The sequence below is a fragment of the Paraburkholderia graminis C4D1M genome, assembly GCF_000172415.1.
In the GTDB taxonomy this organism is placed as follows: domain Bacteria; phylum Pseudomonadota; class Gammaproteobacteria; order Burkholderiales; family Burkholderiaceae; genus Paraburkholderia; species Paraburkholderia graminis.
On sequence record NZ_ABLD01000028.1, the window covers coordinates 1 to 56,695 of the forward strand.

A 56,695-nucleotide genomic window follows, 5' to 3' on the forward strand; every position below is an offset into this window, starting at 1 on the left:
CAAGCCGGGCCGCGTGCATGGTTGCTTACTTGGCAGGCGCAGCGGCGCTCTGCTATGGAGCGCCGCCATCGTTGCTCGCGGTGCAGTGGGCTACGCGGCGCAATTCGGCGCGGACGAAGGCGCCGCGTTACGCATCGGCACAGCGTCTTCGCTGATCGCGTTTGGCGTGTCGTCACCCTGGCGGCTCGTCGTAGCAATTGTTGCGTTGGCAGCCTGCGGAACGCTGGCGGCGCTCGCCGCGAGCCGCGCGCAAACCCGCCTTGCCGCGCATGCCCGCGCGCTGCACAACGCCGGAGACACACGATGATCCCGGCACTCGCGCTCTATGGCGTCACAAAACGCTTCGGCTCCACGCAGATTCTGCGCGGCGTGAATCTCGCGATCGAACCAGGTGAACGTCACGCGTTGATCGGCCCGAATGGCGCGGGCAAGTCCACGCTCTTCAATCTGATTGCCGGTGGCGCGCGTCCCAACGCGGGACGCATCGACCTGTTCGGCGCGGAGATCACGCGGCTCGCGCCGGCGGCGATCGCGCGGCGCGGACTCGCGCGCAGTTTTCAGAGCACGAGTGTGTTCGCGCGCCTGACCGTATTCGACAACCTCCGCTGCGCCGCGCTGCTCGCCGAGCGCGACCGCTTGCGCTGGTGGCAGCGTTTCGCGGGTTCATCCACGGTCGATGCGCGCGCCTCGCAGGTGCTGCACGCGGTCGGCCTCGGCGCACGCGCGCATGTGCAGGCCGCGACGCTCAGTTATGCCGAGCAGCGCGCGCTCGATCTCGGCATTGCGCTCGCGGGCGGCGCCCATACCTTGCTGCTCGACGAGCCGACCGCCGGCATGAATCGCGCGGAGGCGGCGCGCGCGATCGAACTGATTCGCGAGACCACCGCGGGCCGCACGCTGCTAATGGTCGAGCACGACATGGACGCGGTGTTCGCCATCGCCGATCGAATTTCAGTACTTGTACAAGGGCGCATTATCGCGACCGGCACGCCCGCGGCGATTCGCGCGGATGCCGCGGTGCGCGCCGCGTATCTCGGCGAAGGTTTCGACGCATGACGCCCTTGCTCGACATTCGCGGACTCAACGCATGGTACGGTCCGAGCCAGGCATTGCATGGCGTGAACCTGCGGATCGGCGCGGGCGAAGTGCTCGCGCTCGTCGGCCGCAACGGCTCGGGACGCTCGACGCTCGCGCGGGCGCTCATGGGCCTCGTGCAGTGCGACGGCGAATTGCGCTTTAGAGACCGCTCGCTTGCCGGGCTGCGTACGTTTGAAATCGCGCGGCTCGGTATCGGCTATGTGCCGGAGCATCGTGACGTGTTTCCGACGTTGAGCGTCGGCGAAAATCTCGAACTGGGGGTTGGGCCGGGCAATAGTGCAAATCGCGGACGCGCGCCGCGCTTTTCCATCGACGATGCGTATGCGCTTTTCCCCGTCTTGCGCGAGCGCAGGCGCACGCGTGCGGGCGCGCTGTCGGGCGGCGAGCAGCAGATGCTGACGCTCGCGCGTGCGCTGCTCGGCGATCCCGATCTACTCATAATCGACGAACCCGGCGAGGGTCTTGCGAGCCTCGTCATGCAGCAGGTCGCGCAATGTCTGCGCGTGCTGCGCGAGCGCGGCATGGCGATGCTGCTGATCGAACAGCGCCTCGTGATCGCGCGGGACATTGCGAGCCGCGTCGCCGTGATGGGTCACGGCGAAATCGTGTTCGACGGCGAACTCGATGCTTTCGTGCAGCGCACCGACGTGATGCGCGAATGGCTCGGTGTCGGTTGAAGCGCGCGCCGTGCCGCGTTGAAAAAAACCGCGGTGCGATTAGCGTTTGAATTCGCATCGTCGATAGTCCGCTCAGGTCCGGCGCGCAAGGCATTGCGCTGACCGATCGCGGCGATTCAAACGCTTGATCGTTTGGTGAGCGTCCTCCAGAAATCTTGTCGGCAGCGCGCGGACAAATAAAGACAATCATTGCAGGCCGCGCGGCGTCGGCGCGCGCAATTTGCGCGTCGAAATGCGTCGAAATGCGTCGCCGCTTCAGGAGGAGACATCATGAAAAACATACGCACGGCACGCGAGCATGACTGGCGCGCGCCGCTTCTCGCAAGCATCGCGCTGCTCGCCGCGGCGCTTTCCATGTCCGCATGCGCCGACGCGAATTCGACAACCGCAAACACTGCGCCTTCCGCGGACATGCAAAACGCAACCGCAAGCCCAAGCGCAACCGCAAGCGCGCCGCACGCGCAGCCCGCTTCATCCCCACGCCCCGCAATCGAAGCCGCCAAGGCCCGACAACTCGCGTTAGAGCAAAGCATCGCGGCGCGCGTGCCCACGGCGAGCGGCATGAGCATCAAGCGCAGCCGCGCGCTCACGCTGCGCGACTCGGGCATCGACGGCTCGCTGATGTTCGCGCGCGATGTCGACTTTCGCGTGACCGGCGACATCGGCTTCATGATTCGCGACATGGCGGCAACACTTGTGCCGACGCACGCCGGCGAGCCCATCGTTTTCGACGATCCGACGAGCGTGACGATCGACGTGCATCGCGGCGAAGTCACGCTCGACAGCGCAAAGCTCACGGCGATCTTCGACCGTTATCTGTTCCAGTACCAAGGCTCGCCGCTGCGCAATATGCGCGTGGTGCCGCAAGACGGCGGCAGCTTGCGCATAACCGGCGAGATGCATCGCGATACGTGGGTGCCGATCGTGCTGTCCGGATCGCTTGCGATGCGCGGCGCGGACGAACTCGTGTTCCATGCCGATCACGTCGAAGTCGCGGGCGTGGCCGCCGACCGGTTGATGCAGGCCGCGCATGTGAAGATGGCCGATCTGCTGAAAGTCGATACGCCGATTGCGCGGCTCGACGGCGACGACGTCGTGATGCAGGTCGCGAAGCTCATGCCGCCGCCCGCGCTGCGCATGCGCATCACGCGCATCGACACGAGCGCGGCGGGCGTGCGCTTCACGCTGGACGACGGCACGCTGCCCAACATCGACTGGCCCGCGAACATGCCCGCGCGCGGCATGCTGGTGCAAGGCGGCGACGTGAAGTTCATGCGCTCGATGCCGATGAATATCGACATGGCGCTGACGCCCATCGATAGAAGCGCGCCGTTCGTGCTCGATCTGTACCACTATCGCGAGCAGATGGCCGCCGGCTATTTCACTTTCGACGAAGCCGGCGCGCTCGACGTGCATCTGCCTTCATACGCGACGCTCGCGAGCGCGGCAAAAGAGCCGCCGCTGCGGATCGGCATCGGCATCGGCAGCGCGAGTGCGCGCTTTAACGACAGCCTGATTCGCGCGCAGCAGGCGTCGCTGGCGCAGGCGCGGCTCGTGTGGCAACGTGCGCCGCAGAGTGTGCAACGCGCATCGGCCGCGCATGCGATGCCTGTCAGTCTGCGCACGGGGTTGTCTCGCGGCAGCCGGGACGCTGCAACGCTCACACCCAACGACGAGCGTCGTTCGACAGGTCCCACCCCGCTGATTCACGTCGAAAACGTCGACTTCTACGTGGCCGGGCGCATCGGCTTTCACGTGCGTTCGCTCGACGCGCAGATGGTCCCGAAGACGCCTGGCCAACCGGTCGATCTCGACAATCCCGATCAGTACGACATACGCATCATCGGCGGCGAAGTAGTCGAACCCTGGCCGGCGATGGCCGCGCTATTCAACGATTATCTGCTCGATTACGAGCCGCGCTCGCTCAACGATCTGCAACTGAAACCGGTCGACGGCAAGCTCGAAGTCACGGGCGGCATCAAGTTGTGGAATCACTTTCCCGGCGTATGGCTGCCGACGACGATGAGCGGCACAATCGTCGCGCGAGACGAGCGGCATCTCGTGTACGAGCCGGCGTCGGTGAAGGTGCTTGGCGTGCCGCAGGCGGGACTGCTGCGCGCGCTCGACATTCCGCTTGCGTCGTTGACGCCGTTCACGCGCAAGGGCGTCGCGCTCGAAGGCAACCAGCTCGTGTTCGATCAGTACACCGTGTTTCCACCGCCGGTCTTGCAAGGGCGTCTTGCAAGCGCCACGGTCACGGACGAGGGCCTCGTGCTGAAGTTCAAACGCGAACCCGGCATTGCCGTCGCGCGGCCGCCTGTCAACGCGGCGAAGAGCTACGTATGGATCGAATCGGGCGACGTGAAGATGTTCAACTCGCTCGTCACGAACGCGCGAACTTTCATCAGCGACAGCTCGAACCCCGGCGTGATGAAGTTCGATTTATACGGCTATCGCAGGGACGTTTCGAAGGGCACGGTAAAAATGGGCACCGACGGCGCGCTCGGCGTGGATCTCGCCGCGCGAGGCAAATAAGAGCGCGCCTGCCTCGCGCGAAGCCTGCCGCACGATTCAATCTTCCTTGTTGACGATCCACTCGTGCGCCGGATCGTTACGGAAATGCCACGTCCGCTGCGCGCCCGCCATCACGTTCAGATAGTACGAGTCGTAGCCATACGGCACGACGACCGGATGATAGCCGCGCGGCACCATCACGACGTCGTGATTCTCGACCGCCATCGATTCGTCGATGTCGCGCATATCTGTGTACACGCGCTGAAACGCAAAACCCTGCGGCGGATTCAGCCGATGGTAGTACGTCTCCTCGAGCGAACTCTCGTGCGGCACGTTGTCGGTGTCGTGCTTGTGCGGCGGATAGCTCGACGCGTGGCCGCCCGGCGTTCTCACCTCGACCACCAGCAGCGACTCGGCGGGTTCGGTCTGCGGAAGAATATCGCAGACGTAACGCGTATTGAGGCTTTTGCCGCGCGTGGAGCGTTTCATCGAAGACGGCTCGATCAGGCGCGCGGGCAACTCGCCTTTTGCAGGCGCGCTCGCCACGCCGATCTCCGCATCGCGGCATGCACGCACGGCGGCGCGCACGCCTGGCGGCAAATACACCGCATAGGGCGCGGCATCTTCGAACACGCTGTCGCGCGAACCGAGCGAACTCCACTTCGCGTGCTGCGTTTCGATGTCGACCGCGCCCGTAAGCACGACGATGCACACTTCGCGCGACGGCTCGAACACATGCACGACTTCACTCGTGCCGAGACGATAAGCGGCGAAGCCGACATAGCGCCAGCACGCCGACTGAGGTGTCACTCGCGCGATTGTCTGGCCTTCGCGCTCGGCCTTCACTAACAGACTCATGCTGCCTCCTGCGTGTCGAGCGGCGCATCGACCAATGCACGCAATGTATTGAAGCCTTTTTGCGCGTACTCGAACGACGGCGCGACGACCGGGTCCTGTTCTGCTTCGACCACCAGCCAGCCGCAATAGCCGTGCCGCTTCAGACGCGCGATGATCGACGGAAAATCGACGGCGCCGTCGCCGGGCACCGTGAACGCGCCCGCGATCACCGCATCGAGAAAACTCCAGTTGCGATTGCGCGCGAGCTTCATCACGGTGGGGCGCACATCCTTGCAGTGCACATGGCAAACGCGGCCGATGTGCTTGTCGAGCACGGCGAGCGGATCGCCGCCTGCAAACGTGATGTGTCCCGCGTCGAACAGCAGGCCGACTGCGTCGCTCGTGCGCGACATCAACTGGTCGACGTCGGCGGGCGTTTCGACGTACGCGCCCATGTGATGATGGTAAGCAAGCCGCACGCCGCGGCTTAGCGTATAGCGTGCGAATTCATCGACGCGCGCGGCATATGCGGCCCATTGCGCGTCGCCGAAAAAACGCGGCCTCTGATACAGCGGCTTCGGCGCGCCCTGAATCGAATCGGCCACTTCGCCATACACCATGACGGTCGCGCCATTTTGCGCAAGCAGGTCGAGATGCGGGCCGACCGCCGCGATTTCCTCTTCGACGCTGCCGCGCGCGAGACGCCCCGAATACCATCCCGACACCAGCGCGAGATCGTATTGCGCGAGCAGCGTCTTCAATGCCTGCGGTTCGCGCGGGAATTTGTTGCCGAGTTCGAAGCCCTGATAGCCGATCTGCCGGCCTTCGGTCAGCGCGACCTCGAGCGGCGTTTCGCCGCCGAGCGAGGGCAGGTCGTCGTTCATCCACGACAACGGATTGATGCCGATGCGTACGTTGAAAGCTGTCATGCGAGCGATCCTCGGTCGTTGACGTCGTTGTCCGTTTCGCTGCTGTGCTCTGCAACGCCGGATGGTTTTCCGCGTGCCGCAATCTGCGCATCGTAATTCGCTCGCGCGTCGCGCACGCTTGCCCGCGACGATACTTCGGGCACCGCGACTTCCCACCACCAGCCGCCGTCGGTCGTCGTGCGAGCCGGGTCGGTGTCGATGCTAATGACGTATGTGCGATCCGCGGCGCGCGCACGTTGCAGCGCGGCTTCGAGTTCCGCGACGTTCGCCGCATGCTCGGCATGCGCGCCGAGCGCACGCGCATGCGCGGCGAAGTCGATGCGCGGCGCGCCAAGCGGCCCCTGCTTGCAGTCGTCGAGCAGGTTGTTGAACGGCGCACCGCCGCATGCCTGCTGCAGGCGATTGATGCAGCCGTAGCCGCGATTGTCGAGCACCACGACAATCAGTTTCGCGCCGAGCATCACGGAAGTCGCGATCTCGCTGTTCATCATCAGATAGCTGCCGTCGCCGACCATCACGATCACTTCGCGCTCGGGACGCGCGAGCTTCGCACCGAGCCCGCCGGCGATTTCATAGCCCATGCACGAGTAGCCGTATTCGACGTGATACGCGCCCGGCGTCGCCGCGCGCCACAGCTTGTGCAATTCGGCGGGCAAGGTGCCCGCCGCGCATACGACGATGTCGTTGGCCGGCGAGTTCGCGCTCGAACGCTGCACGGCGCCGATCACATCGCCCTCGTAAGGCAGCACGGCGTCGCGCTGCGGCGCGTGCGTGAGCGTATGTACGGTGTCGCGCCAGCTTGCCGCGAGCTGCTGCGCGCGAGCGGTCCACGCGCGGTCCGCATGCCAGTCTTGCAGGCGTGAGCCAGGCCCATCGAGCGCATCGAGCGCATCGAGTGCGAGACGCGCGTCCGCTTCCACCACTTGCGCGCGATGCTTGAGGCCGTCGAATGCATTCGCATTGATGCCGATCACGTCCGCCTGCGTGAAGAGCGTGTTCGAGCCGGTCGTGAAGTCCTGCAAACGCGTGCCGAGCGCGAGCACACAGTCGGCGTCGCGCGCGAGTGCGTTCGCGGCGGGCGAGCCGGTCACGCCGAGCGCGCCAACGTTCAATGGATCGTCCCATGCGAGCGAACCCTTGCCCGCCTGCGTCTCCGCAACCGGAATGCCGTGCGCGGCCGCAAACCGTTGCAGCGCGTCAGTCGCGCGGCCGTACAGCACGCCGCCGCCCGCGACGATCAGCGGCCTCTGCGCGCGCCGCAAGCGCTCGATTGCCCGCTCGATTTCATCGACGCGCGGCGCCGGCGCATAAAACGTCACGACGCGCGGCGCGAAGAAACCGGCGGGGAAGTCCCACGCCTGCGCCTGAACATCTTGCGGCAAGGCGAGCGTGACGGGCCCGCAGGACGCGGCGTCGGTGAGCACGCGCAGCGCGCGCGGCAACGCACTCAACAATTGCGCCGGATGCACGATGCGATCGAAGTAACGCGACACGGGTTTGAACGCATCGTTGGCGGACACGCCACCGTCGTGGAAGTCTTCGACCTGCTGCAAAACCGGGTCCGGCGCGCGCGACACGAAAATGTCGCCCGGCAACAGCAGCACCGGCAAACGGTTCACATGCGCGAGCGCCGCGGCAGTGAGCAGATTCGTCGCGCCCGGTCCGATCGAAGTCGTGACCGCCATCATGCGGCGGCGGAAATGCACCTTCGCGTACGCAATCGCGCTATGCGCCATCGCCTGTTCGTTATGCGCGCGCAGCGTGGGCAATTCGTCGCGATGCTGATACAACGCCTCGCCCATGCCCGCGACGTTGCCGTGACCGAAGATCGCGAACACGCCGCCAAAGAGCGGCTCGGTGCCGAGACCGTCTTCGGTCGCGACGCGTTGCGCGGCGAGATAACGCACGAGCGCTTGCGCGGTGGTCAGGCGAATCGTGCCTTCCCGCACCGCGCCGCCCACGGATGCCGCGTGGCCGTGCTCATGTTCCTGCTCGCGTTTGTGATCCATCATGCGCTGATTCATGCGGCCTGCTCCTGATGAACATGCGTCTTCGCGTCGGGTTCGCCGGCCACGGATTCACGCGCCGCGCGCCACGATGCGATCAGCGTTTCGAAGATGCGGCGCACGCGCGCGATCAGTTCGTCGTCGCCGATTTCACCGGCAAGCCACGCATGGCTCGGCTCGTGAAAGATCGTGCGGCCCACCGTGAAGCCGCGGCACGTCGACGAGCGCGCCGCCGCGCGAAAGCCATCGTTCAACTGCTCGACGCCCGCCGACAAACCGAGCAGCACGACGCCGCGGCAATACGGATCGCGTTCGGCGATTAACGCATCGACGTTGCGCCACTGCGCGGCGTCCATCGGTTCAAGCTTCCACCACTCGGGATAGATGCCGATGTTGTAAAGCCGCTTTAACGCGCGGTACACCACGTTCGGTCCTTGCGGCAAGTTCGGGTGCTTCGGCGGAATCACTTCGAGCAGCAACTCGTGGCCGCTTGCCTGCGTTGCATCGTAGAGCGCGCGCAATTGCGCTTCCTGTTCGAGACGCTGTTCGATCGGCTCGTCGGGATGGAATTGCACGAGGCACTTCGCGACGTGCTCTTGCGGCCACGTGACGAGCGTCGTGCCCACGGAGCGTCCATGATCGAACACGAGCGGCACCGAGCCCGGCAACTCGACGGGGCGGCCGATCCACCAGCCGCGGCCGGTCGCCGCATTCAGCGCGTCCTGTCCATAACGATCGTCGATCAGCACGCCGATGCGGCCTTGCAAGCTCAATGCGCTTTCGGTCTGCGAGACCGCCTCGACGAACAGGCCCTTGAGCCTCGCGATACGCGCGTCGCTCGCGCCGGTCTGCTGCGCGAGTTCGAAGAACTGGTTGCGGTGATCGAATGCAAAGCCGAGCACTTCGTTCCATTGCTTGCGCGCGGGCGTCACGCGATGCAGGCGCGCGAGCGTCGCGTCACGGTCGGGGCGGCGCATGCGCTCGGGGTCGGCTTTCGCCTCGCGCAGGAAGTAGTCGAGTTCGGCGGGCGTCGGCATGGCCGGTGCGCAAGCGTGGCGCGAGACCACCAGGGCGCCGCTCGCGTTCGCGGCGCGCGCGCATGCTTCGAGCGGTTGATCGCGCAACCATCCTGAGAGAAAGCCGGAGGCGAACGCGTCGCCCGCGCCGAGCACGTTCAGCACTTCCACTTCCACGCCGCCGTGAACCGGCACGTCGTCGAGCGAGGCGGGCACTTTGCCGTCGATAATCTGGCAGCCCAGCGGCCCGCGCTTGAGCACGAGCGTGGCGGGCGTTACCGCGCGCACCATCGCGAGTGCGTCGACAAGTTCGCTCTTGCCGCCTGCGATGCGAAACTCTTCTTCGGTGCCGATCACGAGATCGAACAACGGCAAGATGCGCTGCAAATGCGCGGTGACGCCTTCGCTCGCGACAAAGCGCGTTTCGCCGTCCGCCTTGCCCGTGAGACCCCACAGCACCGGACGATAGTCGATGTCGAGCACGGTACGCACCTGGTTGCGGCGCGCGTAGTCAAGCGCGCGGCGGCTCGTGCGGTTCACCTGCTCGGTGGAAAAGTGCGTGCCGGTAATCAGCAGCGCTTTCGACGACGCGATAAACGCTTCATCGAAATCCGCTTCGTCAACGGCCATGTCCGCGCAATTCTCGCGATAGAAAATCAGCGGGAACGTGTCGCGGTCTTTCAGGCCGAGCAGCACGAGCGCGGTCAAGCGTTCCTGATCGACGCGCACGTGGCTGACGTCGCAGCCTTCCTTCGTCAACGTCTCCGTGAGAAAGCGGCCCATGTGATCGTTGCCGACGCGCGCGAGCATCGCCGCGGAAAGTCCGAGCCGCGCGCAGCCGAACGCAATATTCGCCGACGATCCGCCGAGATACTTCGCGAAGCTCGACACGTCCTCAAGGCGCGCGCCGACCTGCTGCGCGTAGAGATCGACGGCGAGGCGGCCAAGGCACACGATGTCGCGGCTGCGCTCCGGCGCGAAGCGGCTGCCGGCGTTCGCGCCGGACATGCCCGCGGTTTCGCCCGAGGTCTGTGCCGGTGTGCCGCCGAATGTACTGGAATGAGCCATGAATGTCCCTGAATGACGGAGCACGGCAAGCGGTTTCATCGCTGCGCCTGCCGCGCGAATGAATCAGATCGTTGCGCCTTCGAGTTCGCCGATCATCTTCTGCATCTCGGCGCCGCCCGCCATCATGTCGAGCACTTCGTCCTTGCTGATGGTTTCCTTCGTGAAGGTGCCGAGCGATTTGCCGCGATTGAGCAGCGTGAACGAGTCGCCGATCGGATACGCGTGATGCACGTTGTGCGTGATGAAGATCACCGAGATGCCTTTCGCGCGCGCCTTGTGAATCAGCTTCAGCACGTTGAAGCTCTGCTTCACGCCGAGCGCGGCGGTCGGTTCGTCGAGAATCAGCACGCGTGCGCCGAAGTGAATCGCGCGCGCAATCGCCAGACACTGTTTCTCGCCGCCCGACATCGTGCCGATCGGCTGATGCGGATCGCGCACGTTGATGCCCATTTCCGCGAGCTTGTCGCGTGCGGTGGTCGCGCTGGTTTCGAGGTCCATCACGTTCAGGAACCCGAACAGTTTCTTTTGCGGCTCGCGTCCCATGAAGAAATTGCGCGCGACGGAAAGCAGCGGTACGAGCGCGAGATCCTGATAGACGGTGGCGATGCCCAGATCGAGCGCGTCTTTCGGCGACTCGAACAAAACCGGCTTGCCGTCGACCAGATACTGGCCCGACGACGGCTGATGCACGCCGGCCAGCGTCTTGATGAGCGTGGACTTGCCTGCGCCGTTGTCGCCGAGCAGGCAGTGCACTTCGCCGCGCTTCAGGCGCAACGTGACGCCGCTTAGCGCGATCACCTTGCCGAAGTACTTGTTGACGTTTTCGAGCGCGAGGATCACGTCGTCTTGCGGCGCGGCGGCGGTTGCCACCGGCGCTTCGTGAGTCACAGGGTTCGTATCCGACATGTTCGTCTCCTCGTTACGATTGCGACACGCGACGGCGCACGTAGTGATTGAACAGCACCGCGATCAGCAGCATCACGCCGAGAAACACCCGGAACCAGTCGGAACTCACGTTCGTATAGGTGATGCCGATCTGCACGACGCCGAAGATCAACGCGCCGAAGCAGGCGCCGACCACGGACCCATAGCCGCCCGTCAACAACGTTCCGCCGATCACCGCCGCGATGATCGCTTCGAATTCCTTCTGCAAGCCGCGATCCGCCGCCGCCGAGCCGATGTCGCACACTTGCAGCACCGCGAACAGGCACGAGCAGAATGCGGTCAGCACGAACAGCAGAATCTTCACGCGACGCACGGGAATGCCCACGTTCTTGGCAGCATTCGCATCGCCGCCGACGGCGAGAATCCAGTTGCCGGCGCGCGTCTTTGCCAGAACGAATGCGCAGATTGCGGCGAGGCCGAACCACCACAGAATCACCTTCGGAATGCCAGGCACCAGCGCATGACCGTTATCGAGCAGCGTGCCGATGCCGTGGTGCGCGAGCATCGTGAAGAGGCCATTGAGCGCGACGCCGTGAAAGAGCGTGTTGGCGAGCCAGTCCTGCTGCGCGAGGTCGCCGACGCCCGAGACGATGGTGCGGTCGGCGAACATGATCGACAGCGCGAGCGTGAGGCCGCGCAGAATGAACAGGAAGGCCAGCGTGACGATGAACGACGGCAGCCGCGTGCGCATCACGAGATAGCCGTTGAGCGCGCCGAGCAGCATCGAGCCGGCGAATGCAAAGAGGATCGAGAGCGAAATCGGCCAGTGAAAGTACACGCTGGGAATCGCGACCATCATGCCGGCGAAGCCGATCATCGAGCCGATGGAGAGGTCGAACTCGCCCGCGATCATCAAGAGACATGCGCCGACCGCGAGGATGCCGAGATACGCGGACACCTGCGACCAGTTCATCACGCCGTCGAGATTGAACATGCCGGAGCCGCCGGCCGTCAGCGCGAAAACGAGAAACACGAGTACCGCGCCGGAAATCGCGGCAAATTCAGGGCGGTTCAGCAAATGACCGAACCACGATTCCTTGCGCACGCGCTCGTCGCGTCCGGCGCGCGCTTCGGCGTCCGGGCGCGGCGCGGCGTTATGCGAAGCGGCGCTGTTTGGATCGACGTGCGGTGGGAAGTGTTTGCCGGCTACACCCATGATGTCTCCTTGGAGCCGGCTGTGCGTTAGGGCAGGCGGGAATGCGTTGCGAGAACGACAGCCGGTGAAATGCGCGCTGGCGGCGAGGCTGCCGGGCGGGAGCGATGCCCGCCGCGCGCGTGACTAGCTAGAAGAAAGAATCAGCGATACTGCCCTGCGTACTTGATGACCTTGTCGAGGTTTTCCTTCGTGATGAAGCCCGGGCCCGAACGAATGTTCTTCGGTCCATACGAGGGCGCGAGACCGTACGTCGCGAGCCGCGCCTTGAACTTCGGATTCGCTTCGAGAATCTGGCGGATTTTCGCGGGGTCGGTGGTGTGCTCTTTCTTCACGATGGCGAGCACGGCGACCGGAATATAGCCCTGCAAATACGGCTGCTGATCGATCGCGAACTGGATCGTGCCGTTCTGGATGGCCTTCGCGATGTCGTCGGAGAAGTCGAACGTGCAGAAATAGATCTTGCCGTTCAGGCCCATTTGCTGGACCGCTTTCAGCGTGGCCGACGCGGGCGTCGGTCCGAGCGTGAGAATCGCGCCGGTGTTCGGATGGTTGCGCAAATAGGCGCTGACCTTCGACTGGATCTCGGTCGGGTCCTGGCCGGAATCGATGGTGGACGATTTATAGTCGACGCCGATCGCATCCGCGAAACCACGGCAACGGTCGAACGAAACGGTGTTGGTCGCGAGGTGATTCACGCACACGAACGACTTCACGCCAGCCGCTTTCGCCTTTTCGCCCGCCGCTTTGCCGGCGACGTATTCAGGCTGGCCGACGTGCATGATCGCGCCCAGTTGCGCGCTCTGTTCCTCGGTGCCGGAATTGATCGTGACGAGCGGAATCTTCTTCGCGGTCACCTTGCTGATGGAGCTCTTGAGCACATCGTAATCGGCGATGGTGACGATCACGCCGTCGTAGTTGCGCGCGGCGGCCTGCTCGACGAGGCGCGCCATATCGGCGATGTCGCCGTTCGGCGGATTGCGATAGTCGGTCTCGACGTTGAAGTCCTCGTCGGCCTGCTTGATCGCGTTCTTGATCGTGTTCCACCAGGAATCGGAGTCCGGCGCGTGGCTGATCAGCACGAAATGAGCGTCAGCCGCGCGGGCGGCCGAGGCCGCGCCGAATCCCGTCGCCAACGTCAATGCCGTCACCAGAATCCTGAGCGTAGCCTTGCCCTTGCAAAGTCTCATGTCTCCACCTTTCTCGGTCTGTCGTTATTGAGGGAGCGACGCAGCTGCGCCGAAGCGCCATCGCTCACGACCAAGATTAGGTCATCTTCGAGGGTGGTGCAACAGAAATTTCATCGTGAATAAAAATGGAAAATACGTTCCATTTATGCGATGCGCTGCCTATAATCGGCAACGTCAAACACGTCGTGCGGCGCGCGTCGAAAGCGTCTGCCGCACTGCGACAAAGCACCGAAGAGAGACTCATGGCGGAAGAGAGCACCGAGGAATTGCCGAGCGTCGAAGAATTGATGCAGCGCATCGCGGAAAACTACGAAGCGTTGCCGCGTCAGTTGAAGAACGTCGCAACGTATATCGAGCAGCATCGTTCGAGCGTGATGGTCGATCGCACGAGTGATATTGCCGCAAGCTGCGGCGTGCATCCGTCGGCCGTGGTGCGTTTTGCGCAGCGCTTCGGCTTCTCCGGCTTCTCCGATTTGCAGGCGGTGTTTCGCCAGGCGTACACAGGGCAGGGCGCGTCGTCGCCGAGTTATCAGCAGCGCATTCGCAAGCTGATCGACGACAAGCCTGGCGCGCTGTCGGGCGGCGCGGTGGCGCGCGAATTCATCGCGGCGTCGCGCGGCGGCCTGGAAGAACTCGAAGCGGGGCTCGACGACAAACAGTTCGACGCCGCCGTGAAAATGCTGCAGCAGGCGGACAACATCTATGTGATCGGCGTGCGGCGCTCGTTTCCGGTCGCGAGCTACATCGTCTATGCGTTGCAGCACACGCCCAAGCGCGTGCATCTGGTGTCCGGTTTCGGCGGCATGTATCGCGAGCAGATTCGCAGCGTGAAGAAGGGCGACGTGGTGATCGCGATCAGCTTCGCGCCGTATGCGAAGGAAACGCAGTATTGCCTGCGCGTCGCGCATCATCATCAGGCGAAGACACTGGTTATTACGGATAGCCAACTATCTCCGCTCGCCCGTTACGCGAGCACTCAACTGTATGTGAAAGAGGGCAGCGCGTTTGCGTTCCGCTCGCTGACCAGCACCATCTGCCTGTGCCAGGCGCTTTTCATCGCGCTCGCGTACAAGCTCGAACTGAACGTGGAAGAATCCAAAGACACTGGAGGATACGATGACTGACGCAGCACAACCGATCGACGTCGCGGTGTTCGGCGCCGGCCGCATCGGCAAGATTCACGCAGCCAATCTCGCGCGGCAGCCTGGCGTGCGGCTCAAGTATGTGGTCGATGTGAATCGCGAAGCGGCCGCGGCGCTCGCAGCCGCGCATGGCGCGCAAGTGGCGGACATCGACGGCGCAATGGGCGACGCTTCGGTCGGCGCCACGGTGATCTGTTCGAGCACCGATACGCACGCCGATCTCATCATGAAGTCGGCCGCGCAGAAAAAGCACGTGTTCTGCGAGAAGCCCGTCGACCTCACGCTCGAACGCGCACGGGCCTGCGCGGACGCGGTCGAACGCGCGGGCGTGGTCTGCATGATCGGCTTTCAGCGCCGCTTCGACCCGACGTTTTCCGCGCTGAAGGCGCGTCTCGACGCGGGCGAGATCGGCACGCCGGAAATGCTCGTCGTGACGAGCCGCGATCCGGGGCCGCCGCCTGTCGAATACATCCGGCATTCGGGCGGCATCTTCAAGGACATGCTGATTCACGACTTCGATATCTTCCGCTGGATTCTGGATGACGAAGCCGACACGCTGCATGCAACCGGCAGTTGCCTCACCGATCCGGCGATTGCGAACGCGGGCGACATCGACTCGACGGCGGTGACGATCCGCACGAAGCGCGGCCGTCTGTGCCAGATCAACACCGCGCGCCGCGCCGCGTATGGTTACGACCAGCGCTTCGAAGTGCTCGGCAGCGGCGGCATGCTGCAAGCGGGCAATGTGCGGCCCACCGAAGTCACCGCTTATTCGAAGACCGAAGTATCGAGCGACGTGCCGGAGGCGTTTTTTCTCGAACGTTATCGCGCGGCGTACGCGCTGGAAATCGCGCATTTCTTCGAAGCCGTGACGCAAGGCAAGCCGGTGCGCACGACCGTCGCCGACGGCGTGAAGGCGCTCGAACTCGCCGAGGCCGCAACGCTTTCGTGGCGCGAAGGCCATGCGGTCAAACTCGGCGAGGCCGCGCGATGAATGCCGCGGCAGCGCATGACAAGCGCGTTCGTTTGGGCGTGGTCGGCCTTGGTCGGCTCGGCAAACGGCATGCGGAGAATCTTGCGTATCGCGTGCCGGGCGCAGAACTGGTCGCCGCTTGCAGTCCGCTGGAAGAGGAGCGGGCATGGGCGCGCGGGACGTTGCCGTCGCCGCGTCTTTACGACGATTACGCGAAGCTGCTCGACGATAGCGAAGTGGATGCCGTGTGGCTCGTCACGCCGTCGTCGTTGCACGCGCAACAGATCGTGGACGCATTGCGCGCGGGCAAGCACGTGTTCTGCGAGAAACCGTTGTCGCTCGATCTCGCCGAATGCGAGCGCGTGCTGGCCGAGGCCGCGCGCTTTCCGCATCTTCAGGCGACGATCGGTTTCATGCGGCGCTTCGATCCGAGCTACAAGGATGCATTCGACAAGATCGCGGCAGGCGCGATAGGCCGGCCGTTTCTGGTGCGCTCGCAGACCACGGACAAGAACGATACCGACGGTTTTTTCGTGCGCTTTGCGGCGACCTCGGGCGGCATCTTTCTCGACTGCACGGTGCACGATATCGACGTCGCGCGCTGGCTGCTCGGCAAGCCGCGCGCGACGCGCGTGTTCGCGGCGGGCGCGGTCGCGTTGCATGAGGGGCTGCGCGAATTCGGCGACGTCGACAACGGCGTCGCGATCTGCGAATTCGAGGGCGGCAAGCTCGCGATGTTCTACGCGTCGCGCACCCAGGCGCACGGCAACGACACGCATAGCGAAGTGATCGGCACGGCCGGCGCGCTCGCGGTCGGACGCAATCCGCGCGCGAATCGCGTGGAGATTTATGACGCGAGCGGGATTCGCAACGAGTGCACGCCGAGCTTCTTCGACCGTTTCGAAGACGCGTTTTTGCACGAGGCGCGCGCGTTTGTCGCGGCGGTGCAGGGCGGGGCGGGCTCGGAGGCGCAAGCGGGCGCAACGCTTGCCGACGCGCTCGAGGCGACGCGCATCGGCAATGCGTTGCGGCAGTCGCTGCAGAGTGGGCAGGCGGTGACGCTTTAACGCTGGGATTGCGGCGGCGGCATTCGGACCACCACCGCCACCGGCAGCGCGGCGCAGGCTGCGGTAGAATTTGACCCTCTGTCTGGCGTCGCACAACGGCGTCTCGTCCCGAAGGTCATCGTCGATGCAAATTCAGATTCACAAGGAAGTCGATGCGCGCGGGCTGATGTGCCCGCTGCCCATCCTGCGCGCCAAAAAGGCGCTCGCCGATATGGAAAGCGGCCAGATTCTCAAGGTGCTCGCCACCGACCCCGGTTCGCAGCGCGATTTCGCCGCGTTCGCGAAGCAGACCGGCAATGAGATCGTCGAGAGTTCGTCGCACGACAAGGTTTTCACGTTTCTGATGAAGCGCCGCTGACGCAGGCGCTGAAACACGTTCGCTCGAACGCGTCCTCTCAAACGCGTCCGCTGAAAACGCGCGCTGCAAACAAAAGGCGCTGTGCCCGCGAAAGCGGAGCACAGCGCCTTTTTCATTCGCACGAAAGAATCAGCCTTCGAGCACCGGCGAACGCGTCCGCAGATATTCTTCGAAATCCGCGGCCACTTCCGGATGGCGCAGCGCGAATTCCACCGTCGCCTTCAGATAGCCGAGCTTGCTGCCGCAGTCGAAACGCGTGCCGTGATACTTGTACGCGAGCACCTGTTCGTCGGCGAGCAGCGACTGGATCGCGTCCGTCAACTGCAGTTCGCCGCCGGCGCCCGGCTTGATCGAGCGGATGTGATCGAAAATGCGCGGCTTTAGCACGTAACGGCCGACAACGCCGAGATTGGACGGCGCGACGTTCGGCTCCGGCTTCTCGACGATGCCCGACATCTTGATGATCGAGTCTTCCCATTCCTTGCCGTCGACGATGCCGTACGACTTGGTTTCCTGCGCCGGGATCTCTTCGACGCCGATCACCGAGCTGTGATAGTGGTCGAACACCTCGATCATTTGCGTCATGACGGGCGGCGTGCCGTACAGCAGGTCGTCCGCGAGAATCACGGCGAACGGGTTGTCGCCCACCAGCTTTTCGGCGCACAGCACCGCGTGGCCGAGGCCGAGCGCTTCCGGCTGACGCACGTAGAAACAGTCGACATGGCTCGGCTTGATGCTGCGCACGAGTTCGAGCAGCTTGTCCTTGCCGCGCGCCTCTAGCTCCGCTTCGATTTCGTACGACTTATCGAAGTGGTCTTCGATCGCACGCTTGCTGCGGCCCGTGACGAAGATCATCTCCGTGATGCCGGCCGCCATGGCTTCTTCCACCGCGTACTGGATCAGCGGCTTGTCGACGATAGGCAGCATTTCCTTCGGGCTTGCCTTCGTGGCAGGGAGGAACCGGGTGCCAAGACCTGCTACCGGAAATACCGCCTTTGTAACTTTTAGCATGTGATTTACCCTGAGTCCTCTGGTTTAATCAGTCCGTGCCCGCCGCGTGGGGCGGGCGTGGAGCGCCGATCAGGCCGGCAAGCGCGCGAGCTGCGCTTTCAACTTGCCGACAGTCGCTTCGAATTCCGCCAGCCTTTTCTGCTCCTGCTCGACGACTGCGGGCGGCGCCTTGGCGACAAAACTTTCGTTCTGCAGTTTGGCATTGCACTTGACGATTTCCGTGCTCAACCGCGCAATCTCTTTCGACAGGCGCTCGCGCTCGACGGCCACATCGATCTCGACCTTCAGCACGAGCTTGTCACTTCCTACGATAGCAATTGGCGCGCCATCTGCCTGCGCGTCGAGCGTTGCTTCGTCGGCGATGATCTGCACTTCGGAAAGACGGGCCAATGCCTGGGCGTACGGAGCGAAACTGCGCAGCCGCTCCGCGTTGCCGGTGACGAGCAACGGCACCTTCACCGCCGGCGACAGATTCATTTCGCCGCGCAGATTCCGGCACGCATCGATCATTGCCTTCAGGTCGGCGGCCCATTGCTCCGCTTCTTCGTCGATCTTCGACATCTCGGCAACGGGATACGGCTGCACCATGACGGACGCTTCGCCCTCGGCCTTGTCCGCGGGATAACGCCCGGCCAACGGCGCAACTTTTTGCCACAACGCCTCGGTGATGAACGGAATCACCGGATGCGCGAGGCGCAACACCGTCTCGAGCACGCGCAGCAGGGTGCGCCGCGTCGCGCGCTGCTGGTTCGGCTGACCCGTCTGGATCTGCACCTTCGCGAGTTCGAGATACCAGTCACAGTATTCGTCCCATACGAACTTGTATAGGGCGTTGGCCACATTGTCGAAGCGATAGTCGGCAAAACCCTTGGCGACTTCCGCTTCCACGCGCTGCAAGAGCGACACGATCCAGCGATCCGCCGACGAGAAATTCAGATGCCCGTCCGGCCCGCATTCCCCGCATTGTGCGGGCTTGCCGAAGCCGCAGTCGTGGCCTTCGCAGTTCATCAGCACGAAGCGGGTGGCGTTCCACAGCTTGTTGCAGAAGTTGCGGTAGCCTTCGCAGCGCGCGAGGTCGAAGTTGACGTTGCGCCCGAGCGTGGCCATCGACGCCATCGTGAAGCGCAGCGCGTCGGTGCCGAACGCGGGAATGCCGTCGGGGAATTCCTTGCGGGTTTTCTTTTCGATCGACGCCGCCTGCTTCGGATTCATCAGGCCGGTGGTGCGCTTCGCGACGAGCGCATCGAGCCCGATGCCGTCGACGATATCGATCGGATCGAGCGTATTGCCCTTGCTCTTCGACATTTTCTGGCCTTCGGCGTCGCGCACGAGGCCGTGCACGTAGACCGTGTCGAACGGCACCTTGCCGGTGAAGTGCGTGGTCATCATGACCATGCGCGCGACCCAGAAGAAGATGATGTCGAAGCCCGTGACCAGCACCGACGACGGCAGGAAGTGCTTCAGTTCCTGCGTCTCGTTCGGCCAACCGAGCGACGAAAACGGCACGAGCGCAGACGAAAACCATGTATCCAGCACGTCTTCGTCACGCTTGAGCGGGCCGGTATAGCCGGCTTCGGCCGCTTTTTCGCGCGCGCCTTCTTCGGTCTTCGCGACGAAGATTTCGCCGTTTTCGCCGTACCACGCCGGAATCTGATGACCCCACCAGAGCTGGCGCGAGATGCACCAGTCCTGGATGTTTTCCAGCCACTGGTAATACGTGGAGGTCCAGTTTTCCGGCACGAACCTGATCTGGCCGTTGCGCACCACGTCGAGCGCGGTTTCGGCGATCGACTTGCCCGGAGTGAACGTGCCCTCGGGCGCCGGCTTGCTCATCGCGACGAACCACTGGTCGGTCAGCATCGGCTCGATCACGACGCCGGTGCGGTCGCCGCGCGGCACCATCAGCTTGTGCGGCTTGACGGATTCAAGCGCGCCGAGCGCTTCAAGATCCGCAACCACCTGCTTGCGCGCGTCGAAACGGTCCAGGCCGCGGTATTTTTCCGGCGCGTTTTCGTTGATCTTCGCGTCGAGCGTGAGAATTTCGATTTGCGGCAGCTTGTGGCGCAGACCGACCTGATAGTCGTTGAAGTCGTGCGCGGGCGTGACCTTCACGACGCCGGTGCCGAATTCCCGGTCGACGTAGTCGTCGGCGATGATCGGCACTTCGCGGTTGGACAGCGGCAGCGTCACGGTCTTGCCGATCAGGTGCGCGTAGCGCTCGTCTTCCGGATGAACCATCACGGCGGTATCGCCGAGCATGGTTTCGGGACGCGTGGTGGCAACCGTGAGATGGCCGGAGCCGTCCGTCAGCGGATACTGGATGTGCCACAGATGGCCGTTTTCTTCCTCGCTGACCACTTCGAGATCGGACACGGCCGTGAGCAGCACCGGGTCCCAGTTCACCAGCCGCTTGCCGCGATAGATGAGGCCCTGTTCATAGAGGCGCACGAACACGTCGCGCACGGCGGTCGACATTTTGTCGTCCATCGTGAAGTATTCGCGCGACCAGTCGATCGACGCGCCGAGACGCCGCACCTGGTTCGTGATGGTGGAGCCGGATTCCTGCTTCCATTCCCACACGCGTTCGACGAATTTCTCGCGGCCCAGATCGTGGCGCGACACGCCTTTCGCGTCCAGTTGCCGTTCGACGACGATTTGCGTGGCGATGCCCGCGTGGTCCGTGCCCGGCACCCACAGCGTGTTTTCGCCGAGCATGCGGTGATAGCGGGCGAGGCCGTCCATGATGGTCTGATTGAACGCGTGGCCCATGTGCAGGGTGCCCGTGACGTTCGGCGGCGGCAACTGGATCGAGAAGTCTTTCCGGTTGCCGTCGAAAGCGGGCGCGGCGTACGCGCGCTTTTCCCATTCGGGCCCCCAGTGGGCTTCGACGGTGTGCGGCTCGAAGCTCTTGGCCAGGGTGGAGGAGGTATCGCTCGGGGTGTCGCTCATGTGTCGATCGGCTGATGAATGCGGGGAATGTTCGATTATAAGCGGCGCAGCAGGCGCGGGCCTGGTTTTGGGGTTGGGTTGGTCGGCTTGCGTTGGCCCGGTTCGGATCTCGCCAGCCCGCGCCCGTCATAAGACAGCGCTCCGCCCGCGCCGCTCATGGTGAACCCGCGTTGTCCACGCGGCGGCGCGTACTTTATGCTTCATTCACGCGCTTCCCGCCGCCGCTGTCCGTTGCTACCCGCTGCCGTGCGCCGCGGCGCGCCCGCGTCTTTAGGTTTTCTCACCGCACTCGAAGGATCGCCGCCGATGACCCGCTACCGCGACTTCCACCGCCGTTCGATCGACAATCCCGAGGCATTCTGGCGCGACGAGGCGCGGCGCATCCATTGGGAAACGCCGTTCGATACCGTGCTGGACCGCTCGAACCCGCCGTTTGCGCGCTGGTTTGTCGGCGGACGCACGAACCTGTGCCATAACGCGGTGGACCGGCATCTCGTGGAGCGCGCGCAGCAAAACGCGCTCGTGTATGTGTCGACGGAAACGGGTATCGAGCGCCGCTATACGTACGCCGAGCTGTACGCGGAAATCAACCGCATGGCCGCGGTCATGCGCTCGCTCGGCGTGAAGCGCGGCGACGTGGTGCTGCTCTATCTGCCGATGATCCCCGAGGCGCTGTTCGCGATGCTCGCCTGCGCGCGGCTCGGCGCGATTCACTCGGTCGTGTTCGGCGGCTTCGCGGCGCCGAATCTGGCCGCGCGCATCGACGACGCGAAGCCGGTGCTGATCGTGACCGCCGACGCCGGCGCGCGCGGCGGCAGGGTGATCGACTACACGCCGCTCGTCGACGAAGCGCTCGCGCGCGCGAGCCACAAGACGCCGCGCGTGCTGCTGATCGACCGGCAACTCGCGCCCGAGCGCCTCAACGCGAATTATCTGGTCGACTACGAACCGCTGCGTGAAAAGTTCTTCGCCGCGCACGTGCCCTGCGAATGGCTCGAATCGAACGAGCCGTCTTATGTGCTGTACACCTCGGGCACGACCGGCAAGCCGAAGGGCGTGCAGCGCGACGTGGGCGGCTACGCGGTGGCGCTGGCGGCGTCGATGGAACACATCTTCGAGGGCAAGGCCGGCGACACGATGTTCACCGCGTCGGACGTCGGCTGGGTGGTGGGCCACAGCTATATCGTCTACGCGCCGTTGCTCGCGGGATTGACGACCGTGATGTACGAAGGCACGCCGATTCGCCCGGACGGCGGCATCTGGTGGCGCCTCGTCGAGCAGCACAAGATCAACCTCATGTTCACCGCGCCGACCGCGCTGCGCGTGCTGAAGAAGCAGGACCCGGCGCTGCTGAAACAGGCCGATCTGTCGAGCCTGCGCACGCTGTTTCTGGCCGGCGAGCCGCTCGACGAACCGACCGCCTCGTGGATCGCGGGCGCGCTCGGCAAGCCGGTCATCGACAACTATTGGCAAACCGAAACCGGCTGGCCGATGCTCGCGATTCCGCGCGGCGTCGAAGCGCTGCCGACCAAGCTCGGCTCACCGGGCGTGCCGTCGGCCGGCTTCAGTCTGACCTTGCGCAACGAGCTGACGGGCGAACCGTGCCCGCCCGGCGAGAAAGGCGTGTTGACGCTCGACTATCCGCTGCCGCCGGGCTGCATGTCGACCGTATGGGGCGACGACAAGCGCTTTGTCAGCACGTACTGGTCGAGCGTGCCGAACCAGCAGGTGTATTCGACCTTCGACTGGGGCATTCAGGACGAAGACGGCTACGTGACGATTCTCGGCCGCACGGACGATGTGATCAACGTCGCGGGCCACCGGCTCGGTACGCGCGAAATCGAGGAAGCGCTGTCGAGCCATGCGGCCGTCGCGGAAGTCGCCGTGGTCGGCGTGACGGACGCCGTGAAGGGGCAGGCGGCGATGGCCTTCGTGGTGTTGCGCGACGCGCAGGCTTACGCCGACGCCGGCACGCGCACGAAGCTGGAAGCCGAACTGACGACGACGGTGGACCGGCAGCTCGGCGCGATCGCAAGGCCGTCGCGCGTGGTGATCGTCTCGATGCTGCCGAAGACGCGCTCGGGCAAGCTGCTGCGCCGGGCTATCGCGGCGCTCGCGGAGGGACGCGAGCCGGGCGAGCTGCCGACCATCGAAGATCCGGCGGCGCTGCAACAGGTGCGTGAGGGGTTGAAAGGCTAGGAGTTTGTGGCCGAGCGGGTGCGGTTGCCGACTCAGCGCTCGCCGCGCGCCTTCAGAAAGCGCGTCAGGATCGCATTCGAATACGTCCCGGCGATCTCCGTGAGAAACGACACGAACGATGCCGGCGCGTGGTCGTCGGCGGTATCGGAGATGGTCCGCACGACCGCGCACGGCACGCCGTACTCGTGACAGACCTGCGCGATCGCCGCGCCTTCCATCTCGACGGCGAGCGCGTCGGGCAACGCGTCGCGCAACGCGCGCACGCCTGCCGCGCTGGCGACGAACTGATCGCCGCTGATAATCAGCCCTCGATGCACGCGCGCCTCGCGCGTGCCGAAACGCGCGGCCGACGCCGCGCCTTCGTCCGCAATGAAACGCTCGCAGGCTTGCGCGAGTTGCGCGGCGAGCGCCGCGTCCGCTGCGAAGCGCGACATGCCGAGGAGCGGCACCTCGAAGCGCGGAAAGAGCGGCGACGCATCGAGATCGTGCTGCAACAGCGCATTCGCCACGACGATGTCGCCGACCCGCACCTGTTCGCCGACACCGCCGGCGACGCCGGTGAAGACGACGGCCTCGACATCGAATGCATGAATCAGCGCGCTGACCGTGGCCGCCGCCGCGACTTTGCCGACGCGCGCCAACGTCACGACGCACGGCACGCCGTGGACGGTGCCGACGTGATAATCGCGCCGGCCGTGGATCACAGTACGCACGCCGGATTCCGCGCGCATCGCCTCGATCAGGTCGCCGAGTTCCTGCGGCAAGGCCGCGAGCACGCCGAGCGGGCGTTGCGTAACGTGCGTAACCTGTGCATTAGCTACTTGCGGATCGTCCAGCGGACCGCCAGCCTGCGCCGTGCGCTCGCCGCCGTCGACGCCGCTCACTCAACCGCCTGCAATTTGGCGACCGCCAGCGCGAGCCATTTCTCGCCGTGGCGCTTGAACTTGACCTGCGCCTTCGCGTCGGTGCCGCCGCCTTCGAGCGCGGTGATCGTGCCTTCGCCGAACTTCGTGTGGAACACCTGCTGGCCGACGCGAAAACCGGCTTCCGCCGCGCGCTGCTCATTGGCGAAAGCGGGCAAGGGCGCTGCCGCCGTCGATGCGCCGCCGCCATAGCCCTGCTGACGGTCGGGCCGCGCGAACCAGTCGCGCCCATAGCCCGCGTTGTCGGAGCGGCCGCCCCAGCGCGCGCCCGCCTCGACCTTCGGCGTGAGCCACTTGAGCGTTTCCTGCGGCAGTTCGTCGAAGAAACGCGAGCGGATGTTGTAGCGCGTCTGGCCGTGCAGCATCCGGCTTTGCGCAAACGACAGATACAGGCGCTCTTTCGCCCGCGTGATCGCGACGTACATCAGGCGGCGCTCTTCTTCGAGACCGTCCGACTCCATCGCGCTGTTCTCGTGCGGGAACAGCCCCTCTTCGAGTCCCGTGATGAACACGGCGGTAAATTCCAGACCCTTCGCCGCGTGCACTGTCATCAGTTGCACGGCTTCCTGGCCGGCCTGCGCCTGGTTGTCGCCGGCTTCGAGTGACGCGTGTGAGAGGAAGCCCGCGAGCGGCGTCATCGTGTCGGGGTTTTGCGCGGGGTCGGCAATGCCGGGCGCGTCGAGCACGACGACGTTGGGGTCGTCGGTGGCGACGGCCAGTTCCGGCGCGGCCGTCGCGCCTGGGCGCAGCGGAATGGAGCGCGCCGGCGTGTTCATGCCGTAGCCCTCTTCGCTGACGAACGCCGCGGCGGCGTTGACCAGTTCCTGCAAGTTCTCCAGCCGATCCTGGCCTTCGCGCTCGTTCTGGTAAAAGTCGGCGAGGCCGCTTGCGCGCACCACGTATTCGACGGTGTCCGGCAAGCTCATCTGCTGCGTTTCCGCGCGCATCTTGCCGATCAGGTTCGCGAATGCCGCGAGGCTCGAGCCCGCCTTGCCGGCGACATACGGAATCGCCGCGGCCATCGAGCAGTTGTAGAGCCGCGCCGCGTCCGCGAGTTGTTCGATCGAGCGGGCGCCAATGCCGCGCGTCGGAAAATTGACGACGCGCGCGAACGCGGTGTCGTCGTTCGGATTGTCGATCAGGCGCAGATAGGCGAGCGCGTGCTTGACTTCCTGACGCTCGAAAAAGCGCAAACCGCCATACACGCGATACGCGATGCCCGCGTTCACCAGCGTGTGCTCGATCGTGCGCGACTGCGCGTTGCTGCGATAAAGCACGGCGACTTCGCTGCGCGACGTGCCCGTGTTGATGAGCGCCTTGATTTCCTCGACGATCCAGCCGGCTTCCTGAGTATCCGTCGCGGCCTCGTAGACGCGCACCGGCTCGCCGTGACCGGCGTCGGTGCGCAGATTCTTGCCGAGGCGCCGCGAATTATTCGCGATCAACTGGTTGGCCGCGTCGAGAATATGGCCGTGCGAGCGGTAATTCTGTTCGAGCTTGATCAGATGCCGGACGTTGAACTCGTGTTCGAAGTCGCGCATGTTGCCGACGTTCGCGCCGCGGAAAGCGTAGATCGACTGGTCGTCGTCGCCGACCGCGAAGATCGAATTCGTCTGGCCCGCGAGCAGCTTCAGCCACGCGTATTGCAGCTTGTTGGTGTCCTGAAACTCGTCGACGAGAATGTGTCTGAAGCGCGCCTGATAGTGCGCGCGCAGCGGCGCGTTGTGCGCCAGCAGTTCGTAGCAGCGCAGCAGTAGCTCCGGAAAATCGACGACGCCTTCGCGCTGGCACTGCTGGTCGTAGGCTTCGTAGAGCTCGACGAATTTGCGGTTGAAGTTGTCGGTGGCGTCGACGTCTTTCGGGCGCAGCCCTTGTTCCTTCGCGTTGTTGATGAAGTACTGGAGATTCTTCGCCGGGTACTTTTCATCGTCGATGTTGAGGCCCTTCATCAGGCGCTTGATCGCGGACAGTTGGTCCGCGGTATCGAGAATCTGGAACGTGGCCGGCAGCGCGGCGTCGCGATGATGCGCGCGCAGCATGCGGTTGCACAGGCCGTGAAAGGTGCCGATCCACATGCCGCGCGTGTCGATGGGTAACAGCGCCGACAGACGCGACATCATTTCGCGCGCGGCCTTGTTCGTGAACGTCACGGCAAGGATGGTCGCCGGCGACGCGAGGCCGTGCTGGATGAGCCACGCAATGCGCGTGATGAGCACGCGCGTTTTGCCGCTGCCTGCGCCGGCGAGAATCAGCGCGGGCTCGTTCGGGAGCGTGACGGCGGCGTGTTGTTCGGGGTTGAGATTGGCTAGCAGATCGGGCATTTTTTCGGAGGGACGGCGGGGTGTTCGTCATTATATGCCCCGACGCTCGCTTGCTTTTTTTGCCTCGTGAGCACCGTTTGGCGCGTTGGGTTTTACGTTGCCGGAGCCGACGCGCGGCCAGCATGCTTCCCGGTCGACAACGGGCAAGCGCCTCGTCCGGCCCGCCGCGGCAAAAAAGAAAAGGCGCCGCAGCGCCTTTTCGTCACAAGTCCGACCGAAAGCCCTCACGCCTTCGCGCGCTTGCCTTCCACATCCGGCAGGAACACCGTCAGCACGCCGAGCAACGGCAGGAACGAGCAGACTTTGTACACATACGTGATGCTCGTCGCGTCGGCGAGTTCGCCGAGTACCGCGGCGCCGATGCCGCCGAGGCCAAACGCGAAGCCGAAGAAGAGGCCCGCCACCATGCCCACCTTGCCCGGAATCAGTTCCTGCGCATAGACGAGGATCGCCGAGAACGCCGAGGCCAGCACCACGCCGATGATCACCGTCAGCACGCCCGTCCAGAACAGGTTCGCATACGGCAGCAGCAGCGTGAACGGCGCGACGCCGAGAATCGACACCCAGATCACATATTTGCGGCCGATCCTGTCGCCGATCGGACCGCCGATCACGGTCCCCGCGGCCACGGCCGCGAGGAACACGAACAGATGAATCTGCGCGGCCTGCACCGGCAGATGGAACCGGTCGATCAGATAGAACGTGAAATAGCTGTTGATGCTCGCGAGGTAGAAGTACTTCGAGAACACCAGCAGGATCAGCACGCTCATCGCGAACATGACCTGGTTGCGCGAGAGCGTTGCGTGAGCGGTCTGGCTGCGCGCCTTTTTCACGGATGGATGCTGCTTGTACCAGCGGCCGATCTGCGTCAGCACGACGATTGCGACGAGCGCCGCCACCGAAAACCACGCGATGCTGCGCTGTCCGTGCGGAATCACGATCAGCGCGGCCAGCAGCGGCCCGAGCGACGATCCCGCGTTGCCGCCCACCTGGAAGAGCGACTGCGCGAGCCCGTGACGGCCGCCGGAGGCCATCCGCGCGACCCGCGACGATTCCGGATGAAACACCGACGACCCGCAGCCGACTAGCGCCGCGGCCACCAGCAGCACGCCGAAACTCGTCGCCATCGACATCAGCAGCAGGCCGGCGAGCGTGAAGCCCATGCCGACGGGCAGCGAGTACGGCTTCGGATGCTTGTCCGTATAGATGCCGACGAGCGGCTGAAGCAGCGACGCGGTGATCTGATAGGTCAGCGTGATCAGGCCGATCTGTCCGAACGACAGCGAGAAGTTGTCCTTCAGCATCGGGTAGATGGCGAGGATCAACGACTGGATCATGTCGTTCAGCAGATGCGAGAAGCTGATCGCGCCGAGCACGGAATAGACCGTGCGCTGAACCTTGGCGGCCGGCTGCGCGGCTGAAGATGCGGCAGCCGACGCGGCTGAGGCATTGGCGGCGCTGCCGGTTTGGGCTGACGCGCCGGCAAGTGCGCGTTTATCGAGGCTGGTTTCCATACGCTTCAAAGAAAGGGAAAGGAAGGGGCAATCCTGCTGGCGGCGCGTCGCGATTCCTGGTCTGCGTCGTTGCGGCATAACGACGCGAATTCGCGCGTGCTCAGCTATTTGTCGCAGTTTAATGTGGCTCGACCGAAATGTAAGGACAAGTTTTGTCGCGAATCGGACACGGTCATGCGGGCCTCGCGCATCGCTGTAAATCAGAACGGGCGGATTTTTGGCCATGTATAAAACTGGCGCGGCGCGCGCCCACGAAGCGGCGCGTCGAGGACCGGGCGAATCACGGTCGGCATCGGGCAAACCGCGCTAAAGATCGCGGCCGCCGATGCCGTAGACCCGGAGAGAGAAAAAGCAATGCCGGAACAGACCTTTGCGGCAGGTTTAAACGTGGGGACGGGGAATATGAAAGTAGGTTCAGCAGTGTCAGCAGTTCCGCTGGGCAGCCGGAAGAGCGCGGGGTTCGTTCCGGACACCGAGGCGGCCGGCCGGTCGCCGTCGCGGGGAAAGGGTGGCGGGGCGCGAGTCGTGCGGCTCAAGGGGCTGTCGGTCAAGGCCATGTTGCGCGCCGCGTTCGCGGTGCTGCTGGTCGGCACGCTGGCAATCGGCGTGTTTTCGCTCACGCAGATCAGCCGCCTGAACGCGTCCGCGCAATCCATCTACGACCAGGGCCACGTCGCGAGCCGCGCCGCCGAGGAAGCGCGCGGCCACATGCTGCGCGCAAGCCGCGCGCAAAAAATGCTGTTGACGGCGACCACCGCGAAGGAGCGCGACGAACTCGGCGCGGACATCGACAAAGGCCTGAACGGCCTCGCCGCCGAACTCGCCACGCTGCAGCAGTACGTCGACAAATCCGACGCGCAGGCCGTCGAGCATCAGAAGAAATTCGCCGCCGGCGTCGCGACGTGGAGCGCGCATCTGCGTGACTTCGTGACGCTCGTGAAAGCGCAGCCGCTCGACCTTTCGCAGATGAACTGGCAGGTCGGCACGCAGGACGTGTCGCTGCTCGTCGAAACCGGCAAGCTCGAAAAACTCGTCGATCAACTCGTGGCGGAACGCGGCACGGCCGCGAAGGCGACCATCGACGCGTCAGGCTTCATTTATCACTCGTCGTTCGTGATGCTCGCGGTGATGACGGTCGGGCTGATCGTGCTCGCCGCGTTCGTCAGCGAGTGGGTGGTGCGCCGCCTCGCCCGCCAGTTGGGCGGCGAACCGGCCTACGCGAAAGAGATCGCGAGCCGGATCGCGGCGGGCGATCTGTCGAACCAGATCAAGCTCGGACGTAAGGACAAGTCGAGCGTGCTGTACGCGCTCTCCGACATGCAAAGCGGGCTCGCGACCACGGTATCGGATATTGCGTCGAGCGCGGACGCGATTGCGACCGCCTCGGGCGAAATTTCGATGGGCAACCTCGATCTGTCGCAACGCACCGAGCAGCAGGCGATGGCGCTCGAGCGCACGGCGAGCAGCATGGAGCAGTTGACGTCGACGGTTCGCCAGAACGCCGACAACGCGAAGCAGGCGAGCACGCTCGCCAACAACGCGTCGGAGATCGCGGAGAAGGGCGGCGAAGTGGTGAGCCGCGTCGTCGCGACGATGAACGAGATCAACGACAGCGCGCGCAGTATCGGCGACATCATCGGCGTGATCGAGGGCATCGCGTTTCAGACCAATATTCTCGCGCTGAACGCGGCCGTCGAGGCGGCGCGCGCGGGCGAGGAAGGGCGCGGCTTTTCGGTGGTCGCCGCCGAGGTGCGCAACCTCGCGCAGCGCAGCGCCGCCGCCGCGAAGGAGATCAAGGGCTTGATCAGCACGTCGGTCGAGCGGGTCAGCAACGGCTCGACGCTCGCGCAGGACGCCGGCCAGACGATGGACGAAGTGGTCAAGGCCGTGAAGCGCGTCACCGACATCATGGGCGAGATCTCGGCGGCTTCGTCGGAGCAGAGCGCCGGCATCGAGGAAATCAACCTCGCCGTCGCGCAAATGGATTCGGGCACGCAGCAGAACGCGGCGCTGGTCGAGCAGGCGACCGCGGCGGCCCGCTCGCTCGACGATCAGGCGCACGGCCTCAAGCAGATGGTCGGCAAGTTCCGCTTGTAGGGCTTGTAGAGCTTGCAGAGCTTGTAGCGGCGCCGCTCAGCTCTGCTTGACGACCACCGTGCAGGTAATGCCCGCCGCCAGCACGACACCGTCGGGCACCGAGTCGATCTTCACGCGCACCGGCACGCGCTGCGCGAGCCGCACCCAGTTGAAGGTCGGGTTGACGTCGGCGAGCAGTTCGCGGCTTTGCGGATTGTCGCGGTCGTAAATGCCGCGCGAGATGCTTTCGACGTGGCCTTGCAGCGTGCCGCCGCTCATCAGCCGCACTTCGGCCTTGTCGCCGATATGCAGGTGCGGCAGCTTGGTTTCCTCGAAGTAGCCATAGACCCAGAATGAGTGGCTGTCGACGATCGCGAGCTTCGCCGCGCCGGCCGTCGCGTAGTCGCCGCGAAACACGTTCAGGTTCGTCACGTAGCCGTCGACGGGCGACACGACGCGCGTGCGGGCGAGATTGAGCTTCGCGGCGTCGAGCGCGGCGAGCGCCTGCTGATAGGCGGCCTCGGCGGCCGATGCCGTATGCGCCGCATTTTCCTGGCTCTCCTTCGACACCACGAGCGAATCCATATCCGCGCGACGCCGCGCGTCGTCGCGCTTCATCTGCAATTCGGCCTTGCGCGCGGCCACCGCGGCCTGCGCCTGCTCGACGGCGATCTCGTAGTGCGACGGATCGATCTGCATCAGCAAATCGCCTTTCCTCACCAGTTGATTGTCCTTGACCGGCAACTCGACGACGGCGCCCGACACGTCCGGCGCGACGTTGACGATCTCGGCGCGCACGCGTCCGTCGCGCGTCCACGGTTCATCCATGTAATGAACCCACAGCACGCGCCCCAGCAGGATCGCGACGATAAAAACAATGGCTGTCGCGACGAAGCCAACAAGATTTCGGATGGTCATGTTTCGACTCGGATCAACGGTAAACGGCAAGGCCCAGCACGCCGCATACGCAGACGAGCAGGCTGGCCCGGAACAGGGACGGATGCCACACCACGCGATAAACGCCCGTATAGGCGATCACGCGATCCAGCACCCAGGTAATCGCCGCGCCCGCGACGAACAGCAGCACGATCGTGGGCACATAGGCGTCGAAAACGGCAATGTCACGCGGCATGTGAGACTCCTTTGGGTGCGTCTGCCGGCGTGTCCGTCCGCGCGCCCGTCCACGGTTCGAGCGGCGACTGCGGATCGAGCAGCGCGGTACGAATGAAGTGCAACTGGCTCAGAATGCGTTGCAGCCGATGGCGCTCGTCGCGCGGCGGGGCGAACGCCAACGCCGTAAGTAACGCCTGCATGGCGTCGATGGCTTCGCTGGTCGCTTTAAGCGCGCGTTCGAAGCGATCGCTGCGCGGCCGTTCGAAGAGGGCGGTCAGCGCGTCGCACATCGCGCGCAGTGCAATGCGCCACGGCGTCGCTTTCGCGTAGCGCGCATCGGCCGGCAGCGCGGCCACTTCGCGGCGCAGATCGATCACCGCGTTGCCGATTTCGAGCACCGAGAACAGCCAGCGCAACGTGTCACGCCGCGCCGCCGGGTCGTTCTGCGCGAGCGCGTTGATCTGGAACATCAGGTCGCGCGCGCCGCTCTCGAAGTGCGAGCGCACGCGGCTCAGGTGCGCGCGGCTCGCGAGTACGACCTGGCGGCGCAGATCCGCGAGCAGCCGGTTGCGCAGCCACGGCGTGGACGGCGGCAGCAACACGGCGAACGCCACCGAGGACACCAGCATCGACAGCACGAGCGCCATCGCGTCGTTGATAAAGCTCGTCGGGTCGTAATGCATCACGTTGTCCGGGCCGGCGAGAAAGCAGAAGAAGATGCAATAGCCGACGCCGTAGCCGGCGAGCGCGGGCCGCGTCGTCATGAATACGCCGAGCAGCAGGAACGGCGCGAGCGCCGCGCACAGCAGCGGGAAGCCGTCGATGCGCGGAAACACGCCGTACACCGCGAGCATGCCCATCACCGAGGCCGCGAGCGTCCCGCCGGCCATCTGAAAGACGGTGCGTTTCGGGTCCGGCGACGACGACGCGAGCGCGCACACGGCCGCCGCGTTGAGCGTGAGCGTCGAGCCGCTCGGCCATGCGGTGGCGATCCAGAAGGCGCCGAGCGCCATCATCACGAGCGCCGCGCGCAGGCCGGCGACGCCCGCCGCGATTGCGTTCGTCTTTGGCTCGTAGCGCTCGACCCAGCGCTCGCGCGCGTGGGTGTCGACGGCCAGCGACGCGTAAGTGGCCGCGTACGCATGCAGGTCGTCGATGAAGCGGTACAGCAGTTCGGCGCCCGTGTCGAAGTCGAGCAGCGGCGCGTCGGGATGCGTTTCTAGCGCGGCGCGCGTCGCGCGCACGCGGCGCGGCAACTCGGCCTTGTACGCTTCGAGTTGCGCGGCGGCGTGCGCGGCATCGGCGGCGCTTCGCACCGGCTCGCCGGACTTCGCGAGCAAGGGCGCGATCTCCTTGAAGTACGGCTCCAGCGCGTCGATGGCGATCACGGCGCCATGCGTGCCGGCGTTGCGCAGCCGGTTCATCAACTGATGCAGCGCGTGAAAGCGCGTCGACGCGGTCATGAACTCGCTGTTCAGGCGCGCGAGACGGCCGGCGCGCATCCGCGAATCCGGGCCTTCGAACACGGCGACGCTGCGCGCCGCCTCGAAGCCGACAATGTCCGCGACGAAGCGCGCATTGGTCGCCTCGATCTGCGCGCGGTCGATGCGCCCGGCCAGCGACGCCGACACATAGTCGACGAACGAGGAGAACCGCGCCCGCACCGCGCCGCGCATCTGCAAGCCGGCGAATTGCGGGAACACGAGGCCGCTGACCGCGCCCGCGCAGACGATGCCGAGCACGACTTCCGCGACGCGCGTGAGCGCGGCGAGAAACGCGCCGTCCGGATGCTGCGAGGCGGGGATGCCGATCAGCGCGGCGGTGTAGCCGGCGAGCACGAATCCGTACGACCGGAAATTGCGGTTGCGCGCGGCGCCGGCGGTGCAGATGCCGACCCAGATCGCGGTCGTCGCGATAAAGAGCTCCGGCTGCTGCGCGAAAAGTCCGATCAGCGCGAGCATCACGACGAGGCCGACGAGCGTGCCGCAAATCCGGTAGAAGCTCTTCGCGAACACCATCCCGCTTTGCGGCTGCATCACGATGAAGACGGTGGTCATCGCGGTGCGCGGCTGCGGCAGGTCGAGCTTCATCGCGATGCCGAGCGCGAGGAAGCACGCGGCCAGCGCCTTGAAGAGATAGATCCACGTGAGGCCGTCGGTGCGCGCCCAGTCGGCGGCGGCGCGCGACCAGGCGGCGAGTGACGGGGGGCGCGAGGCGGAAGCAGGGGAGGCTGACATGGCGGGCTTCCTTAGTCGGCTGCGGCGTGGGGCGCGGGGCTTGTTGCTGGGCGCGGTGCCGGGCCTGCCGCCTCCGGCGCAGCGGTTCCGTTCGAGGCGGCAGCGGAGTTGCTGACACTGCCCTCGGCGCCGCCCTTGCCCTTGCCATGCCCCGGCAGCGTTTCGTTCGCCGCCGGCCCGTTCGCCGGCTCGTCGAGGCCGCCGCCCAGCGCGGTAACCAGCGACGCATGCGCGCCGAGCCGCTCCGCGTGGACTTTCGCGACGCCTTCCTGCGCGCGCAGCAACTGGTTTTGCGCCGTCAGCACGTTCAGATAGTCGGTGAGACCGCGCCGATAACCTTCGCGCGCCAGTTCGTAGTTCTTGCGCGCGGCGGCCACCGAGCGCTCGGCGTCCTGCGCCTGCGTCGTCAGCGAGCGGATGCGGATCACCTGATCGGAGACGTCTTTGAGCGCGCCGACGATCGACTGGTTGTAGTTCTCCACCGCCTCGTCGTAACCGGCGGAAGCCGCGCCCAGTTCCGAGCGCAGCCGGCCGCCGTCGAAGATCGGCAGCGACAGCGCCGGACCGGCGCTCCAGCTATGCGACGGATTCTTCAGGAACTGGAAGAGCGGCCCCATCGCCGCATAGCCGCCGATCGACGCGAGCAGATCGATGTCCGGATAAAACCCGGCCTTCGCGACGTCGATGCCGCGCGCCTGCGCCGCCACCGTCCAGCGCGCGGCGACGATGTCCGGCCGATGGCCAATCAGCTCCGCGGGCAGCGCGCTCGGCAAGCCCGCGGGCGCGGCGAGCGAGAGCTTCGGCCGCTGGATCGAGTCGCCTGCGCCGGGGCCTTTGCCCGCGAGCGCCGCCAGTTGATTGCGGCCGAGCGCGATCCTTTCCTCGAGCGCATCGATTTGCCGCTCGTATTCCGGCAGCGGCGTTTGCGCCTGGCTCGCTTCGAGCTGCGTGCCGATGCCGCCCTTCAGACGCCGGTTCGCCAGGTCGGCGATTTGCTGCTGTTGCTGCAAGGTGGCGCGGGCGATGTCGAGCAGCGCGTAGTCGAGCGACATCCCGATGTAGGTGCGAACCACGTTGGCTTGCAGTTCGAGTTGCGCGGCGCGGGCATCGGCGGCGCGCGCGTGGGCGGCGTCGAGGGCGCGCTCGGCGGCGTTGCGGTCCTTGCCCCACAGATCGAGGTGATAGGACAGCGCGAGCGTGCCGGTGTTGTTCCACGATTGCTCGCCGGCGAGCGGACCCGGACCGTAGTACAGGTTGTCGGCCCACTTCTGGCGCTTGATCGACAGGTCGCCGTTCACCTGGGGAGCCTGCGCAGAACGGGCGACGCCCGCCATCGACATGGCTTCGCGCACGCGCGCCTGCGCCGCGGCGAGGCTCGGATTGTTCGCCTGGGCGGCCTCGATCCACGCGTCGAGCTGCGGATCGCCATAGACGCGCCACCAGTCGGCGGCGGGCCACTGGGCGTCGGCGTCGGCCGCGCGGATCGCGCTGCCCGCGTCGAGCGAGGCCGGGTCGGTACGGCTCGCCTGCTGAGCGATGCCTCCGGTACTTGCACAGCCGGCAATTGTTAATAGGATCGTAAGAGCCGCGGCTGCGGCGATCCTCGTGGCGACCGGAGACTGCACGATTTCCTCCAGAAATGACTATAGAAGCTACCGCGCAATTATATTTTTCGATCGATTGGGGAATAACCGGTAAAGATGCAAGGGATTTTTACGGGAATTGTGATAATCGCCTTTGCATTGCGTGTAACAATCGACGGGTTGGCTTGGATGCTGGATAAGGATCAGGTATGGATACGCTTCAAAACATGCGCGTATTTGTCCGCGTCGTCGAGGCGGGCAGTTTCACGGGTGCCGCGCAGCACCTCAATACGACGACCGCGTACGCGTCGCGCGCGGTCTCCGATCTGGAAGCGCATCTGCGCACGCGCCTGTTGAACCGCACCACGCGCCGCATCGCGCTCACCGAGGCGGGCGAGCGCTATTTGCAGCGCTGCGAGCAGATTCTCGCGTATGTCGATCAGGCGGAAGCCGAGGCGAGCGACGCGCACGCGCGTCCGTCCGGCAAACTGAAGGTTCACGCGATGACGAGCTTCGGCCAGCACTACGTCGTGCCGGCGGTGGGCCGCTATCAGCAACGTTACCCCGAAGTGCATGTCGAGCTCACGCTCGCGCAGCGCATGCCCGATCTGCTCGACGAAGGTTTCGACGTGTCGCTGACGCTCGCCACGGGTCTACCGGATTCGGGACTGGTGTCGCAGCGGCTGGGCAGCGCGTTCAGCATCGTGTGCGCGTCGCCGGCTTATCTGGAGAAGCACGGCGTGCCGCAAACGCCGTCCGATCTCGCGAGCCACGCGTGCCTGCAAATGGTCACGCCGGTGTTTCCGCCCGACAAATGGACCTTCGACGGCCCCAACGGCGAGGAAACCATCGCGCTCGGGCCGGCCACGTTTCAGGTGAACGTCGCGGAGGCGATGGCGGTCGCGGTGACGAGCGGCATGGGCATCGGCCTGATTCCGATTTACTCGGCGATCAGCGGCTTGCGCAAAGGCGACCTGGTGCGGCTCCTGCCCGACTACACCTCGCAGGAGATGAACCTGTACGCATTGTATCCGTCGCGCCAGTATCTGGACGCGAAGATTCGCACGTGGATCGAGCATCTGCGCGACGAGCTTCCGGCGACGCTCGCAGTCGACGAAGCCGAGCTGCGGCAGTTCGCGCGGACCTGAGCCGGCGAGCGGTCTGCGCTTGTCCGGTTTGCTGACGTGCGGTTGAATCGGCGGGCTGTTACATCGGCGCCGCGCCGCAACATTTCCTTACTTCCGCGCGCGAATCGATTTGCTACCGTGTGGTTAATGCGCCGCGCGTCAAACCGGCGCGTTGTTGTCGCCGCCACGTTCGGCAATCGCAATCACCGAAGGACGAGGATTTCATGGATACGCATCTGATGATCGGCGTGGCCGTCATGTTTGGACTGATCGGCATTGCCGCATCTCGCGACCTGCTGCGCCGCCTGCGTCAGCAGCAGCCGCAACTTGCGCCAATCAGGATCGAGCGTCCCGAAGCGGGCAAGCAGCGGAGCGGGCGGTAGTCGTTTGCGCTTGCGGCGGGGCGCGTCTGCGGTTTGAGGCCGCAGCGCCGCCGCGCTAGATCTCGACGACCTTATCCCACGCGAACTGCGGATTTTCCCACTGCCTGCTGCGCCGCTCGAAATAGCCCCGCGGATTGCACACCACGCGCGTGCCGTTCACCGTGTAGTCGAACGACGTATGCGTGTGCCCATGAATCCATAGCGTGACGGGCGCCCGCACGAGCTCCGGCAAATGGTTGACGAAGCCCGCGGACACGTGGTCTTCCGCGTAACGCTCGGCGAGACTCAAACGATGCGGCGCGTGATGCGTGACCACGACCGTCTGCCCGGCAAACGGTTTCGCCAGTTCGTTCTCGAGCCAGGCGCGCGCCTGGCGATGCAGCGCGAGCGCGTCGCCGGGCGTGAAGTCGCGCGCGTCGTCCTCGGCGCGGTTTTCCAGCCCGTGCGGCCAGTTGATCTGAATCGGCCCGCGAAAGTCGAGCATGGCGCGCCGCGACGCCTCCATCGATTCTTCCAGCGCCGCGCTGTCCGCGCCGAACAGCGCAAAATCCGTCCATAACGTCGTGCCGAGCACGCGCCAGCGTCCCTGCGGATCGACGAGTGCGGCGTTGTTCAGCACGTACACGTTGTCGACCTGCGCGGCCGCGTCGTACAACGCGGTTTCGAGCGCGCCGAACTCGCCGTCGTAGTACTCGTGATTGCCCGGCACGTAGATCACCGGCGTCGCGCCGTCGAAGGTCTGCGCGGCCCAGCGCGGGCCCGCCGCGTGATTGTGAATGTCCCCGGCCAGCACGATCAGATCCGCTTCTGCGTGCGGAATCAGTTCAGGCTCGTCGTTCTCGAGATGCAGATCGGACAGCACGCGAATTTTCACGAAGAAGGCTCCTGCGAGTGGCTGGGTTGCATCCGGTTTCAACCGGTTGCTTCACGCTTTTAGCGTAGCACTTTGCCCGGGTTCATCAGGTTCAGCGGATCGAGCGCGCGCTTCACCGCACGCATCATCTGGACCTCGACGTCCTGCTTGTAGTGCATCGCTTCATCAATTTTCAACTGCCCGAGCCCATGTTCGGCGCTGATGCTGCCGCGATGCCGATGCACGCTGTCGTACACGATACCGTTGATCGGGCTCTGGAATTGCGCGAGGAACGCCTTCGCGTCCACACCCTCCGGCGCCTGCACGTTGTAATGCAGATTGCCGTCGCCGAGATGGCCGAACGTCACCATGCGCGCGCCGGGCGCGGCCTGCGCGATCGCGGCGTCGGTTTCCTCGATGAAATGGCCGATGCGCGAGATCGGCACCGCAATGTCGTGCTTGATGTTCAGACCTTCCTCGGCCTGCGCGAGCGGAATATGTTCGCGCAGGTTCCAGAACGCGCGCGATTGCGCGAGGCTTTCCGCGACCACCGCGTCCTGCACGACGCCGTCTTCGAGCGCCGTTTCCATCAGACGCTCGAAGAGCGCGCGCGCGTGCTCCTCGCTTTCGCTGTCGGACAATTCGAGCAGCACGATTTGCGCGTGCGGTTCGGCAAACGGATAGCGCATCTGCTCGAAGTGCCGGCCGACTAGCCGCAGGCAGAAGTCCGACATCAGTTCGAAGCCCGTGAGCAACGGCCCGGCAACGCGTTGCGCGAGCGACAGGAAGTCGAGCGCCGCATGCGGCGACGCGAGCGCAGCGAGCGCCGTGACCCGCGCGGCCGGCTGCGGATGCAGCTTCAGCACGGCCGCGGTGATGATGCCGAGCGTGCCTTCCGCGCCGATGAACAGATCGCGCAGATCGTAGCCGGTGTTGTCCTTGCGCAGCCCGCGCAGACCGTCCCACAGTTCGCCTTGCGGCGTGACGACTTCGAGGCCGAGACAGAGTTCGCGCGTGTTGCCGTAGCGCAGAACGCCGGTGCCGCCCGCGTTGGTCGCGAGATTGCCGCCGATCGTGCAACTGCCTTCGGCGGCAAGACTCAGCGGGAACAGACGGCCGGCTTCGTCGGCGCGTTTTTGCACTTCGGCGAGAATCACGCCGGCTTCGACGGTGATCGTGTTGTTGTGCGGATCGATGTCGCGCACGCGGTTCAAGCGCCGCAAGCTGACGACCGCCTGCGCGCCGCTCACATCGGGCGTGGCGCCGCCCGCAAGGCCCGTGTTGCCGCCTTGCGGCACGAGCGGGACGCCATGTTCGACGGCGAGCTTCACGAGCGCCGCGACTTCGGCGGGCGTCGCCGGCGACAGCACCGCGCAGGCCGCGCCGGTGTAGCGGCGGCGCCAGTCGGTGAGGTAGGGCGCGGTGTCGTGCGCGTCGGTCAGCACATGGGCGGCGCCGATGGCGTCGCGGCAGGCAGTGAGGAAAGCGGATTGGGTCATGTCGGTTGGATGCGGGATTGGGCGGCGGATGCTGATGCGCAAGTCGAGCGTATTACGTTCAGACGTCCGCGTTTTGCGGATGTTCGCGGGGCGGCTTCGCGGCGCCGTTCGATACGTTTTCCGCTGCCGTTTTTTCCGCGTCTCGTTCGGCCTCTCGTGCCGCATCTTTCGCCGCCGTTTTCGCCGCCGTTTTTGCCGCGCGTTTGAACGGCGCGACATACGCGAGCGTACAGACGAAAAAGAGCACGCTAAGCATCGCTTCGAGCCAACCGAAGCCCGCGCTCAAGCCGCGCTCGCTCCAGCCGCGCACGACGCCCTCGGTAAAGTAAAGCAGGATCAGCATCGACGCCCATTGCAGCGTATAGACACGCCGCCGCCACACGCCCGGCAGCGCGAGCAGCAGAGGCACGGCCTTCAGTACGAGCGCCGAGCCGCCCGGGCGCAGCGGCGCGAGCCACGCTTCCCAGGCAATCGACAACGCGATCAGCGTGACGAGCGAAGCCGTCGCGCCGAGCGCGGCGTGCAGGTTTGGCGACGGCGGCAGCGTGCGATTCACGGTCTTTCGCTCATGGATGCCGCCGTGCGCGCGACACGTGCGCCGAGCGCGACGGCCAGCGTTTTCTCGTCGGCGGAAATGCCTTGTGCGGCGCTGCCCGCGCGCGCGAAATGCGACGCGCCGTAGGGCGTGCCGCCGCTTTGCGTTGTGCTCAATGCGCTCTCCGTGTACGGGATGCCGACGATCAGCATGCCGTGATGGAGCAGCGGCAGCATCATGGACAACAGCGTGGACTCCTGGCCGCCGTGCAGACTGCCGGTGGACGTGAACACGCAGGCCGGCTTGCCCGACAGCGCGCCCGACAGCCACTGCGGCGTGGTGCCGTCGAGAAAGTATTTCAGCGATGCGGCCATGTTGCCGAAACGCGTGGGCGAGCCGAGCGCGAGACCGGCGCATTCCTCGAGGTCGCGCAGTTCGGCGTACGGCGGTCCTTCGGCGGGAATGTCGGGCTGCGTCGCCTCGCAGACGGTGGAAACCGCCGGCACGGTGCGCACGCGCGCCTGCATGCCGGGGACGCTGTCGACGCCGTGTGCGATCGCCAGCGCAAGCTCGCGCGTGGCGCCGTGACGGCTGTAATAGAGCACGAGAATGTCTTTCATAAGCCTCATCAGTGAACGGGTATTATAGGGCTTGGGTCCGCTCTAGAGGCCGTTCCCAGCCATTCATAGCCATTCGGCCAGGGCTCGCGTAAGGCGCGTCGAGGGTGCGCTCAGAATGCTCTAAGAGTGCTTTGAGAGTTCGCTGAAGGTTCGGCCAGGCGGTCCTTAAACACAGTCAGACAAAGCAAGGAGGCAGGTTTGTTGTCCAGGGTGCGTTTCGACCTCGATACGCTCAAGCGGCTCGCGCAGTTCGCCGCGAAGCGCAGCAGCGAAGACCGCATTGCGCAGGTGGCCGGCAGCCTCACGTTCACCACGATGCTCGCGCTGGTGCCGCTCGCCACCGTCGCGTTCGCGCTCTTCACGGCGTTTCCGCTCTTCAGTTCGTTCCAGGAGTCGCTGCAGTTTTTCCTCGCCGACCACCTGATGCCCGCGCAACTGAACAGCCAGATCTTCAAGTATCTGAATCAGTTCGCGTCGAAGGCGAAGGGCTTGACGACCATCGGCATGGTGCTGCTGTTTCTCACGGGCGTCATGACCATGATGACGATCGAATCCGCGTTCAACGTAATCTGGCGCGTGCGCAAGGCGCGGCCTATCGCGCAGCGCATCCTCGTGTACTGGGCGATCATCACGCTCGGTCCGATTCTGATCGGCGTGAGCCTCTCGATCTCGTCGTATCTGTTCACGCAGTCCATGACGTTCAGCGCGGCCCAGCGCATGACGCCGGTGATCGAATTCGCGCTCGCGGGCGCCGCCTTGCCGCTGACGGCGCTCGCCTTCACGATTCTCTATGTCTATCTGCCGAACTGCCGTGTGGAGTGGCGCGATGCGGTGATCGGCGGCCTCACGGCGGCTATTGCGTTCGAACTCGCCAAGCGCGGCTTCGGCTATTACGTGCGTCGCATGCCGACCTATACCGCGGTGTACGGCGCGTTCTCGGCGGTGCCGCTTTTCCTGCTGTGGATGTACCTCTGCTGGTTCATCACGCTGGCGGGCGCGATGATCGCGTCGGCGTTGCCGGCCATTCGCATCGGCCAGTTTCATCGACCGACTTTCGAGGGCAGCAATCTGTTCGATGCGCTGGAATTGCTCGCGCGGCTTTGCGAAGCGCGCGATGCCGGCAAGCGCGGCTACACGGTGACGGAACTTTCGCGGATGCTTCGCCGCGATATGGACACGACGGTCAATCTGCTGCAAAAGCTCGAACAGATCGAATGGATCGCGCAGTTGCAGGAAGACGCGTCGCGCCCGCACTTCCTGCTGCTGGCCAATCCCGCGCAGATCACGGTGCAGCAGCTATACGACCTGTTCGTCATGGATCGCGCTGAGCTGGAGTATCAGCTTCAGCTCGCGTCGACTCGTGTGGACGGCGCCACGCTGCTCGCGGCGCTCGAGAACGACAAACTGCGGGTGACGCTCGCGACGCTGCTCGCCGTGCGTGCCGCGGCGCGCGCGGCGGCCGCTGAAGAGAACGAGCGCGGCACGTCGTCGATGCCGCATCAGGCGGCCTAGGCGTTCAGAGTGGAGCGGGGCGGCGGCTTGAGCGCGGCACCGCTCGCTCGCGCTACAACGAAATCTTGCCGACGCAGATGTCCTTGAACATCACCCAGTCGCCCATCAGGCTGTAGAGCGGATGGCGAAACGTTGCGGGCCGGTTCTTCTCGAAGAAAAAATGGCCGACCCAGGCAAAGCCGTATCCGCAGACGACGGCCGCGGGCAGCCACGGCCAGTCGCCGGTGGCGAGCGCCATCGCGAGGCAGCCGATCACGCCGAGCGAGCCCACGAAATGCAGCCGCCGCGAGACCAGGTTGCGATGCTCGCTCAGGTAGTACGGGTAAAACTCCGCGAAGTTCGCGAAGTGATCGGTATGCGCGGTATGAGCCATAACGGCCTCCGGATTGCTACGCGTTGCGAATCATCGCCTGTTGTTGCGAACTGCGTTTTCGCGATGCCCCGACGGCGCGCGAAATGACAGGCTCGATTCATTGTCCGGCTATCGCGTGCCTGGCGCAACCTGGCCATTCGGACGATGGCGAAGGCGCTTCGGCGCGGTTATCGTGGGTGCGTGAATTGGCTGGCGAGCGGGCTGAAAAAATCAACTCGCGACGAAGCGCAGCAGCCCCGCGTTAATCCGCCGCGTGAACCGGTCTCGAAGCAAAACTGAACAGCGCGTCGAGCGTGGCGTCGGGCTGTTCGGTCATCAGCGCGTGTCCGGCTTCCAACGTGACGGTGTCGACGGGCGCGCCTGCCTGCGCGAGCGCATCGGCGAGTGCCCTGGCGGCGCGCGGCGGCGTCATTGCGTCGCGGCGGCCGATCACGAGGCGCGTCGCGCAGCGAACCTGCGCGGCACGCACGAGGCCGTCCGCGTAGCTATTGCATGCAGTGAAATCGGTGTGAAAGAGATGCGTCTCGCCTTTTGCCGAAACGCGCTCCATCAGCCGCTGGTTCATACCGTGCAGCCAGAAGCCAGGACCGGGGCAGGACGGTTTGGCCGCGAGCGTCGAGTGCGACCATTGGTTGACCATGTCGATTGCCTCCGGCTCTCGATGTAGGGCGGCTTCGAGCAAGGTATCGGAGACCGCCATCGGCAACGCGGTGGCGAGGAGCGCGAGATGCGTGGTTCGCTGCGGGAAGCGGCCGGCGAAGTCGAGCGCGATCAGCGACCCCATGCTATGACCGGCCACGAATGCGCGCGCGACACCGGCGGCGTCGAGCAACGCGGCGAGCCAGTCCGCCAGCGCGTCGATGGTGTGCAACGCGGGGCCGGCGCTGCGGCAGTGTCCGGGGAGATCGACGGCCAGCACGCTAAAGCCGTGGTGCGCGAAATAGCGCGTTTGCAGCGCCCACACGCTATGGTCGTGCTCGGCACCGTGGATGAAAACGGCAGTCGGCAGACTCCGGTCGAACGGTTTGCCGCCGGTGTAGGCATAGGCGGCCTTGCCTTGAACGGTCAGGATCATGGCGACTCCGGGCGCGGTTGCGAAGCGGTGCTGCTGTCTGTCTTCGGCGCGCCGTCCTGCGCGGGATTCTGCGCCGGCTTCTGTGCCGGCTTCTGTGCCGGCTTCTGTGCCGGCTTCTGCGTCGGCTTCTGCGTCGATTTCTGCGCGGCTTTCAGGCCGCGCTTCAGATCGTCGATGAGGTCATCCGGGTCTTCGAGACCAATGGAGAGCCGGATCGTGCCTTCCGCGATGCCCGCCGCGGCGAGCGCGGCCGCGTCCATCCGGAAGTGCGTGGTGGAAGCAGGGTGAATCACCAGCGAGCGCGCGTCGCCGACGTTCGCGAGATGCGAGAACAGCGACAGCGCTTCGATGAAACGGCGGCCGGCCTCGCGGTCGCCACGCAGATTGAAGCTGAACACGGCGCCGGCGCCGCGTGGCAGCAGGCGTTGCGCGAGCGCGTAATCGGCATGCGTCGGCAGTTCGGGATACGCGACGGCTTCGACCGCCGCATGGCCGGCGAGGAACTCGACCACGCGGCGCGTGTTGGCGACATGCCGTTCCATCCGCAGAGGCAGCGTTTCGATGCCTTGCAGAAGCTGCCAGGCGGCTTGCGGATGCAGGCATGCGCCGAAGTCACGCAAGCCCTCGCGGCGAGCGCGCAGCAGGAATGGCGCAACGGTGCTTTCCTCGCTGAACACCATGCCGTGGAAGCCGTCGTAGGGTTCGGTGAATTCGGGAAAGAGCCCGGAGGCGTCGAAGTCGAACGTGCCGCCGTCCACCAGCACGCCGCCAATGGTCGTGCCGTGGCCGCCCAGGAACTTGGTCGCCGAGTGATAGACGAAGTCCGCGCCGTGCTCGAACGGTTTCAGCAGATACGGCGTGGTGAACGTGGAATCGACGAGAAGCGGCACGCGATGCTCGTGGGCGAGCTGCGCGACGGTGGCGATGTCGAGCACGTCGAGGCCCGGATTGCCGAGCGTTTCGCCGAACAGCAGGCGTGTGTTCGGGCGCAGCGCCGCGCGCCATCCGTCGATGTCGCCGGGTTTGACGAACGTCGTTTCAATGCCGAAGCGGCGCAACGTGTAGTGCAGCAGATTATGCGAGCCGCCGTATAGCGCGCTCGAAGCGACGATGTGCGAGCCCGCGCCCATCAGCGTGACGATCGCGAGGTGCAAGGCGGCCTGGCCGCTCGCCGTGCCGATCGCGCCCGCGCCGTTTTCGAGCGCCGCGACGCGCTCCTCGAATACGGCCACGGTCGGATTCGAGATGCGCGAGTAGACATGGCCGGCGCGCTCCATGTTGAAGAGCGCGGCCGCGTGGTCCGCATCGCGAAACGAGAACGAAGTGGTCTGATAGATTGGCGTGGCGCGCGCGCCGGTGGTGGGGTCGGGCGCGGCGCCGGCGTGCAGCGCAAGCGTGTCGAAACGGTTGGCGGACATGCTGGTCGGCGAGGCCACGGGCGGTCTCGCGAAAGGTCAAGGTGGCGGCCATCGTATCACCGGCGCAGGCTGCTTCAAGCGCGGTTTTCCCGATGCGCGAGTGTGTGCGTGCGGGTGTGCGTGCAGCCTTTGCCTGGCGGCGGAAGGCCGCCCCGCCTTGGTGGGGGGGCCGCTTTCCTTTTATGGGCCTTTCCGATAGGATCGAAAGTCATTGATGCATTACCATGCCTAGCGGGTATTTCGGGAGACAGATCATGCGAGTCAGCGACATTCTTAAAGTCAAAGGCAACACCCTTTTCACGGTCACGCCGGATGCCACGCTGCACGACGCAGTCAACACCATGGCCGAACATGACATCGGTTCGCTCGTCGTCATGGAGTACGGCGACCTGGTCGGCATGCTGACATTCCGCGAGATTATTCTGACGCTCAAGGAGAACGGCGGAAGCGTGGGCACGTCGACCATTCGTAAGGTCATGGACGATCATCCGCTCACCTGCACGCCCGAAACGGACGTCAACGAAGTGCGCCGCATGATGCTCGAGCATCACGTGCGTTATCTGCCGGTCATGGAAAGCCGCACGCTGATGGGTGTCATTTCGTTCTACGACGTCGCGAAGGCGGTGGTCGAAGAGCAGGGCTTCGAAAACCGCATGCTCAAGGCGTATATCCGCGACTGGCCGGAAGAGCAGGGGCAGCAGCCGGCGCGTTAAGGCGGCAGGACCCAATATTGAATGAAGGCGTGCGCGAGAGCGCGCGCCTTTTTTGTGCGCGCGGCGCTCGCTCGTCACGCGCGTTGCGGAGCTGCCCCACTGGCGCGCACTCCAGACGCGCATTTCCCCATCCGTTCGTCAAACTTCATGAGTCAGAGCCCCACGCCTCCTACGCCGCCAACGCGCACGCTACCCGCCGCCGGGCGCGCCGCGAGCCGGCATGGCGGCCACGAATCGCAGTTCAAGCTGCTGGGTGAGCGCCGTTTCGCGCCGTTTTTCTGGACGCAGTTCCTCGGCGCGATGAACGACAACGTCTTCAAGATCGGGTTCACGTCGCTCGTCACGTTTCAGGCGGCGCGCTTTTCGGGCGTCGATCCGAAAACCGCGGCGTTTCTGATCTCGGCCATCTTCATCCTGCCTTTCGTGCTGCTGTCGGCCACGTCCGGGCAGATTGCCGACAAGTACGACAAGGCGCTGCTCACACGCTTCGTCAAGACCTTCGAGATCGCCGTCATGCTGATCGGCGGCGCGGGTTTCCTGCTGCATAGCGCGCCGCTGCTGTATTTCTGCACGTTTCTGATGGGCGTGCATTCGACCGTGTTCGGGCCCGTCAAGTATTCGTACCTGCCGCAACATCTGTCGAGCCACGAGCTTGTCGGCGGCAACGGGATGGTCGAGATGGGCACCTTCGTCGCGATTCTCGTCGGCACGATCATCGGCGGCGCGAGTGCGGGGTTCGTCGAACATGGCGCGCTGCTGCTGGCCTGCGCGTGCGTCGCGATTGCGCTGGCGGGGCGCGTGGTGTCGAGCTTCGTTCCGGTGACGGCAGCGCCGCAGCCGGATCTGCGCATCAACTGGAATCCGGTCAGCGAGACCTGGCGCAACCTGAAGCTCGCGCGCGAAAACCGCACGGTGTTCCTGAGTCTGCTCGGCATATCGTGGCTGTGGTTCGTGGGCGCGACGTTTCTGTCGTCGTTTTTCAGCTTTGCGAAAGACGTGTTGTCCGCCAATCCGGACGTCGTGACGGTGCTGCTCGGCACGTTCTCGATCGGCATCGGCCTCGGCTCGCTGATGTGCGAAAAGCTCTCGAAGCGGCGCATCGAGATCGGCCTCGTGCCGCTCGGTTCGATCGGCATGAGCGTGTTCGCCATCGACCTTTTTTTCGCCAGCCACGCGTTGCCGCCCGTCGGACACCTGTTGAGCGTGGCCGAGTTTCTTGGGCGCGCCGCGCATTGGCGCGTGCTCGCCGATCTGTTTTTGCTCGCGATGTTCGGCGGCTTCTACAGCGTGCCGCTCTATGCGCTGATCCAGAGCCGCAGCCAGCCGAGCCACCGGGCGCGCATCATCGCGGCGAACAATATTCTCAATTCGCTGTTCATGATCGTGTCCGCGCTGATGGCGGTCGGCCTGACGGCGGCGGGCTTCAGCATTCCGGCAATCTTCCTCGTCACGGCGCTGCTCAATATCGTGGTGGCGACTTACATCTATTCGCTCGTGCCCGAGTTTCTGCTGCGCTTCATCGCCTGGCTGCTGGTGCACACGTTCTACCGGATTCGCCTCGTGCACGCCGAGCGGATTCCGGACGAAGGCGCGGCCGTGCTCGTCTGCAATCACGTCAGTTTCGTCGACGCCGTCGTGATCATGGCCGAGAGTCCGCGGCCGATCCGCTTCGTGATGGATCATCACATTTTCAGGACGCCGTTCGCCGGCTGGGTGTTTCGTCACGCGAAGGCGATTCCGATCGCACCCGCGCACGAGGACGCGCAGTTGCTGACGCGCGCCTACGAGCGCTGCGCCGAGGCGCTTGCCGAGGGCGAACTGGTGTGCATCTTCCCCGAGGGCAAGCTCACTCGCACGGGCGAGATGAATCCGTTCCGTCATGGCGTGACCGAGATCATCCGGCGTACGCCCGCGCCTGTGATTCCGATGGCGCTGCGCGGGCTGTGGGGCAGCGTGTTTTCGCGCGCCAACGACGCGCGCTGGCCGCGGCCGGTGCAAAAGGGCGTGATGAGCCGGCTGACGCTCGCGGTCGGCGAGCCGATCGAGCCGGCGCTTGCCACGCCGGAACTGCTGCAGAAAACCGTCACGGAACTGCGCGGCGCGCGCAAATAGGCCGGCTTGTCCGGAAGTCATAAGCCGGCGCCGCGGGCGGCCTCGTGCCCCAAGGGGCTGGCATAATAGCGTCTTCCCCGCATCCTTTGGACGACGCTCATGTCCGGCAACACCCTCGGTACGCTTTTCACTGTCACGACCTTCGGCGAATCGCATGGCCCGGCCATCGGCTGCGTGATCGACGGTTGCCCGCCGGGCATGGCGCTCGACGAAGCCGACATCCAGCTCGAGCTCGACCGCCGCAAGCCCGGCACGTCGCGGCACGTCACGCAGCGTCAGGAAGAAGACAAGGTCGAGATTCTGTCGGGCGTGTTCGAGGGCAAAACCACCGGCGCGCCGATCGCGCTGCTGATTCGCAATACCGACCAGCGCAGCAAGGACTACGGCAATATCGCGGACACCTTCCGTCCGGGTCACGCCGACTACACCTACTGGCAGAAGTACGGCATTCGCGACTATCGCGGCGGCGGCCGTTCGTCGGCGCGGCTGACGGCGCCAACCGTCGCGGCGGGCGCGGTGGCGAAGAAGTGGCTGCGCGAGAAATTCGGTACTGAAATTCGAGGCTATATGGCGGCGCTCGGCGAAATCGACGTGCCGTTCGTCGACTGGGCGCAGGTGCGCGAGAACCCGTTCTTCGTGCCCAACGCGGACATCGTGCCGCAGCTCGAAGCGTATATGGACGCGCTGCGCAAGGACGGCGACTCGATCGGCGCGCGTATCAACGTGGTGGCGTCGGGCGTGCCCGTGGGCCTCGGCGAGCCGCTGTTCGACCGGCTCGATGCGGACATCGCCCACGCCATGATGGGGATCAACGCGGTGAAGGGCGTCGAAATCGGCGCGGGCTTCGCGAGCGTCGCGCAGCGCGGCTCGGTGCACGGCGACGAACTCACGCCCGAGGGCTTTGTGGGCAACCACGCGGGCGGCGTGCTCGGCGGTATTTCGACGGGGCAGGACATCACGGTGTCGATCGCGATCAAACCGACGTCGAGCATCCGCACGCCGCGCCGTTCCATCGACAAAGCGGGGCAGCCGGCAGTTGTCGAGACGTTCGGCCGGCATGACCCGTGCGTCGGCATTCGCGCCACGCCGATAGCGGAAGCCATGCTCGCGCTGGTACTGATCGACCACGCGCTGCGTCACCGCGCGCAATGCGGCGACGTCTCGGTCAGCACGCCGAAGATCGCGGCGAGCGCGCCTTAACGGGCGCCGTTAGCGCCTCTCACATCGCATTGCACAAGCGGCGCGCGGCGCCTTCCTCGCATGAATCATCCTCCTATCGAGCCAGCGGGCGACGTTCTGACGGCGCTGCGCTCGCGTGCCTCGGCGCCGCACGCGAGCGCGCACGATTACCTCGCGTTCGGTCAGGCGCTGCTGCAGCACGCGGGCCGCGACAAGGCGCTGCAACGCGAAGCGCTCGTGGCGCTTGTGCGCGCCTATCAGGCCGAGCCGGCCTGCGAGCCAACGCTGCTTCACACGATTGCGCAGACCGCGTTCATCGTGCGCGATTGGGCGCTTGTCGAATCCGCGACCGCGCTGCTGCTTGCGCAAAATCCCGCCGATGCCAACGCATTGGTCTGGCGCGCGGCGGCCGTTCAGTATCGCGACGACTTCACTACCGCCGAGCAGTTGCTGCGCGAAGCGGTGCGCGTCGTGCCCGGCAATCCGGTGGCGCTTCACAAGCTCGCGTTGTGCGTGAAGGAGCAGTCGCGTTTCGCGGAAGCGGAAGCCTTGCTGCGTCAGGTGCTCGCGTCGTCGCCGGAAAACGCGCATGCGTGGTTCGACCTTTCGGAACTCGAGATCCGCAATGGACGTTTTGCCGAAGGCTGGGCGCATTACGAGTCGCGCAACGCGTTTGCTGGCGAGTTGAACAACGCGCAGCAGGCGCTCGCCGCGATCAGCGCGCACTGGCAAGGCGAGCCGCTGACGGGCAAGACGCTGGTTGTGTACGGCGAGCAGGGCAACGGCGATTGTCTGTGGGCAGTGCGCTTTTTGCCGCTTCTCGCCGAGCGTGCGCGGCGCGAGGGCGGCACTGTGATCTTCGGTCACGACGGGCCGTTGCGGCATCTCTTCGAACGGACGTTGCCCGCGGATCTGCGGCTCGAAACGAGCCTTGAAACGCAGCCTGATTTCCATTGCGGGCTAATGAGCTTGCCGCTGCGCCTCGGCATTGTGGATGCGAGCGGCTGGGGCGCGCCTTATCTGAGCGCCGACCTGCAGCATGTGCAGGTGTGGCGGGATCGCGTAGAAGCGTGCATCGCCGGAAAGCCTGGCGGCAATCGCAAGGTCGGGCTGGTGTGGAACGGCAATCCCGACCATATTCGCGACGCGCGACGGTCGGTGCCGGCGGAACAACTGGAACCGTTACTGGATGTCGCGGGCGTGACGTATTTCGCGCTGTCGCCGGGACGTGGCGAGACCGTCGCGCAGTGGCGTGCGAAGGGCCTCGACGTCGTGGACCTCACGCATCATTTCCAGTCCGGATTCGACGACGTCGCCGCGTTGCTGGCGAATCTCGACCTGATGGTCACGATCGACAGCGGGCCGGCTCATCTGGCCGGCGCGCTCGGCGTGCCGACCTGTTTGATGATCGACCATGTATCGGCGTGGTTCTGGGGCAGCGATTCGGCGGCTACGCCCTGGTACGATTCGATCGAACTGTTCAGGCAACCCACGGTGGGTGCGTGGGCGCCGGTGGTCGCGCAGGTGCGCGAACGTATCGAACGGATGGCGCGCGGCTGACGCCATTGCTTTCGCAGCGCAGGCGTGGGCCGCCTGCGCCTTGAAGCTATAAATCCCGACCTTACATGTTCGGATAGTTCGGCCCGCCGCCGCCTTCCGGCGTCACCCACACGATGTTCTGCGTCGGGTCCTTGATGTCGCACGTCTTGCAGTGCACGCAGTTCTGCGCGTTGATGACGAGCCGTTCGCCGCCGTCGTCGTTCTTCACGAACTCATACACCGCAGCCGGGCAATAACGCGCTTCCGGGCCCGCATACGTCTGCCAGTTCACGTTCACCGGCACCGTCGGGTCCTTCAGCGTCAGATGCGCGGGCTGGTTCTCCTCGTGATTCGTGTTCGAGATGAACACCGAAGACAAGCGGTCGAACGTGAGCTTGCCATCCGGCTTCGGATACTCGATCGGCGTGCATTGCGACGCGGGCTTCAGCATCTCGTGGTCCCAATGCTGGTGATGCAGCGTCCACGGCACGTTGCCGCCCAGCAGCTTCTGCTCGATGCCGACCATCAGCGTGCCCAGGTACAGGCCCTTGCTCATCCACTGCTTGAAATTGCGGGCGCGGTACAACTCGGTATGCAGCCACGAAGTCTTGAAGCTCTCCGGATAAGCCGCGAGTTCGTCGTTATGACGACCGGCCTGCACGGCTTCGAACGCGGCGTCGGCAGAGAGCATGCCGGTCTTGATCGCCGCATGCGAACCCTTGATGCGCGATGCGTTCAGGAAGCCCGCATCGTCGCCGACCAGCGCGCCGCCCGGAAACACCAGCTTCGGCAGCGACATCAGGCCGCCTGCGGTGATCGCGCGCGCGCCATACGACACGCGCTTGCCGCCTTCGAGGAACTGGCGGATCGCCGGATGCGTCTTGTAGCGCTGGAATTCCTCGAACGGCGACAGATACGGATTCGTGTAGCCGAGACCCACCACGAAGCCGACCACCACCTGGTTGTTGTCCATGTGATAGAGGAACGAGCCGCCGTACGTGTCCGTTTGCAAAGGCCAGCCGGCCGTGTGCATCACGAGCCCAGGCTTATGCTTGGCCGGATCGATCTCCCACAGTTCCTTGATGCCGATGCCGTAGACCTGCGGATCGACGCCGTCGCGCAACCTGAATTTGTCGTTCAACTGACGCCCGAGATGCCCGCGCGCGCCTTCGCAGAAGAGCGTGTATTTGGCGTGCAGCTCCATGCCGAGCTGGAAGTTCTCGGTCGGCTGGCCGTCCTTGCCAATGCCGAGGTTGCCGGTCGCGACGCCCTTGACGGAACCGTCGTCGTTATAGAGCACTTCGGCCGCCGGAAAGCCGGGGAAAATCTCGACGCCCAGTGCTTCCGCCTGCTGCCCCAGCCAGCGCGTGACGTTCGCGAGGCTGATCACGTAGTTGCCGTGGTTCTTGAAATTGTCCGGCAGCGCCCAGTTCGGCACGCTTTTCGAACCCGTTTCGGTGAGGAACAGGAAGCGGTCTTCGGTCACGTCGACCGTCAGCGGCGCGCCTTTTTCCTTCCAGTCGGGAATCAGTTCATTCAGCGCGCGCGGGTCCATCACCGCGCCGGAGAGGATGTGCGCCCCGATCTCCGAGCCCTTTTCCAGCACGCAGACGCCAAGCTCGACGCCCTTGCCGGCCGCGAGCTGCTTCAGGCGGATCGCCGCGGACAAGCCTGCCGGGCCGCCGCCGACGATCACGACGTCGTATTCCATCGACTCGCGCGGGCCGTACTGCTCGATGAGACTTGCGGGGGTCATTGATGCTCCTCTTACCGTTAGAATGCTTTTTTCGGGATCGTATTGTGGGCGATGGATTCTTGCACTGCAACCGCATCGACGGAGATTAGCACGAGCGTTCTATTCTCGTGATACGGTATTGACCCGAGTGCAGCGCGGGCCGCGACTGACAACCGCATTCGTAACTACAACCGAACAAGGAACCACAATGGGCCGTTCGATCAATCTGGAAGGCAAGGTCGCGTTGATAACCGGCGCGTCGAGCGGGTTGGGCAAGCGCTTTGCGCAGGTGTTGTCGCAGGCCGGCGCCAAGGTCGTGCTGGCGAGCCGGCGCACCGAGCGGCTCAAGGAACTGCGCGCCGAAATCGAGGCATCGGGCGGCGCGGCGCATGTCGTCTCGCTGGACGTAACCGATTATCAGAGCATCAAGTCGGCGGTCGCGCACGCGGAGACCGAAGCCGGCACCATCGACATTCTGGTGAACAACTCGGGCGTGTCGACCACGCAGAAGCTCTCCGAAGTCACGCCCGCGGACTTCGAGTACGTGTTCGATACGAATACGCGCGGCGCGTTTTTCGTCGCGCAGGAAGTGGCCAAGCGCATGATCATGCGCGGCAACAATGCGCAGAAACCGTCGTACCGGATCATCAATATCGCGTCGATGGCGGGGCTGCGCGTGCTGCCGCAAATCGGCCTTTACTCGATGAGCAAGGCCGCCGTCGTCCACATGACGAAAGCGATGGCGCTCGAATGGGGCAAGCACGGCATCAATGTGAACGCGATCTGTCCTGGCTATATCGACACGGAAATCAATCATCATCACTGGTCGACCGAGCAGGGGCAAAAGCTCGTGTCGATGTTGCCGCGCCATCGCGTCGGCAAGCCCGAGGATCTCGACGGCCTGTTGCTGCTGCTGGCGGCCGACGAATCGCAGTTCATCAACGGCTCGGTGATCGCCGCCGACGACGGCTTCGGCCTCGCGTGACTTTCACTCGTTTCAGGCAGGATTCAATCACTTAAGAAGCGGGAAGAGCAGAAGCACAATGAGCGATTTTCACGCAGTCTTTGAGATGTCGATGCCGATCCGCTGGGGCGACATGGACGCATTCGGCCATGTGAACAACACGGTCTATTTCCGCTACATGGAGCAGGTGCGTATTTCCTGGTTCGAGCAGTTGGGGCTGAGCGGCAGTCAGGCGGACGGGCAGGGGCCGGTGATCGTCAATGCGTCGATGGAATTTCTCAAGCAACTGCATTATCCCGGCGACGTGATCGGCCGCATGAGCGTCGCGACGCCGGGCCGCAGCAGCTTCGACACCGGCTTCGAGCTGGTGCGCGCGGACGATCCGAACACGGTTTATGCGCGCGGCGCCGCGCGCTGTGTGTGGATCGACTACGCGGCCGGCAAGTCGGTGCCGGTTCCCGATCTGCTGCGCGCAACGATCGAGCGTGCGGCTCTGGTGAAAACGGCCGAGCGCGCGGCTTAAGTTCGCGAGGGGCGACGTTCGGAGCGCGGTCTGTCTCCGACTCAGTGCCCAAGCAGCCGCTGCAACAACTCCGTCGCGTTCCCCGTATCGTATTTGCGCATCAGGCGCGCGCGGTACACATCCACCGTGCGCGGGCTGATGGCGAGCGCGCGGCCAATCTGCTTGCTGGTTTTTCCCGTCACCAGTTGCGCGGCGATTTCCCGTTCGCGAGGCGTCAATTCGACCGCCACGCGCCGCGTCGCGCTCAGATCCTCGAACGTCCAGACGCCCGCCGCGTGCGGGTCGGTGCGCCGCTGCGCGCGGCCCGTCACGTGGCACCAGAACAGTTCGCCGTTGGCGCGCTTCATGATGCGGTCGTCGGCGTAGCTGCCTTGCGCGGTCATGATCGGCGGAATGCGTGCGCCGATCCGCTCGAATTCGTCCGCCGACGGATACAGAATCTGAAACGACTGGCCGATCAGCGCCTCGCGCGGGCAGCCGAAGATCGACGCGAGCTCGTCATTGCAGTCTTCGATAATGCGTTCACGCGACAGCACGAGCCCGATCGGCGCGAGATGAAAAGCGGTTTGATAATCCAGGGCGGGCATGGGCTGGCGGCAAGTACTTATGTATTTTTGCGTATTGTGCCGCATGGCGCGGCGAGCGTACTCTTTCGGGCACATGAGAACGCGGTGAAGCGTCCGTGAGCGCGCGTGCGCGAGGCTTTGTCCTCTCTCCACGCGATGCGTCTCCCGGATGACTAGAATGACGTGTCGGGCCTCGGCCTGTACGCGTCGTATCAGCCGCAATAAACCGGTTTCGGGTTTCCATAAAGGAAGGGACATACTGATGAACAAGGTCTATCCAGGCGCCGCCGAGGCGCTGAAAGACATCGTCAAGGACGGGCAGACATTCGCCGTCGGCGGCTTTGGCCTGTGCGGCATTCCCGAGGCGCTGATCGCCGCGTTGCGCGATACGAAGGTGCAGGGCATTACGTGCATCAGCAACAACGCGGGCGTCGACGGCTTCGGTCTCGGTCTGCTGCTCGAGACGCGCCAGATCAAGAAAATGATTTCGTCGTATGTCGGCGAGAACAAGGAGTTCGAGCGCCAGTATCTGGCCGGCGAACTCGAGCTCGAATTCACGCCGCAAGGCACGCTCGCCGAGAAACTGCGCGCGGGCGGCTCGGGCATTCCGGCGTTCTTCACCAACACCGGCTACGGCACGCTGATCGCCGAAGGCAAGGAAACGCGGCAATTCGGCGAGAACCACTACGTGCTCGAACATTCGCTGACTGCGGATGTCGCGCTCGTCAAGGCATGGAAGGCCGACAAGTCGGGCAACCTGATCTATCGCCGCACCGCGCGCAACTTCAATCCGATGTGCGCGATGGCCGGCAAGATCACGGTCGCGGAAGTCGAAGAGATCGTCGAAGTCGGCGAACTCGATCCGGACGCGATTCACACGCCGGGCATCTTCGTGCAGCGCATCGTGCTGAATGCGCATCCGGAAAAACGCATCGAACAACGCGTCGTCCGCGCGAAAGGAGACTGATCATGGCATGGACTCGTGACGAAATGGCCGCGCGCGCGGCGAAGGAATTGCAGGACGGCTTTTATGTGAACCTCGGCATCGGCCTGCCGACGCTGGTGGCGAACCACGTTCCGGCGGGCGTCGAAGTGTGGCTGCAGTCGGAGAACGGCCTGCTCGGCATCGGCCCCTCGCCGACCGAAGACGAAGTCGACGCCGACCTCATCAACGCGGGCAAGCAGACGGTGACCACGCTGCCGGGCTCTTCGATTTTCTCGTCGGCGGATTCATTCGCGATGATCCGCGGCGGCCACATCAACCTGGCGATTCTCGGCGCCATGCAGATCAGCAAGAAGGGCGATCTCGCCAACTGGATGATCCCCGGCAAGATGATCAAGGGCATGGGCGGCGCGATGGATCTGGTCGCGGGCGTCAAGCGCGTGGTTGTGCTGATGGAGCACGTCGCGAAGGGCGATCAGCACAAGATCCTCGAAGAATGCACGCTGCCGTTGACGGGCGTGGGCGTGGTCGATCAGATCATCACCGACCTCGGCGTAATCGAAGTCACTGACGACGGCTTGAAGGTGACCGAACTGGCGCCGGGCGTGAGCGTCGACGAGATCAAGGCAAAGACAGGCGCGCCGCTGGATGTGAGCGCGGTTAGCTGATACGCGGTTGTTGATGGCGCTGCCGGCCTGACGTATAGGCGCTGGCTGGCGGCGTTGATTGTTCGCGTTGTGTGAAGCATGCAAGAAAGCGGGCGAGGCGTGAGTCTCGTCCGCTTTTGTCTTATGCGGCGGATGTTTTGGGTCGTTCGTCCTATGCCGTTTGGACGATCCTTGTCACGCGGCAAAGCGGTTTACAATCGTCCGAAGCAATCATTTGAAGATTCGACGCGGGCGGTCTTTCGCAGCATTCGCGCCCGCACGCAAGCTCAATCCGCAGCGCTTTTGCAAGGACCCCAGATGACTGCAACGACAGCCTTCGCCGGTGAGCGGCCCACGCCGCGCCAACGTTATGTGCAGTGCGCGAGCGCCGCGGGCCTGCATCGTATTGCGTACACGGAGTGGGGCGATCCGGACAATCCGCGCGTGCTGTTGTGCGTGCATGGCCTGACCCGCTCGGGGCGCGACTTCGACCGGCTGGCCGCGCAATTCGCCGGCACGTACCGTGTGGTGTGTCCGGACGTGGCGGGCCGGGGCTTGTCATCGTGGCTTGCCAACCCCAATCTATATAGCGTGCCGCAGTATGTCGCCGACATGGTCACGCTGATTGCCCGGCTGGACGTGGAAACGGTCGACTGGTTCGGCACGTCGATGGGTGGCCTGATCGGGCTCGGTCTGGCGGGCCTTCCTGAGACGCCGATCCGCAAGCTGTTGTTGAACGACGTGGGGCCGCATCTCGAGCCGGAAGCGGTCAAGCGTATCGGCGACTATCTCGGCAAGCCCGTGCGTTTCGAGTCGCTGCAGCAAGGCATCGATCACGCGGCGTTTCTTGCGACAACCTTCGGCCCGCTCACGCCGGACGAATGGCGCGAGATCAATACGCCGCTCTTGCGCGAGGAGAACGGCACGTGGCTGTTTCGTTACGATCCGCGCATCGCGCAGCCCTTCGCCGCGACCACCGAAGAAGCCGCGAAACTCGGCGAGGCCGCGCTATGGCATTCGCTGGCGTCGTTCCAGGGACCGGTGCTGGTGGTGAGAGGCGAGCAGTCCGATTTGCTGTCGCGCGAGACGGTCGCGAAGATGGTCGAGACCGGGCGCGACGTGTCGAGCGTCGAGATTGGCGGCGTCGGGCATGCGCCGGCGTTTCTGTCGGCGGATCAGATCGACATTGCGAAGCGGTTCTTTATCGGCCCCGGCAACGACGCGTCATAATATGCAGTTCCGCGTGACGCTTTCGGGTCATGCAAGCGGCATTTCCATTCAACCTTCTTCTATCTACGTCAGGATTCTCCATGGCAGTCATTCGTCACCATGTTGGTAAGCGCCTCTCGGAAATCGCCGTGCACAACGGCACGGTCTACCTGGCCGGCCAGATCGCCGAAGATGCGGATCAGGACATCACGGGGCAGACGCGCGAAGTGCTCGGCCACATCGACCGCCTGCTGGCCGAGGTCAACAGCGA

General features: G+C 64.8%; 47 protein-coding genes and 1 pseudogene (1 of these 48 cut by a window edge). 23 read left to right on the plus strand and 25 right to left on the minus strand.

Annotated features, from left to right (window positions below; all coding sequences use genetic code 11):
• From BGRAMDRAFT_RS35705 to BGRAMDRAFT_RS28655, 4 genes and pseudogenes are all read left to right on the plus strand, one after another.
• A pseudogene (locus BGRAMDRAFT_RS35705) lies at positions 1-307 on the plus strand (branched-chain amino acid ABC transporter permease); the annotation flags it as partial.
• Positions 304-1,056, plus strand: coding sequence for an ABC transporter ATP-binding protein (locus BGRAMDRAFT_RS28645; protein ID WP_006052389.1), 753 nt, complete (start codon positions 304-306; stop codon positions 1,054-1,056). The pseudogene BGRAMDRAFT_RS35705 and the gene BGRAMDRAFT_RS28645, both read left to right, overlap by 4 nt.
• On the plus strand, positions 1,053-1,775 hold the full coding sequence (locus BGRAMDRAFT_RS28650; RefSeq protein WP_006052390.1) for an ABC transporter ATP-binding protein: 723 nt from the start codon (positions 1,053-1,055) through the stop codon (positions 1,773-1,775). The genes BGRAMDRAFT_RS28645 and BGRAMDRAFT_RS28650 overlap by 4 nt, the downstream gene beginning before the upstream one ends.
• A 270-nt stretch (positions 1,776-2,045) precedes the next feature.
• Positions 2,046-4,310 carry a hypothetical protein gene (locus tag BGRAMDRAFT_RS28655; protein WP_006052391.1) on the plus strand — a complete coding sequence of 755 codons (2,265 nt, stop codon included), beginning with the start codon at positions 2,046-2,048 and terminating at the stop codon, positions 4,308-4,310.
• A 36-nt stretch (positions 4,311-4,346) separates the two neighbouring features.
• Here BGRAMDRAFT_RS28655 and iolB read toward each other — a convergent pair whose 3' ends face one another.
• From iolB to BGRAMDRAFT_RS28690, 7 genes are all read right to left on the minus strand, one after another.
• The gene (iolB, locus tag BGRAMDRAFT_RS28660) at positions 4,347-5,147 is read right to left on the minus strand and encodes a 5-deoxy-glucuronate isomerase (protein ID WP_006052392.1); all 801 of its coding nucleotides are present in this window, start codon (positions 5,145-5,147) and stop codon (positions 4,347-4,349) included.
• Positions 5,144-6,055, minus strand: a complete 912-nt coding sequence (gene iolE, locus BGRAMDRAFT_RS28665; protein ID WP_006052393.1) for a myo-inosose-2 dehydratase — start codon at positions 6,053-6,055, stop codon at positions 5,144-5,146. Before iolE ends, iolB begins: the two co-directional genes overlap by 4 nt.
• Entirely contained in the window at positions 6,052-8,079 is a 2,028-nt protein-coding gene (gene iolD, locus BGRAMDRAFT_RS28670) for a 3D-(3,5/4)-trihydroxycyclohexane-1,2-dione acylhydrolase (decyclizing) (protein ID WP_006052394.1), read from the minus strand. Before iolD ends, iolE begins: the two co-directional genes overlap by 4 nt.
• Entirely contained in the window at positions 8,076-10,145 is a 2,070-nt protein-coding gene (locus BGRAMDRAFT_RS28675; protein ID WP_006052395.1) for a bifunctional 5-dehydro-2-deoxygluconokinase/5-dehydro-2-deoxyphosphogluconate aldolase, read from the minus strand. Before BGRAMDRAFT_RS28675 ends, iolD begins: the two co-directional genes overlap by 4 nt.
• A gap of 63 nt (positions 10,146-10,208) precedes the next feature.
• Positions 10,209-11,051 carry an ATP-binding cassette domain-containing protein gene (locus BGRAMDRAFT_RS28680; RefSeq protein ID WP_006052396.1) on the minus strand — a complete coding sequence of 281 codons (843 nt, stop codon included), beginning with the start codon at positions 11,049-11,051 and terminating at the stop codon, positions 10,209-10,211.
• Positions 11,052-11,064: 13 nt separating this feature from the next.
• Complete coding sequence (locus BGRAMDRAFT_RS28685) at positions 11,065-12,246, minus strand: ABC transporter permease (protein ID WP_006052397.1); 1,182 nt, start codon at positions 12,244-12,246, stop codon at positions 11,065-11,067.
• 140 nt (positions 12,247-12,386) lie between these two features.
• Positions 12,387-13,433: a sugar ABC transporter substrate-binding protein gene (locus BGRAMDRAFT_RS28690; RefSeq protein ID WP_006052398.1), complete on the minus strand. Its 1,047-nt coding sequence runs from the start codon at positions 13,431-13,433 to the stop codon at positions 12,387-12,389.
• Between the two features lie 242 nt (positions 13,434-13,675).
• Between BGRAMDRAFT_RS28690 and BGRAMDRAFT_RS28695 the strand changes: the two genes are divergently transcribed.
• The 4 genes from BGRAMDRAFT_RS28695 (at position 13,676) to BGRAMDRAFT_RS28710 (ending at position 16,973) form a co-directional block, all read left to right on the plus strand.
• On the plus strand, positions 13,676-14,557 hold the full coding sequence (locus BGRAMDRAFT_RS28695; RefSeq protein WP_029967682.1) for a MurR/RpiR family transcriptional regulator: 882 nt from the start codon (positions 13,676-13,678) through the stop codon (positions 14,555-14,557).
• The gene (gene iolG / locus BGRAMDRAFT_RS28700; RefSeq protein WP_006052400.1) at positions 14,550-15,569 is read left to right on the plus strand and encodes an inositol 2-dehydrogenase; all 1,020 of its coding nucleotides are present in this window, start codon (positions 14,550-14,552) and stop codon (positions 15,567-15,569) included. Before BGRAMDRAFT_RS28695 ends, iolG begins: the two co-directional genes overlap by 8 nt.
• Entirely contained in the window at positions 15,566-16,615 is a 1,050-nt protein-coding gene (locus tag BGRAMDRAFT_RS28705) for a Gfo/Idh/MocA family oxidoreductase (protein ID WP_006052401.1), read from the plus strand. The genes iolG and BGRAMDRAFT_RS28705 overlap by 4 nt, the downstream gene beginning before the upstream one ends.
• 130 nt (positions 16,616-16,745) lie before the next feature.
• A complete protein-coding gene (locus BGRAMDRAFT_RS28710; protein WP_029967676.1) occupies positions 16,746-16,973 on the plus strand; it encodes a sulfurtransferase TusA family protein in 228 nt (75 codons plus the stop codon).
• A 129-nt stretch (positions 16,974-17,102) separates the two neighbouring features.
• Here the strand turns inward: BGRAMDRAFT_RS28710 and galU are convergent, their stop codons facing one another.
• Both galU and BGRAMDRAFT_RS28720 read right to left on the minus strand, forming a co-directional pair.
• Positions 17,103-17,984 carry a UTP--glucose-1-phosphate uridylyltransferase GalU gene (galU, locus tag BGRAMDRAFT_RS28715; RefSeq protein WP_006052403.1) on the minus strand — a complete coding sequence of 294 codons (882 nt, stop codon included), beginning with the start codon at positions 17,982-17,984 and terminating at the stop codon, positions 17,103-17,105.
• Positions 17,985-18,053: 69 nt separating this feature from the next.
• The gene (locus BGRAMDRAFT_RS28720) at positions 18,054-20,933 is read right to left on the minus strand and encodes a valine--tRNA ligase (RefSeq protein ID WP_006052404.1); all 2,880 of its coding nucleotides are present in this window, start codon (positions 20,931-20,933) and stop codon (positions 18,054-18,056) included.
• A gap of 306 nt (positions 20,934-21,239) precedes the next feature.
• On the opposite strand from BGRAMDRAFT_RS28720, the gene BGRAMDRAFT_RS28725 reads away from it, so the two are divergent.
• Entirely contained in the window at positions 21,240-23,132 is a 1,893-nt protein-coding gene (locus tag BGRAMDRAFT_RS28725; protein ID WP_006052405.1) for a propionate--CoA ligase, read from the plus strand.
• A 32-nt stretch (positions 23,133-23,164) separates the two neighbouring features.
• On the opposite strand, the gene BGRAMDRAFT_RS28730 is transcribed toward BGRAMDRAFT_RS28725, so the two are convergent.
• The 3 genes from BGRAMDRAFT_RS28730 to BGRAMDRAFT_RS28740 all read right to left on the minus strand — a co-directional run bounded on the left by BGRAMDRAFT_RS28730 (position 23,165) and on the right by BGRAMDRAFT_RS28740 (position 27,890).
• Positions 23,165-23,968, minus strand: coding sequence for a 5'-methylthioadenosine/adenosylhomocysteine nucleosidase (locus BGRAMDRAFT_RS28730; protein ID WP_044021942.1), 804 nt, complete (start codon positions 23,966-23,968; stop codon positions 23,165-23,167).
• Positions 23,969-24,012: 44 nt separating this feature from the next.
• Positions 24,013-26,376, minus strand: a complete 2,364-nt coding sequence (locus BGRAMDRAFT_RS28735) for a UvrD-helicase domain-containing protein (protein ID WP_006052407.1) — start codon at positions 26,374-26,376, stop codon at positions 24,013-24,015.
• A 224-nt stretch (positions 26,377-26,600) separates the two neighbouring features.
• The gene (locus tag BGRAMDRAFT_RS28740; RefSeq protein ID WP_006052408.1) at positions 26,601-27,890 is read right to left on the minus strand and encodes an MFS transporter; all 1,290 of its coding nucleotides are present in this window, start codon (positions 27,888-27,890) and stop codon (positions 26,601-26,603) included.
• Between the two features lie 420 nt (positions 27,891-28,310).
• Here BGRAMDRAFT_RS28740 and BGRAMDRAFT_RS28745 point away from each other — a divergent pair, with 420 nt between their 5' ends.
• Positions 28,311-29,987 (plus strand): methyl-accepting chemotaxis protein, encoded by a 1,677-nt coding sequence (locus tag BGRAMDRAFT_RS28745; protein ID WP_044021939.1) that lies wholly within the window; start codon positions 28,311-28,313, stop codon positions 29,985-29,987.
• 36 nt (positions 29,988-30,023) lie between these two features.
• Here BGRAMDRAFT_RS28745 and BGRAMDRAFT_RS28750 read toward each other — a convergent pair whose 3' ends face one another.
• Genes BGRAMDRAFT_RS28750 through BGRAMDRAFT_RS28765 form a run of 4 tightly spaced genes read right to left on the minus strand, consistent with a single transcriptional unit; the run spans position 30,024 to position 34,941 of the window.
• Positions 30,024-30,884, minus strand: coding sequence for an efflux RND transporter periplasmic adaptor subunit (locus BGRAMDRAFT_RS28750; protein WP_006052410.1), 861 nt, complete (start codon positions 30,882-30,884; stop codon positions 30,024-30,026).
• Between the two features lie 13 nt (positions 30,885-30,897).
• Entirely contained in the window at positions 30,898-31,098 is a 201-nt protein-coding gene (locus BGRAMDRAFT_RS28755) for a DUF1656 domain-containing protein (RefSeq protein WP_006052411.1), read from the minus strand.
• Positions 31,088-33,316 carry an FUSC family protein gene (locus tag BGRAMDRAFT_RS28760; RefSeq protein ID WP_006052412.1) on the minus strand — a complete coding sequence of 743 codons (2,229 nt, stop codon included), beginning with the start codon at positions 33,314-33,316 and terminating at the stop codon, positions 31,088-31,090. The genes BGRAMDRAFT_RS28755 and BGRAMDRAFT_RS28760 overlap by 11 nt, the downstream gene beginning before the upstream one ends.
• 11 nt (positions 33,317-33,327) lie before the next feature.
• Entirely contained in the window at positions 33,328-34,941 is a 1,614-nt protein-coding gene (locus BGRAMDRAFT_RS28765) for an efflux transporter outer membrane subunit (protein ID WP_006052413.1), read from the minus strand.
• A 167-nt stretch (positions 34,942-35,108) separates the two neighbouring features.
• Between BGRAMDRAFT_RS28765 and BGRAMDRAFT_RS28770 the strand changes: the two genes are divergently transcribed.
• Both BGRAMDRAFT_RS28770 and BGRAMDRAFT_RS35110 read left to right on the plus strand, forming a co-directional pair.
• The gene (locus tag BGRAMDRAFT_RS28770; RefSeq protein ID WP_006052414.1) at positions 35,109-36,047 is read left to right on the plus strand and encodes a LysR family transcriptional regulator; all 939 of its coding nucleotides are present in this window, start codon (positions 35,109-35,111) and stop codon (positions 36,045-36,047) included.
• A gap of 203 nt (positions 36,048-36,250) precedes the next feature.
• Complete coding sequence (locus BGRAMDRAFT_RS35110; RefSeq protein ID WP_006052415.1) at positions 36,251-36,409, plus strand: hypothetical protein; 159 nt, start codon at positions 36,251-36,253, stop codon at positions 36,407-36,409.
• 55 nt (positions 36,410-36,464) lie between these two features.
• Here BGRAMDRAFT_RS35110 and BGRAMDRAFT_RS28775 read toward each other — a convergent pair whose 3' ends face one another.
• Genes BGRAMDRAFT_RS28775 through wrbA form a run of 4 tightly spaced genes read right to left on the minus strand, consistent with a single transcriptional unit; the run spans position 36,465 to position 39,916 of the window.
• Complete coding sequence (locus tag BGRAMDRAFT_RS28775) at positions 36,465-37,283, minus strand: metallophosphoesterase (protein ID WP_006052416.1); 819 nt, start codon at positions 37,281-37,283, stop codon at positions 36,465-36,467.
• Between the two features lie 59 nt (positions 37,284-37,342).
• The gene (locus BGRAMDRAFT_RS28780) at positions 37,343-38,761 is read right to left on the minus strand and encodes an FAD-binding oxidoreductase (RefSeq protein WP_006052417.1); all 1,419 of its coding nucleotides are present in this window, start codon (positions 38,759-38,761) and stop codon (positions 37,343-37,345) included.
• Positions 38,762-38,819: 58 nt separating this feature from the next.
• Positions 38,820-39,317 (minus strand): DUF2069 domain-containing protein, encoded by a 498-nt coding sequence (locus BGRAMDRAFT_RS28785; RefSeq protein WP_006052418.1) that lies wholly within the window; start codon positions 39,315-39,317, stop codon positions 38,820-38,822.
• Positions 39,314-39,916: an NAD(P)H:quinone oxidoreductase gene (gene wrbA / locus BGRAMDRAFT_RS28790; RefSeq protein ID WP_006052419.1), complete on the minus strand. Its 603-nt coding sequence runs from the start codon at positions 39,914-39,916 to the stop codon at positions 39,314-39,316. Before wrbA ends, BGRAMDRAFT_RS28785 begins: the two co-directional genes overlap by 4 nt.
• A gap of 198 nt (positions 39,917-40,114) precedes the next feature.
• Between wrbA and BGRAMDRAFT_RS28795 the strand changes: the two genes are divergently transcribed.
• Positions 40,115-41,428, plus strand: coding sequence for a YihY family inner membrane protein (locus BGRAMDRAFT_RS28795; protein ID WP_006052420.1), 1,314 nt, complete (start codon positions 40,115-40,117; stop codon positions 41,426-41,428).
• Positions 41,429-41,480: 52 nt separating this feature from the next.
• On the opposite strand, the gene BGRAMDRAFT_RS28800 is transcribed toward BGRAMDRAFT_RS28795, so the two are convergent.
• The 3 genes from BGRAMDRAFT_RS28800 to BGRAMDRAFT_RS28810 form a co-directional block, all read right to left on the minus strand.
• Positions 41,481-41,801, minus strand: coding sequence for an Mpo1-like protein (locus BGRAMDRAFT_RS28800; protein ID WP_006052421.1), 321 nt, complete (start codon positions 41,799-41,801; stop codon positions 41,481-41,483).
• 241 nt (positions 41,802-42,042) lie between these two features.
• Positions 42,043-42,876 (minus strand): alpha/beta fold hydrolase, encoded by an 834-nt coding sequence (locus BGRAMDRAFT_RS28805; protein ID WP_006052422.1) that lies wholly within the window; start codon positions 42,874-42,876, stop codon positions 42,043-42,045.
• Positions 42,873-44,294, minus strand: coding sequence for an O-acetylhomoserine aminocarboxypropyltransferase (locus tag BGRAMDRAFT_RS28810; RefSeq protein WP_006052423.1), 1,422 nt, complete (start codon positions 44,292-44,294; stop codon positions 42,873-42,875). The genes BGRAMDRAFT_RS28805 and BGRAMDRAFT_RS28810 overlap by 4 nt, the downstream gene beginning before the upstream one ends.
• Before the next feature lie 254 nt (positions 44,295-44,548).
• On the opposite strand from BGRAMDRAFT_RS28810, the gene BGRAMDRAFT_RS28815 reads away from it, so the two are divergent.
• The 4 genes from BGRAMDRAFT_RS28815 to BGRAMDRAFT_RS28830 all read left to right on the plus strand — a co-directional run bounded on the left by BGRAMDRAFT_RS28815 (position 44,549) and on the right by BGRAMDRAFT_RS28830 (position 49,858).
• On the plus strand, positions 44,549-45,007 hold the full coding sequence (locus BGRAMDRAFT_RS28815) for a CBS domain-containing protein (RefSeq protein ID WP_006052424.1): 459 nt from the start codon (positions 44,549-44,551) through the stop codon (positions 45,005-45,007).
• A gap of 147 nt (positions 45,008-45,154) precedes the next feature.
• The gene (locus tag BGRAMDRAFT_RS28820; RefSeq protein ID WP_044021940.1) at positions 45,155-47,119 is read left to right on the plus strand and encodes an MFS transporter; all 1,965 of its coding nucleotides are present in this window, start codon (positions 45,155-45,157) and stop codon (positions 47,117-47,119) included.
• Between the two features lie 99 nt (positions 47,120-47,218).
• A complete protein-coding gene (aroC, locus tag BGRAMDRAFT_RS28825; protein ID WP_006052426.1) occupies positions 47,219-48,319 on the plus strand; it encodes a chorismate synthase in 1,101 nt (366 codons plus the stop codon).
• A 60-nt stretch (positions 48,320-48,379) separates the two neighbouring features.
• Positions 48,380-49,858 carry a tetratricopeptide repeat protein gene (locus BGRAMDRAFT_RS28830; protein WP_006052427.1) on the plus strand — a complete coding sequence of 493 codons (1,479 nt, stop codon included), beginning with the start codon at positions 48,380-48,382 and terminating at the stop codon, positions 49,856-49,858.
• Positions 49,859-49,919: 61 nt separating this feature from the next.
• Here BGRAMDRAFT_RS28830 and BGRAMDRAFT_RS28835 read toward each other — a convergent pair whose 3' ends face one another.
• Positions 49,920-51,593: an electron transfer flavoprotein-ubiquinone oxidoreductase gene (locus BGRAMDRAFT_RS28835; RefSeq protein WP_006052428.1), complete on the minus strand. Its 1,674-nt coding sequence runs from the start codon at positions 51,591-51,593 to the stop codon at positions 49,920-49,922.
• Between the two features lie 187 nt (positions 51,594-51,780).
• Between BGRAMDRAFT_RS28835 and BGRAMDRAFT_RS28840 the strand changes: the two genes are divergently transcribed.
• Positions 51,781-52,557 (plus strand): SDR family oxidoreductase, encoded by a 777-nt coding sequence (locus BGRAMDRAFT_RS28840; protein WP_006052429.1) that lies wholly within the window; start codon positions 51,781-51,783, stop codon positions 52,555-52,557.
• Between the two features lie 58 nt (positions 52,558-52,615).
• Complete coding sequence (locus BGRAMDRAFT_RS28845) at positions 52,616-53,059, plus strand: acyl-CoA thioesterase (protein WP_006052430.1); 444 nt, start codon at positions 52,616-52,618, stop codon at positions 53,057-53,059.
• 41 nt (positions 53,060-53,100) lie between these two features.
• Here BGRAMDRAFT_RS28845 and BGRAMDRAFT_RS28850 read toward each other — a convergent pair whose 3' ends face one another.
• The gene (locus tag BGRAMDRAFT_RS28850) at positions 53,101-53,646 is read right to left on the minus strand and encodes a PAS and helix-turn-helix domain-containing protein (RefSeq protein WP_006052431.1); all 546 of its coding nucleotides are present in this window, start codon (positions 53,644-53,646) and stop codon (positions 53,101-53,103) included.
• Between the two features lie 241 nt (positions 53,647-53,887).
• Between BGRAMDRAFT_RS28850 and BGRAMDRAFT_RS28855 the strand changes: the two genes are divergently transcribed.
• The 4 genes from BGRAMDRAFT_RS28855 to BGRAMDRAFT_RS28870 all read left to right on the plus strand — a co-directional run.
• Positions 53,888-54,592, plus strand: a complete 705-nt coding sequence (locus BGRAMDRAFT_RS28855) for a CoA transferase subunit A (RefSeq protein WP_006052432.1) — start codon at positions 53,888-53,890, stop codon at positions 54,590-54,592.
• 2 nt (positions 54,593-54,594) lie between these two features.
• Positions 54,595-55,236, plus strand: coding sequence for a CoA transferase subunit B (locus BGRAMDRAFT_RS28860; RefSeq protein WP_006052433.1), 642 nt, complete (start codon positions 54,595-54,597; stop codon positions 55,234-55,236).
• A 297-nt stretch (positions 55,237-55,533) separates the two neighbouring features.
• Complete coding sequence (locus BGRAMDRAFT_RS28865; RefSeq protein ID WP_006052434.1) at positions 55,534-56,445, plus strand: alpha/beta fold hydrolase; 912 nt, start codon at positions 55,534-55,536, stop codon at positions 56,443-56,445.
• An 80-nt stretch (positions 56,446-56,525) separates the two neighbouring features.
• On the plus strand, positions 56,526-56,695 hold the 5' portion of the coding sequence (locus tag BGRAMDRAFT_RS28870; protein WP_006052435.1) for a RidA family protein. The gene runs 184 nt beyond the window's last position; only the first 170 of its 354 coding nucleotides appear in the window; it begins with the start codon at positions 56,526-56,528; its stop codon lies beyond the right edge, outside the window.

Bases quoted from the DNA above. Each gene is read 5' to 3' on its own strand.
- aroC (WP_006052426.1), top strand. From the start codon at position 47,219: ATGTCCGGCAACACCCTCGGTACGCTTTTCACTGTCACGACCTTCGGC.
- BGRAMDRAFT_RS28755 (WP_006052411.1), bottom strand. From the start codon at position 31,098: ATGCCGCGTGACATTGCCGTTTTCGACGCCTATGTGCCCACGATCGTG.
- BGRAMDRAFT_RS28650 (WP_006052390.1), top strand. From the start codon at position 1,053: ATGACGCCCTTGCTCGACATTCGCGGACTCAACGCATGGTACGGTCCG.
- BGRAMDRAFT_RS28835 (WP_006052428.1), bottom strand. From the start codon at position 51,593: ATGACCCCCGCAAGTCTCATCGAGCAGTACGGCCCGCGCGAGTCGATG.
- BGRAMDRAFT_RS28690 (WP_006052398.1), bottom strand. From the start codon at position 13,433: ATGAGACTTTGCAAGGGCAAGGCTACGCTCAGGATTCTGGTGACGGCA.
- BGRAMDRAFT_RS28805 (WP_006052422.1), bottom strand. From the start codon at position 42,876: ATGATCCTGACCGTTCAAGGCAAGGCCGCCTATGCCTACACCGGCGGC.
- wrbA (WP_006052419.1), bottom strand. From the start codon at position 39,916: ATGAAAGACATTCTCGTGCTCTATTACAGCCGTCACGGCGCCACGCGC.
- iolE (WP_006052393.1), bottom strand. From the start codon at position 6,055: ATGACAGCTTTCAACGTACGCATCGGCATCAATCCGTTGTCGTGGATG.
- BGRAMDRAFT_RS28780 (WP_006052417.1), bottom strand. From the start codon at position 38,761: ATGACCCAATCCGCTTTCCTCACTGCCTGCCGCGACGCCATCGGCGCC.
- BGRAMDRAFT_RS28695 (WP_029967682.1), top strand. From the start codon at position 13,676: ATGGCGGAAGAGAGCACCGAGGAATTGCCGAGCGTCGAAGAATTGATG.
- BGRAMDRAFT_RS28855 (WP_006052432.1), top strand. From the start codon at position 53,888: ATGAACAAGGTCTATCCAGGCGCCGCCGAGGCGCTGAAAGACATCGTC.
- BGRAMDRAFT_RS28820 (WP_044021940.1), top strand. From the start codon at position 45,155: ATGAGTCAGAGCCCCACGCCTCCTACGCCGCCAACGCGCACGCTACCC.
- BGRAMDRAFT_RS28865 (WP_006052434.1), top strand. From the start codon at position 55,534: ATGACTGCAACGACAGCCTTCGCCGGTGAGCGGCCCACGCCGCGCCAA.
- BGRAMDRAFT_RS28800 (WP_006052421.1), bottom strand. From the start codon at position 41,801: ATGGCTCATACCGCGCATACCGATCACTTCGCGAACTTCGCGGAGTTT.
- BGRAMDRAFT_RS28720 (WP_006052404.1), bottom strand. From the start codon at position 20,933: ATGAGCGACACCCCGAGCGATACCTCCTCCACCCTGGCCAAGAGCTTC.
- BGRAMDRAFT_RS28705 (WP_006052401.1), top strand. From the start codon at position 15,566: ATGAATGCCGCGGCAGCGCATGACAAGCGCGTTCGTTTGGGCGTGGTC.
- BGRAMDRAFT_RS28750 (WP_006052410.1), bottom strand. From the start codon at position 30,884: ATGACCATCCGAAATCTTGTTGGCTTCGTCGCGACAGCCATTGTTTTT.
- BGRAMDRAFT_RS28725 (WP_006052405.1), top strand. From the start codon at position 21,240: ATGACCCGCTACCGCGACTTCCACCGCCGTTCGATCGACAATCCCGAG.
- BGRAMDRAFT_RS28760 (WP_006052412.1), bottom strand. From the start codon at position 33,316: ATGTCAGCCTCCCCTGCTTCCGCCTCGCGCCCCCCGTCACTCGCCGCC.
- BGRAMDRAFT_RS28655 (WP_006052391.1), top strand. From the start codon at position 2,046: ATGAAAAACATACGCACGGCACGCGAGCATGACTGGCGCGCGCCGCTT.
- BGRAMDRAFT_RS28850 (WP_006052431.1), bottom strand. From the start codon at position 53,646: ATGCCCGCCCTGGATTATCAAACCGCTTTTCATCTCGCGCCGATCGGG.
- BGRAMDRAFT_RS28860 (WP_006052433.1), top strand. From the start codon at position 54,595: ATGGCATGGACTCGTGACGAAATGGCCGCGCGCGCGGCGAAGGAATTG.
- galU (WP_006052403.1), bottom strand. From the start codon at position 17,984: ATGCTAAAAGTTACAAAGGCGGTATTTCCGGTAGCAGGTCTTGGCACC.
- BGRAMDRAFT_RS28840 (WP_006052429.1), top strand. From the start codon at position 51,781: ATGGGCCGTTCGATCAATCTGGAAGGCAAGGTCGCGTTGATAACCGGC.
- BGRAMDRAFT_RS28680 (WP_006052396.1), bottom strand. From the start codon at position 11,051: ATGTCGGATACGAACCCTGTGACTCACGAAGCGCCGGTGGCAACCGCC.
- BGRAMDRAFT_RS35110 (WP_006052415.1), top strand. From the start codon at position 36,251: ATGGATACGCATCTGATGATCGGCGTGGCCGTCATGTTTGGACTGATC.
- BGRAMDRAFT_RS28845 (WP_006052430.1), top strand. From the start codon at position 52,616: ATGAGCGATTTTCACGCAGTCTTTGAGATGTCGATGCCGATCCGCTGG.
- BGRAMDRAFT_RS28830 (WP_006052427.1), top strand. From the start codon at position 48,380: ATGAATCATCCTCCTATCGAGCCAGCGGGCGACGTTCTGACGGCGCTG.
- BGRAMDRAFT_RS28770 (WP_006052414.1), top strand. From the start codon at position 35,109: ATGGATACGCTTCAAAACATGCGCGTATTTGTCCGCGTCGTCGAGGCG.
- BGRAMDRAFT_RS28815 (WP_006052424.1), top strand. From the start codon at position 44,549: ATGCGAGTCAGCGACATTCTTAAAGTCAAAGGCAACACCCTTTTCACG.
- iolG (WP_006052400.1), top strand. From the start codon at position 14,550: ATGACTGACGCAGCACAACCGATCGACGTCGCGGTGTTCGGCGCCGGC.
- BGRAMDRAFT_RS28740 (WP_006052408.1), bottom strand. From the start codon at position 27,890: ATGGAAACCAGCCTCGATAAACGCGCACTTGCCGGCGCGTCAGCCCAA.
- BGRAMDRAFT_RS28735 (WP_006052407.1), bottom strand. From the start codon at position 26,376: ATGCCCGATCTGCTAGCCAATCTCAACCCCGAACAACACGCCGCCGTC.
- BGRAMDRAFT_RS28675 (WP_006052395.1), bottom strand. From the start codon at position 10,145: ATGGCTCATTCCAGTACATTCGGCGGCACACCGGCACAGACCTCGGGC.
- iolD (WP_006052394.1), bottom strand. From the start codon at position 8,079: ATGAATCAGCGCATGATGGATCACAAACGCGAGCAGGAACATGAGCAC.
- iolB (WP_006052392.1), bottom strand. From the start codon at position 5,147: ATGAGTCTGTTAGTGAAGGCCGAGCGCGAAGGCCAGACAATCGCGCGA.
- BGRAMDRAFT_RS28645 (WP_006052389.1), top strand. From the start codon at position 304: ATGATCCCGGCACTCGCGCTCTATGGCGTCACAAAACGCTTCGGCTCC.
- BGRAMDRAFT_RS28685 (WP_006052397.1), bottom strand. From the start codon at position 12,246: ATGGGTGTAGCCGGCAAACACTTCCCACCGCACGTCGATCCAAACAGC.
- BGRAMDRAFT_RS28810 (WP_006052423.1), bottom strand. From the start codon at position 44,294: ATGTCCGCCAACCGTTTCGACACGCTTGCGCTGCACGCCGGCGCCGCG.